We start from the raw sequence: 57,671 nt of genomic DNA, 5'->3' as shown, positions 1-57,671 counted from the left end.
AAAAGCGGGTGCTCGTTTCTGGATGCGCCGCCGCGGCATGGCGGAACGCCGGCAAATCGGGAACGGCGGTAGCGAGGGCCTGACGTTCGATCTCAACGACGACAAAGTCGACGCCGACAGAGGCCACAATGGGAGGGTGGGTCGAGAGGACAACCGCGCTGACCGGGATGCCGATAGCGGCGGCCACCAACTGAACATCGATTTCGGGTCCGGTGCTCAGCGGCTGAGGCGTATCGAGAATGGCGCTTCTTATCGAGCCGTCTTCGCCCCGCTCGAGGCGCACTTCGACGAGCCCTGCCATCTGCTCGAGATGCAGGATATCGCTGGTGTGCGTGGCGCCGACGACGAAGGCCGTTCCGATTGTCGGATGCCCAGCGAACGGCATCTCGGCCGTGCGGTTGAAGATGCGCACCCGGGCGCTGTTGGAGGGATTGTCAGGCGGCAGGACGAACGTTGTCTCGCTAAGATTGAATTCGGCCGCAAGCATTTGCATTTGCTCGGTCGACAGCCCCGAGGCTTCCGGGAAGACGGCAAGCTGGTTGCCGCCGAAACGCCGGTCGGTGAAAACGTCGAGCGTGACAAATCTGTATTCTGTCAAAGCGGTACTCCGTTTAGTCATTCAATCTGGCCGCTTTGGCCTCACTATCCCATCAGCCTGTCATGGAGGGATCGAGATCTCTCAAAGTGCCACTATCGTTGGCCCGCATCGCCGATGAGTTAGCGGCCACGACCCTGTTGGCAGAACGGACGCGCCCACCGAAGAACGGGAGCACATCCTGATTTGCCGCGCAGGGCAACTGTGATGATAAGCGATAAACGGAGTGATCGCTCATTGGTGCAGGCGCCAATGAGCGTTTGGGCAGCCTCAGATACTTTGAATCATTCCTCCATCCACACGAATGACCGACCCGCTTACATAGGAAGAACGTGTGCTCGCGAGGAATGCCACAACGTCCGCATACTCTTGCGGTTCACCATAGCGTTGAAGAGGGATCGAGCTGGTACTCTCCCTCATGACGTCCGAGATCGGTCTGTTTTCTCGCTTGGCCTTCTGCTCATCGAGGAAGGTAATGCGCGATGTCGCGATCCTGCCCGGCAGGACAATGTTGGCGGTGATGCCATCGGGACCGACTTCACGGGCTAGAGTTTTTGACCAGCCAACCAAAGACAGCCGAAGCGCGTTCGAAATGCCGAGATTGGGGATTGGGGCAACAACGCCCGAAGACGTGGAGGTAATGATACGCCCCCATCCGCGAGATCGCATATTTGGCAGTACCTGGTCTGTGATGGCAATGACGGACAAGACCATCGCTTTGAAGTGTTTCTCCCAGAGTTCCGGCTCCTGCCCTGAAGCGGGGGTGGGAGGGGGGCCACCCGTATTGTTAACAAGAACGTCGATCGGACCTAGGGCCTCCACGACCTCTGCTATACGATCAGGGATGATCGATAGGTCCGCCAGATCCCACTGCAAAGCGAGTGACTTACCACTACTTGCAATGATGGCATCGGCGGTCTGTTTCGCTGCTTCCAGCGCGATGTCGGCAACTGCGACGTAGGCGCCCTCCCGCGCCAGAGTTTGACTAATCGCGCCGCCGAGACCTCCACCTGCACCCATCACGAGGCACGTTTTGCCGCTCAATCCTAAATCCACCGATCCATCTCCATTCGCTGACCTTGCATCTGCTAGAGTTAGCGCCCTCTTGGCGCCGACATTACGCCAGTTCATTTTGCCTGTTCTCAAATTCGTAGTGGCGGGGAAATAGCGCGAGGAACCGCTCTTGCTGGAAGCTGCTCCCCTTATCTGACTTTACGCCCCCGCGGCAAAAACCTCCCACGCGCGCTACTCAGAACTGTCCGGCCGTTCCAGACCTTGCTGCCGCGCAGATAGGTTGCCGAAATTCTTGCCGCGAAAGTTTCACCATCGTAAGGGCTCCAGTTCAGGCCGTCGCGCGTGCGACTGGCGTCAAACAAGAAGCTGCCTTCCTCTAGGATCGCTATGTCTGCATCAAGCCCAAGCGCCAGTCGGCCTTTGCGGTCATCCAGCCCGAAAAATCTTGCCGGACGATCCGACAGATAATCGGTCAAAGCCAATACTGGCTCCTCGACGCGTGCCTTGAGATCGGTAAAGAAAGATGGGGCTAGAGTTTCTAGCCCTGGAATCCCAGCGCCTGCGTCAAAGATGGCTGGGGTCTGCTTGTTGTTGACCGGCCAGCTCGAGTGATCGGAGGAGACGAATTGGAGTTTGCCTGCTTCAAACGTTCTCCACAAGCCGTCGAGAACACTCCCGCGGATGGGAGGGTTCACCTTCATGAGAGCGCCAAGGTGGCCAATATCCCGATCGGCATCGAAATGGAGATAGTGAACGCAAAGCTCGGCTGTGGCGTGAACCCCCTCGGCCTTGTAGCGTTCAACCAACTCATACCCGCGCGGGGTTGAGATATGTACGAGGTGGACATGCGCACCGGTTGCCGCGCCCATCTCAAGAAAAGACACGGTTGACACGAGTTCCGCACTCACTGGGCGGCTTGGCTCGTGCCATTCGGGTGTGACGCGTCCCTCAGACCTGAGACGAGCGATGTTGGTCCGTACGATCTCTTGATCTTCGTTATGAAGCCCGACGGGCAGTCCCGTATCCGTCGAGGCTTCCAGTATCTCAATGATTTCTCCGTGCGGCAGTCGTGGAAAGCGAACTGGATGACTCTCGAAACTGGAGATTTTGAATGCGCAAACGCCTGCCTTTGCGAGGGGATACAGGACCGCAGGACTTTGTCCAGGAGCGATCGTTGCATAGAGTGCAACGTCGCAATGCGACACCGAATTTACGGCTGCAATCTTGGCTTCCAGCCGCTCCAGATTGTTTAGGGGGTCGGGATTGTCATAAGGCATGTCGACGATCGTTGTGATGCCGCCGGCTAGCGCAGACAGGGTCGTTTCTGCCATGCCTGGCAAGCCACGATAGCTAGTGGCATGGGTCTGCCCGTCTACGAAACCTGCCAAAACATAGTTATCGCCGAAGTCGTGGACGCTTTTGGCGCCAGGAGCTTCTCCGTTGCCAATCGCCGAAATAAGCCCGGCGTCCACGGTAAGCCAGCCCGGCTTAATGCCTTCGGGAAGCACAAGCCGCCCCTTAATGACCAGATCGTGGGGCCTCATGGCTTGCCAACTATCTCCACCTTTGAATCGTCATGCCGATGAGGGTCTGTAATACGCCACGAGATATATTACAAGGAGTCCGCTTTGGTTAAGATCGGGCACTCATTCGAAAGGCCCTCAGCTGGTTCAACCGGTCCATTTCGCGGTTGAATCGCAGGCCTGACATTCCCGATGCGACTTGTGATATAGCTCGCCGTACTCTAGCTCAGATCCGAGCAATCTCAGGCCACTGGCGAATCGCGGAGAGGAAATGTCTTCAAAAGCCGGCACAGCTGGTCGAACTGCGGAGACGGCGGTCGCAAAACCTGGCGCTGGAGTTGCGCCTGCTCTTGGAAGACGCAGCAAGGCGAAATTTTCGCTGACGGAAAAAGCGTACAACAAGCTGCGCGCTGACATCTTCGATTGGACGTTGGAGCCGGGCAGCGAGGTATCTGAATCCGAGCTTGCCAGTCGCCTGAAGATGAGCAAGACGCCAGTGCGAGAAGCGCTTGCAAAGCTCCGCTCAGAGGGCTTCGTCCAGACTTTTCCGAGGCGAGGGTACCTTATAGTGCCAATCACCTTTGGCGACATGCAGGAGCTTTTCGATATCAGGCTGATTTTGGAGACTGGGTCGGCGGAGCTTGCATGCAGTCGCATCACCGATGACCAAATTGATCGGCTTTATGTCCTAGCTGCAGCCAGTTACAATTTCAAAGAACAGCCTACGATTCAAAACTTCCTTCGTTCGAATCGGGAATTTCATGGAGCGATAGCGGCTGCAACCGGCAGCGAACGTCTCCAACGCCTCTTGCTACAACATATCGACGCTCTAGAGCGCTTTTTCTACCTGGGCGCTCGATACCGCGACATCGGTGCGGAGACGAGCTCAGAGCACGAGCAAATTGTCGACCTTCTGAAGAAACGAGATCCGGTGAAGGTGCGTGAAGCCATCGTCGATCACATAACGCGCACTCGTGACAACTTGTACACCATCCTTACCAAGACCTCCGCGACCACACGCATTCGGATACAGTTCTGAAGGTCCGCCGGATTTCAGCGTTTTAGATATCGAGGGCGTGAACTGGCGGCGGAGTTAAGGGGCTAGCTAACTCCGGTTCCGACGAGGAGCGAGCGGTCGCCTAACTGGCGCTTGCGCGATCCCAGGCATGGCGACTGGTGACGCATTCTCAGGAGAGATGGTCATGGCCGAGCCGGTTGACGCGTATGCAAACCCCAATCCAGGCGATGCACGCCTTGACGGAAGGAATATCAGGTAGAATATTACTGGCTAGAGTTCTTCTATCCAGGTTCAACTTCGCAGCGAGCTCACGGCCGGCGATTGTGGCGGGCAATCAACGTGCTTCGAGTTTTGAATACCGACTGGACGAAACGTCGCTTTGGACGGGGGCAAGAAAAGATGACGAATATGAAGGGGTGTCTCGACCGCTGCGACGCACTTGGCATTATCATCTCTCGTCTCGACGAACTGCGCCAGATAGCTGCCTCACACGGGCTGGATTTGATTGGGTACCTCTTGGACATTGCCTTCACCGAGTGCTGCGACGCAATCAAAAAGGACAGACCGTCAGGGGAACGGTAAGATGGGAGAGGCGGAAGGGGACAACGCCGGATTGGTATCCGTTCATTCGATGGTCAATCCGAAATCGCCGCTATCCCGACGCCCAAGAGGAGGTTGCCTCGTTAAGCTGAAGGCACGATCTTCCAGGATGACTTAACCTTTGCTAACGGTCGAAGCTTTCAGGGACCCAGCTAGGTGCTTTGCCCATCACATCTTTCCGAGGTAGCGATCGAGAACATTTTTGGTCACGCGCTCGACCATCGGATCCTCTCTCAGGAGGCCGGCGCTCCACTCACAACTACCCGCGTGAAACACCTCGCCCTTGCCGCGCGAAAAATTCACGATCATTCCGCTGCCGCGTTTAACCTTCTCCAAGTTGGCGTCGGTCGCTTCGCCATAAAGTAGCTCGGCCACAAAGCGACCGTCTTCATCACCGGCAACCTGGTCCTCTGTGAAAATACCCGCTTCCCCCTCCACAAGGGTCGCCATGCCAACCGCTAAGATTTGCAAACCATCGGGCGCGCCGCTCGTCGCAGTAGGATAGGGCAGGCCACCGCGGATCTCATAGTCCAGCCCGTCAACTTCATAGCCATAGACGTGACTGTCTGCACCGAGGAGATCGCCATAGTAGATGCCTGTGTCGGCAAAGGCCCAATGCTCTGGTTGGTAGACTGGAAATCCGCGCACGCCACGGGGTGCGAAACCGCCGTAGCCGGCGTATATGCCGTTGGTCGCATTGAGACCAAAGGTGGCCGCGCCAGGTCTGCCAATCTCTGGCGCCTCCCAAGAATTGGTAGCACGCGTGACGTCACCGCCACGGTAGACCGGGTCCTCTGCCCGCGCTCTATATTTGTAGCACACTTGACGGCGGCCTTTGTCTTCCAGTCGCGTCTGCCACATAAAATTGCCAGCGAAGCGAGCTACATGGCCACCGTTGGTGATGTAATCGTCCATGGCGTCTCGCATTTCCCAAGTCCAGTATTCGTCGTGACCTACGAATACGACGCAGTCGTAGCCATCGAGGACCTCAGGGGAAAAATGCAGCTCGTTCTGGCTCGCAAGGTCGATCTCATATCCAGCGCGCTCGGCGAATCGAAAGAAATTGCTGTCATGGCTTGCCCAGCCGGCCGCAGCGTATCTCCTGGAATGGCCCGTGGCGTAGGCCCACTCAACATGGGGATATCGAGGAGCCGTCATTGGCGGAATCGCGACCTCCAGCGGCACACGCGGCGCGTCGTTCGGAAGGACGACGAACCCGCGGCACCATGGCCGCTGAGTCGACAACACAGGGGCATACTCGTCGCGGTTCGGGCCAAGTATACCCTGATAAGCGTTCGACCCGCCCCAGTTATTATAGGCCAGCCAAGTGCCGGTTGCGGCTATCTGGAGCACCCGGCCGGGTTTCTTGCCTGGAGGCGGAGTCACAATGAATAGGTGGTGGCAAAGAATTGCGTTCTTATGACGTCCCTCAGCCTGCAGTGATACTCGGTACGCTCCGGACGGCCAATCAATGCCTATTGTGAACTCGAAGGAGGATTTCCAGCCGCAGCCTTCGACCGAACACTGGGTAGGAGTTTCTTGCCACTCAACCGCTATGCCGGCTTTTTCGAACACCCTTTCCTCGCTGCAGCCGTCGCGAACAATCAAGATGTCGACCTGTGCCGCCGTGGAGCTAACGTGCAGCGCCACTGTGTCACCCGCACGGTACGAAATCTGGTCTGTGTAACACCAAATTTCTCCCACCTCGCTGATAAGCGAAGGCTGCTCATAGTAGTTATCCCGCACTGCTCGTCTTCTCTGATCCGCTGTCAGTCCGAAGTCGGGATATGAGGTCCGCATGGATTGCTGGTCCTTGCTGGTTGGTGGAAGAATGGCGGCCAAGGACGTCAACTCTGCCTGACCCAATGTCGGTTCCAGCCCCTGTCAACGGGTCGCGACGTTTCATGCCCAACGGCATTTCGGTTCTTGGGCACTTACCGATGACGTTTGACAGCCGCCTCTATAGATCTGCAGGCCATGGAAGCCTTGTGCGCTACTCATTTGCGCCGGGTGACGATAGAGCCTTTGTAATATGCTAAGAAATATATCACAAGTGGCGGGCAGGCCTGGTTGGCACGCCCGCATTGAAGACGGCGTAGCGTTAAGGAGGTAGGAGCAATGCAATCTCTCGTCACCCGGAGACCAGACGATTGGCATCTTCATTTGCGTGACGGGGCTATGTTGGAGGGAATCCTGCCGCATAGCTCGGCAAATTTCGCGAGGGCGCTTATTATGCCCAACCTAGTCCGTCCTGTAATCCGCTCGGTCGATGCCGCTGCCTATCGCAACCGGATCGTTGCCGCCCTGCCGATAGGGCATTCCTTCGAGCCTTTTATGACGCTCTACCTGACGGAGGCAACCGACCCGACAGATGTCGAGGCAGGCTTTCGCGACGGATTGGTCTGTGCTGTCAAGCTCTATCCGGCCGGCGCCACGACGAATTCGGACAGCGGTGTGCGGGAAATAGAGAGGGTTATGCCAGTGCTCGAGCGAATGGCGAAAATCGGCCTCCCGCTCTGTGTTCATGGCGAGGTTACCGACCCTGCCGTCGACATATTCGACCGTGAGGCGGTATTCATCGAGCGCTTGCTGTTGCCGTTGCGTGAGCGTTTGCCGGAACTACGCATCGTGATGGAGCATATTACGACGAAAGATGGCGTCGATTTCGTCGCGAGCCAGACGAAAAACACGGCTGCCACTATCACTACCCATCACTTGATTATCAACCGCAACACTGTGTTGGCAGGTGGTATCCGTCCCCACTACTACTGCTTACCAATCGTTAAACGCGAATCGCATCGGCTCTCATTACGTGCCGCGGCGACTTCTGGTGACAGGCGGTTCTTCCTTGGCACGGATTCGGCTCCGCATGCTGATCCGACAAAAGAGTGCGCCTGTGGCTGCGCTGGCATATTCACCGCGATCAACACAATCTCCTGCGTCGCCGAAGTGTTTGAGCAGGAGGGTGCACTCGACCGCCTTGAGGGCTTCATAGCCATCAACGGTGCTGCCTTCTACGGGCGTTCTCCGAACGAGGAGCGGATCACGCTCATCCGAGATGCCGAGCCTTTGAAGTTCCCAACCAAAATTGAAACAGGTGCTGGGATGGTTACTGTTTTCGACCCACAGATGCCATTACGCTGGCGTACAAAGCGAGCAGATATTGCAACTTAGGAGGCCCGCTGACCGTTGCCACCACGCAGTGGCGCTCACACCGGTCAGTCTTCATCTTAAGCACTATCCGACCGAGCGCAGGGAGCGGCACGAAATAGCTGAACAATTCGCTCCTTGACGCTACCGGCAGCCGGTAAACGAGATCCGGGCCGGTCGCTTTCGGTGAACTGAGTACCGAATGCTTCCGGCCTCGTTACAGACGCCGGCTAGGCGTCGCAAACCAGTCGTTTTGCGGGCGGCTTCTTATCAGATCATGGGTTTGCAGCTCACTTAGCGACTTGGGATGTTTGGGCGAGATGGTGCTTTGATCGCTCGTGCTCAGCACTTTTTCAGAAGCCCTCTGGCTTGGCGCTTGACTGCTCTCAATTCCAGGTGCAATTCTTTAAAATATGATTGTCGACAATAATATAATTGCCAATTTACAGGGCTGCTGGATGGGCATTGAAAAGGCAAACTGAAATTACAGCTGATGTGGAACCAAGGCAGTTTAGCCCGACCCTATGCGTTGGAGCTCATGGGTCGCATGACCAGAGACGCAGCGTTCCCACATCGCCCATCACCGAGTGCAGCGCATGCTCCGCGGTGCACTGCGACCGCCGATTTCCAACTTGCCAATAGGGAATTGCAATGAACGAGCTCGATGTGAAGTTTGACTGCTACTACACCTATGACGAGATGACCGCGCGACTTCGGTGGCTGACGGCAGCCTACCCGGAACTGGCAACCATGACTTCGCTAGCCAAGACCTTCCAAGGTCGCGACGTATGGGCGATCGAGATCACCAATGCGAGGACTGGCCCCGGTGCCTTGAAGCCGGGCTACTACATCGACGGACAAATCCACGCGGATGAGCATGCAACCTCGGCGGCCGCGCTGTACGCGGTCTATCACTTGCTCACAAAGTACGGCACTGACGAGGAGGCCACGCGTCTCGTCGATACGCAGGCATTCTACATCGTACCCCGCCTCAACCCCGATGGTGCCGAGCTGTCGCTCGTCCCACCTTACTACAACTGGTGCGGCAATGGTCGTTACATGCCCGGCGCCGACAGGATCGAGGGCCTAATCCCGGACGACATCGACGGCGACGGCTTCATCGTGTGGATGCGCGTTCCGGATAAAAAGGGCGAATGGAAGAAAAGCGCTACCAATCCGGACATATTGGTGCAACGTGCCCCCGGCGAAGAAGGTGGGGAATACTATCGCGTTTACCCCGAGGGCACCGTGCGAAATTACGATGGGGCAAACGTTCCGATCGAGAAGCCTTTCGACGGCAACATGAATCGCAACTTCCCGATCAACTGGTCACCTCAGGAATATGGTGCAGGCACACACCCCCTATCGGAGCCTGAAACCCAAGGTCTGGCGAAGTACATCCTAGATCATCCCAACATTTGCGGCATGTGCTCCTATCACACCCATGGTGGGGTAATAATTCGACCCTCGATGACGAAGCCGGACAGTGCTTTGAGCGCACGGGATGTCAACATTTACAAAGAAATTGGCAAGGTCGGCACCGCGCTGACGGGTTATCCCACAGCCTCGAGCTACGAGGAATTTACACCCGACAAATCGCAGGTGCGCCGCGGCGGCTTTACAGATTGGACATATGATGAGTTGGGTATCATCTGTTTTGGCACTGAACTATGGGACATCGAAACCGCTGCGGGAGTGCCAAGGGAAGGATATTACAACCTCGTTCCGCGTAACGAGGAAGTGATGCAGAAGGTCTACGCCTATGTTAAGGCCAACATGCCTGACAAAGGCTGGCGCGATTGGAAGCCGTTTGACCATCCACAGCTTGGCCAAATTGAGATCGGCGGCATGGTGGACATCTGGAGCTATCGCAACCCGCCACCGCATTTGCTTGAGGACATTGTCCGCCAGAACGTCCTATTCAATTTGAAACATGCGGCAGCCGCTCCGCAGGTTAAGGTTGAGGATGTCAGCGTTACATCGGTCGGTGAGCACCTCTTTATTGTGCGCGCGGTAGTTAGCAATTTCGGCTATCTCCCTACCAATCTTTCCGATGTCGCAGTCGCACACGGAGTAGCCAAGCCGGTAAGGGCTTCGATCCACATCGAAGGAGGTGAACTGTTGATGAATCCAAAGACTGCCAATCTTGGGAACCTCGCCGGTCGCACCGAGCGAATTTATCCCTGGTCGCCTTGGGGCGAGCAGTGGAACGCGAACAGTCGGCCTGTGGAATGGCTGGTGCGAGCAAAGGCAGGCTCGTCGATCTCTGTCAGTAGCCATTCGGAAAAAGGTGGCAGTCACAGTGTGACGGTCCAAGTCAACTAGGCACAGAATTTTATCAGTCGCTTTGTCAGTTGATTCAGACCACGCGCGATGAGGTTGCAATGGAAGATTTGGACTGAGTGGCGGCGCCTCGCGCCATACCTCAGGGAATCTTATTTCATCAGGTAGTACAAGCTTAGCGGACCCAATGAGCGCGTAGAGCATCGGCCGTAATCTACGATGTGACCGAACGGTCTTTCTCGTTTGCGCCGATCGAGCGCGCCTCAGCCCTCCTGTCTGATGGCGCTCATCATCAATAGGCGGCATTCAAACGAAGGAAGCTCATGCCCGAGGTAGGCGCACAGGCGAAGTTGGGCACATGGCTTGCGCTTGCAGCGCTGCCAACGCGCAATCTAGAGTGATCTTAGATTTGTCTTTCACCCCGGGGGCGACCCTCAACAGGTCGTAGAGAATATACGGATGCTAGACAGGAAATTGCATGAGTGGAGGTCGACAATAGATCACGGTAGCATTGGTTCTGTGTTGAATGCAATCGAGCTAGCCGAAGGACTGGACGACAACGTCAAGGCAGTGCTGCGCATCCAAGCGATGGCAGTTGCCAACATGGGAAATCACGCCCTGATGGAGATTCGGGGGCTCGATCCTTCATTTGCCCTGTCGGGTGGTGTTGCCGCTGGGTTGGCCTTAATTGCTGCCGAGGCCGGCGGACAAGGAACGGCTTCGGGCATTCTCAAGCGATACCAAAAAGAGTTTTCGACGCGCCAAGACCTTGAAACGGCGCTTCGCGCAGCTCGCAGAATCGATGATGACCAATTGGCTCGCGACCTTGTAGGGGCGCTGGAACAGAAATTTCCAGAATCCGATCTCCCAGCCCTGGTAAAATACACTGAAGCCTTGCAGAGGGTCGATCATCGAGCGGCATATGACATTATGAAGGACAGACCGGGCAAGGCCGTGGTCGCTGAGATGCATAGACAACTCGCAGATGCATTCTCAGGGAGTGGCGTACCTGACTATCTCGGCATCGTTACACGTATTGCTCCAGAAGTGCGCGAGATTGCTCGGATCGAATGCGCGAGGCACGCTTTGTGGCTCGGCCTTGCGCCCCATGCTTTACAGCTGCTTTTGGCGCCCGAAGCCGTTCTTGTCTCCACCAGCTCTCGCTTCCTTTGCGAAACGCTGCAGACTCTGCTCATCAAGCGAGGGCCGAACGGCGATCTTGCCGTAGACGAGTCAAGATTGGTGGACGGCTTCCAGGCGCTGGTCATGCGTCTGTCGGCAGACACGACCGACAAGGCGCTTCGGGCTCGTTTGCTGGATTTGCTGGAGCCGAGTGTCGCGGGCGCTCTGGGCGAAACCATTGCGCTGGCGGTGCTAAACCGAGCAACCGCAGCTCAGCCAAACGTCACGGTACGTCCAGAAGTCAAGGACAGAATAGCCTTTGGCGACCTCCTGAAAAACGAGCAATTCAGGGAAACGTTTAACGCGTGGACGAAAGCCGAGGCGCCTCTTCGTGTGGGATACACCCGCTTTCCGTTAGCCTCGCTTCCAGCGGACGCGGACAGGATTTGTGAGGGGATCCTTCACGAGATTGATTATCAGGCCCGACATGTAGAGCTCGAGGATATCAATACCCTGCTTATGATCCTCGCGTTCGGAACGGCGGTCGCCCGGCATGCGCACTTGGCCAATCTGGATCTGCCGCTGATACGCACCACCGCCGTCCGGCTTTCCATAGGCGGACACGATCAAACCGGTCGAGATATCGTTGAAACGATGCTGGAAATAGCGGAAACGCCGGAGCGGCGCAGGATTGCTTGGTTTGGGATCGCCGATATTTACGCCCGTGGCAACCGCATAACGGAGGCAGCCATCTATGCGGCAGCGGGTAGTTTCGCCAGCGGAGATGTGGATGATCACCAACTCTGGCACGAGACGCAGGTTGTCTATCGGATACAGAGAGACGCGTTGGACGTCGCCCATGCACTTGAGACGCTGCAGCGCGCTGACACCCTGCTGCGTTCAATGGGGCGCCATGAGACATACGGACATCGTATTGAGACAATGGCGCTTTTGGCTGAGGTCGCAGGTCAAGCTACTATCAACTTCAAAACGTTTGCGGGTTTGTTGCAGCGCGCTGTCCGAAATGGTGAAGACGTTCTCGACAAAGACGATGAACCTGAGCCGATCGCATTGCTCTTGGCAACCATGATCCGGGACGCAGCCTCAGCAGGAATTCCGGTGCCTGGAGGGGCGACCGAGGTTTTGACCAAATTGACTGAGCGGCTAGGCCCCAACGTTAGGCAACTCGTCGATTCCCATGGCCGAGACATACCCACGGCCGACGACTTGATGGGTCTCCTCGGTCTCGCAAGCGGTCAACGTTATTCCGCAGAAGTTGGGACGGATTCCAAAGGGCTCGTCAAGGCCGCGCGGCGCGCGCTCGATTCTGACACGACCTTGCTCGATATAGACACTGTGTGTCTTGCATTGGAGCTCACGACGGACAGGGCCATTGCGGCCCCGGGATGGACCGATTTCAAGAGTCCGCCACCTGCATTTGCTAAAACGCAAGGTCCAGCGGAAATAATGCGTGAGATTTCGTCCGAGGGGATAAACATTGTTCTTGTCGCACTGGCCAAAGATGGGTCGCTGGTACGGGTAACGGCCTCGGGTGGGGTCATCTCAGCGGCCGTGCGCGAAGATCGATCCCTTTTTTCAGGCCCGAAGCTTGAGGAATGGCGAGAAAACTATCCCTTCTTGTATGGCATGCCCGGGATGCCTGCAAATGCCTTCTTGACCACAACCGAGCGACTTCGCTTTTCGCAGTTGCCGGCCGGGCCGACCATTCTGATCACCGATACCAAGTTGGCTTCACTTCCGCCAAACCTCATGCGCGCGGCCCCTGCTGGTGGGCAAGTACCATTTGAGTATGCCGGCCAGTTGTATCCATATTCTGCTGCACCGTCGCTTTCGTGGCTCGACGCAGCACGACGCTTGGAAGGAATTGGCGACGGGCGGCGACTTGCGTGGATGCCTGGGGGTGGAACAATGGCCTCAGTTGCCGACTTTTGCGCGGATACCTTGCACGAACATGGGTTTGAGCTCGATAGACAGGAACGACTGCCTGATCACTTTGGCGGCGCGTCCATGGCTATCGTTGTCGCGCACGGCGGCCTGAATCCCGATGGCGGTGCGTTTCAGGTGGTGGCCGATGAGGGACATCTCGCCGCGACCGCAAATGAACTTGCGACCTCGCTGCACAATGTCGGCGTCGCGATCTTGTTCGTCTGCAGCGGCGGCCGAACCGACAAGCACCCGTCATCTGACGCCACATTGGGCCTTGCACGCGAGCTGCTTGATCAAGGGCTGCAAGCTGTGGTGGCATCGCCGTGGCCGCTGGAATCGCTCGTCCCGCCGCGTTGGCTGCCAAAATTTCTAAGCGAGTGGGACGCTGGCAACTCTCTAGGTCAGTCGGTGCACGCAGCGAATCTTGCGCTTTTTGCGAGAGATGGAAATCCTGCGGTCGGGCTGGCTATGACGATTTTTGGAAATCCCGAGGTGCGAAATCACGTTCAGTCGGCTACGCGAGACTAGGGCGCTCATTGAGGCTCGAGACGCGTCTTGGGGTTCCCTTGCTCGTCATGCGGTCTAAGCCTCGAATTGATGGCGGGACATCGGCCATGCTCCTACAGGAATTGCTCACCTTCGCCGCGGTGTTCAAAGCAAAACCAGTGCGGCGCCAGCTTCGGCTTGGCGAAGCCCCAACTCGCATCGTTGCCGCAGCCAGCGTGCTCGCAAAAGTGATGACGCACGCCGGCCGGCGTCGCGTATTCGGCCCTGGGCTATCAAGAAACCGGAGAAGTGGCCGAGAGGCGCCGCGTGGACCCTGATGCATGCCCATGACATGCGCGACCGACTAAGCGCTGCATGATCGTTGGTCGCGCGGTGAAGGCTTTAGCCCCCTCTCGTTGAACAAGGCACCGCCCCCCGGCGCAGTTGCTAGGGCGGAGCCCGCATCTTGTAGACCACGCATCCCGACGTCGAGCTCGGGGACGCTTCGCCACTGCCGCATCACTTCCAATCGACGCCTGTAGAATCTCAATTTCTTAATTGCAAGCCGGTCCCACGCATGCCGTCGGAACTTTATCAGGCGGCAGTTCCGTTTTATTTACCTTCGAGAAAACCGCTTCCATGACGACGTCTTTCGACCCGCCAAGGAACGAGCGAAATTGCTCCTGGCTCCCAAAAAAAACGTTTTGGTCGACAGGGCTTGGAAAACCGTTGATCCGACCCCGGTTGAAGTGCTGCCAGAACGTCCAAGGCCGGTTGCCAGAAAGATGGAGAATTTCGGCGTTGCGGACATCCAGGTCAGAATACCAGATGTCGTACAAGTCTCCCAATCGTGCCTGCGAGACCAGCCTGCCGAACACGTCGCTGTTGCCATAAATTACAGCGCGCTTACCGGTCTCGGCAGCATATTGATGGACAATCGTCTCCACCTTAGCCTTGACGTCTTCCGCATCAAATTGGCGAGCGCAAGCTAGTTCCCGGGGGTCGCTGATCATCGCACCCAACTTGGTCTTGTCAGCTGCCCAGTCAACGGAAATTGCCAGCGGCAGCTCGGCTCCAGCAGTTTGAAGTTTGCGGATCGTCCAGTTCAGCCGCTCCTGCCGCTCCTTGTCCGATTCACAAAAGCTGACCAGGAAGTAGCCTCCACGGGCAATCCCAGCCGTCTTCGCGCGGGCCATGTTCCTGTCTAGAGTCGGGTCTGGCGCCGAGTAGCCGGTCACCCTCTGATACATGAAGTCCACTCCCGACCGCTTCGCTGCGGGCCAGTCGATCTGCCCGTTGTTTGAAGAAACGTCGACGCCGTGCACCGGATATGCTTGAGGGCTGAAGAACCTTTTGATGTTAGGCTGACCGACGACTACGGGGTTGTCGAAGCTGGTAGGAGAGCTCGTCTCAATTTTTTCATCCTGCTTGCCGAGAAAGAAGAAGGCGCCAGGTACGTATTCGCCTTGGATGGCCGCTACCGCGAAAAGATATGGGCCGCTATACTGCTCCGGCTTGCCGTCGGCCCGCGCCTGCTCGTCAAGCTTTTCGATATTGTTTCCAATGAAGGTTTTGAGAGGGTCGATCCTTATTACGGGCGAACCATGGTATTGAATTTGCCCGCTACCGTTTGTTTCCGTTACGATCGCCCTCGGATCGCTGTCCTCGCCGTGGCGAACGCCGAACAGCAAGAGATTGATGATGTGTGTTCCTTCGGCAGGGTTATCCATCGAGTAGGATTTGCCGTCCGCGCTGGCCGCGCTCAGGACATGAATCCCAGGCTGGCGCTGGTCCGTCGATGAGTCGCCCGGATTGGTCTCTCTAATTGCGCCGCTAAAACATACGCTCAGCACCGTGAGCGAATGGAAAATATTGTGTCTCTCCGCCCAGCGCTTAAGAATCTGTTTGAGATCCTCGAACTGGAAAACATCGCTTGCGTAGTCATCGTTCCTGCTCCAATCCGCCAGCGCAAAGCCTGCCCCATGATTGCCTGTTTCTTGGAGACCATGAGCCTGGATGACCAAGAGCACCCGGGTGTGCTTCGGGTACAGGCTCGCTCGTTGTGGGACATATTCGTTTAAGATGTCATTGATCGCCGCTTTCGTGGCGTGGGCGGCGTCGAGGATGATCTGCTCTTGAAACTGCTGTTCGTCGAAGAAAGCCAGAAGATTGGTCAGGTCAGCTCGAGCCGAGGAGAGGTCGACCTTTTCTCCGATCTCAGGATCAACCTTGTTATAGCTGTCGATCGAAATGACAATGGCGATGTTGCGAAACAGGGCGCTGCCGGTATCAGGGAGCACTGCCTTGATACGGGGATCGACCTGGCCATCATACGGATCCGCATATCTTCGAAACAGACTGCAGTAGTCGCTGATTTTCACATACAGCCCGGGAAAGTTCGTGCACTTAACGCTTGCGAACGAAGCAGTTGTAGATGCAGCCATCCCCAGAAACACCAGCAGGACCAGTCTAATCAGCACAAAGCGACCTTTCATTGCAGCACCAAAGGTCATTTAGGGAATAACGAGAGCAGCCTTTAGATCGTCCGCTGTTCCATAGAAGATGCTGGCGTCCAGATCCTTGTTATAGCCATTTTCGAGTCGTGCCGTCCAAGTGAACTGCCAGAATGCAAGCGTGCCGCTGGTCGGTATCCGAGGGCTTTCGAAATTGAGCTGCTTGTTGCCGAGATCGGCGATCCAGAAACGGTAGCGGGTAAGTTCCGGCGGCACTCCCGGGCCTAAGTGGGAATCCCACCATAGGGGTGCGGTGTAGATGATTGGTGATGTTTTGGTGTGGCTCTCCACATATGCCAGCCACTCCACTAAGATTTTTTTGATCTGCTCCTTGCTGAGCTTGTCCCAATGGTCGGGGTCCTTGCCCGTCACCCCGTTGTTGGCCTCGATATCGACAACCGGGACAAGATTGCCGGAAACGGGCGCGTTCACGGACTTCATGACGTCGAGATAATGTGCGGCCTGACCGGCGCCATCCTCCTCGGTCAGGAAATGATAGCCGCCGAGCGGCACCCGCGCAGCTTCGGGCAGCTGTTCGACCGCTTGCCAAAATGGTTGAAACTTTTTGTCAACGTAGTGAAGGCCTTGAGAGGCCTTGAGGTAGAGACACCCGACGTTGGCAAGCCGGAGCTGCGAGAAGTCTATATCGTCGTCTTGATGGTGGCTAATATCCAGGCAGAACTGGCTTTTGTCCCGGTCGCGGTTTTTCACGCGGTCGAAAATGGCATCTCCAGGAAAGCGAAATTTCGCCCAGAGACTATAGTCTTCAGGTCCAGTTTCGGCTTTCCCGCCCAATTCTTGGCCCGCGGCTTGCTTCATCAGATCGGCACGTGACAGCTCGTCAGTCAACGGTATCCAATCTTCGGCCAGCGAGGGTCGAGACCCGCAGCATAGCAGTGCCGCAAATACGATTGACAAAATCCCATTGCATTTCGCCATTTCGTTCCCTTGCCTTTCTCGTTATCGAGGTCACGCAATTCGAAAATCCAGCCCGACCTTGGCGCCGCCGTTCGGGCTCCTTTTCGCCTTTGATGCCGGCGAAACAGGTGCCGCGAGATACGCTAATTCTGCAGACTGACAGGGCAGGTGGTGAGCTTGTCGATCTGATCGATCGTCAACGGAGGGCTGTCTAGGGCTTGAATGCCCGCGGCCTCCTTTGTGATCGCCAAAACTTCGAGGCGGAAAGGTTTTTCGCTCGGCTTCCTGAATCGGATTATCTTCCGCAATGGCACATTTGCCGCAATAAGCTGTTTCGCCAGTGCTTTTAGGGCAGGCAACGGCACATCGGGGCCACAGGCAATACCGTTGGTGACAAATTCATCGGGCAAATCCGCCGCTGTCACGCTATAGGGTATGTGAGCGTTCTCCAGCGCATCCGTCACCAATTTGTTGTCGGTAAGCTTCCGGTAATAGAGGACTTCGACACCCTTAAACACGTCAGCTTCATGGCTCTCTGGGTCGCCAAGTCCGCGCAAATTGGCGCCTCTCGGTCCAGGAAGTTGCGCGCCGGTCGGCTCGATGGCAGCGACCTTCGTTGACGCATCGGGCGGAGACTGCTGGGTAGAGTCTGAAACGAAAACCATATCCCCATTGAAAAATTCGTTGCGTTCCTTGTCTCCGGGATCGACGCCGTATTGAGGCGATTGCAACTTCTTCGGCTTAATCTGCTTTTTCAAGTAATATCCAAGCTCGCTCGCCGTGGTGATCGTGTCGTGGTTGAGATCGGCCATTCCGTCTATGCCGCTCGCGAACGCTTGCGCGAAGTCCAGCTTATCGGGAACCGCCTCATCTTCGTCTCCCGATGTGATGAACTGGCGACCAGGCCGGTCGATGTCATTCAGATAGATTTCATCTGGCGACGGGCGACTGTTTCTTCTAAGCTTAAAAATGTAACCGGAAAAACAGCTATCGAACACGAGCAGGACATGCTTTGCCCGACCGAACGGAAGCATACCTCGTATTTCCTGCAAGCTGACTAGCTTGTTGTAAAAATCCGTACCGTCGCGATCCGGCGTGTCCACAGGGACGATATAGCCCATATGGTCGGTTTTCGACGTGTATCCGTGACCGGAGTAATAGAACAGCATTCGGGTGTCTCTGGGATGGGGTGTTCTGAAGAACTCCCTAATGCTTTTGAGGAGCGTGTCGCTGTCCGGGTCATTGACGACTTTGACATCAAATCCCTGGCTCTCCAGCTCTTTCTTAACGAGTTCAGTTTCGTCAGGGACGATGGTCAGCTTGTCCCAGTCAGGCGCCGTGTATTTTGATGCGCCCACCACAAGCGCATAGCTCTCATTGTACATGGTGTAAGAAACTGCTTTGCCCCCGTCGTGAGCGTTGATATTGGTTTTCCTGAGCGTCGATTGATCCTGGGCCGTAGCGATCAGGCTGCTGCTGACCAAAACGAGAACGCCCAACGCCGACATCCGCAATACAGCGGGAAAATATCGCCAATCCATCGTCTAAGCCCTCCCTAAATAGGCTACTGAACCCCAGGCAATTTTTCGTACGCCGCGACCAAGCTGCTGTAAGGCGGGACGAACGTATTCAAGCTCTTTCCATTGATGGAGACCGTCCTTTTGCTCTCGAAATGAAGATGGATCGTGGTCGGCGTTCCCCCAAAACTGTTCGAAACTTTCCCGATGTGCTCTCCCTTGGTCACGCGTTGGAGTTCTCCGACGTTAAGATCGTTCATCTGGATATGCAGGTAGCGGTATAGAGTGCCGCTGTCCCCCAGGAGCGACACGCTGTACGTCCCGACATTAGTGATGACGCCGTCTTCGACGGCAACCGTCCAATAGCGTTCAGCCTGGCAAGTCGCAGGTCGAATGTCTTGCCCTTGATGGCCGGTTCCCCCGGGGCACATGGGGGTGGACCGACTGCGCTTCTCACAGAATGTATCCCGCCAGGGATAGCTATAGTTTGCCTTGTCGCACTGACCCCCGCCCGGCCCGTTCACGCCCCCGTGGCCGTAGACTTGGGAATTGGCAAAGGCGGGGGCCTTTTCGATCGGGAAGAGGATACCGGGCAGGTATATCTTACCGTCGGTAACGCCCGATCCGCTACCTGTTTGCAAATGGCCTGGCTGGTCGTGGGTGAAGTGATCTTCTGCATTCGAGACGGTTGCACCGGCAACGGCAAGCACCGTGGCCAAGATTGCTGTTGTTCGACGCATCACTCACCTCCTTTGACGACAACTTGTGCGGCTGCAACGCTTTGAAGGAATTCCGGCTCGGAGCATCTCGTGTCCGACGGACCACGACATGTGAGGCGAAGGTTATAGGAGGCCCCGAACCTGAACCAACTACAATCAGCCGCGTATTCCTTGCCTCCACCGGGCTCGTCAATCTCGTCTGGCTCGGTCAGGGGAGTGAACCGACATGCCTCTGTCTTGTTTTCTTGATCGAAACTGGGATTGTCGGCGCCGCCGCTTTCCTCACTTTTAAGGCGGGTTCCCGTCAGGCTGAGGGTGCTGCCGTCAACGGTAGAGTTCAACACATAGCTGTTGCCGAGCGATTTCACCCCGTATGGCGCCGCCCGCACCGCGGCGTTGCGCGTCCCGATGGAGATGACCGGCAAGTGGGTCCGAGCCAGCTCTTCGGGGTCGAGACGGATGGCCCTCGTTACACCGGTTATATCGGTCCGGGCGTCGGCCGCCTCAGCTGCAAGCGAGGCTGGAACATCGATAGGGCTCACCACTTGGCTGACTGTCTGTTGCGCGCCGACATCCGATGTAGCCAGCGCGAGAAAAAGCAATGAGAGACTGTATGGTACTTTCCGTTTCATCCGCCGTGACCTCCGCACCAACAACATTGAGACCTAGTGGAACTGCCCGTAGTCCGGGCTCGCTCCGATAATGTCGAAATCGACATTGATGCCGCCGCAGTCCTCGGGAAGAGTCTGCAGAAGGGCCCACTTGCCGGACTGTTCGGCGCGCCGAAATTCTGGCCAGGACTTTGCGTTGGCAAGCCAACACAGATCCACCAACGACTTCTCGGTAAGGCGTCGGCAGACGAGACCGCTCCCATAGACGCCAAGGCGGAAGTTGGCGGCGTCCAGCACTTTGCGCGCAGCGGTGAAGTAGCGCGTTATGGCAGCCAACTCGGACGGATCGGATCCCCAGGGTCCATCGACACCGAAATAGACAGCGGAACCGCTCGGCTGGTTGTTGGCCTTTGCTAGAGCCATGGACCGAACCGCATCATCATGGCCACGCTGAGCCGTAAAGCTCGAGAAGCGATTGTTGTGATGCTGAAAAACCACCAGCAAATCAAAGCCACCCTCCGCAATCCTTCGCCGCTCCGGTGGGGTCAGGGTCTTGCCTTTGATTGTTTCATCTGGGTAGTCGAAATACCTTATGATCGTTTGGACATCGATCGCCTTCATCTTTTTCAGCAACTTGTCGCTCACCGGACCGGAAAGATCGGCAGCTGTATGCTGTCCGGACAACCTGCAGTAACTGGCGGCTGGCGCAGAAGCGGGCATGAGGACCAACGTTGCCACGAAAGCGACCCATAAAAACCTGGTTGGCCAAGCAAAACGCTCTTTGATCTTCCTGGATGAGCTTTGCGTCATTGGGCTCTTGTCACCCCATCACGACTATACATGCAACAGCCTCGGTGAGCTGCGTTGCTTAGACTGGTGTCAACACAAGCCCGTAAAAGAGCCCTTTCCCGGTCGCTGTGAGTCCGCTATCGCTCTGGACCGAGCCTCCGAAGGCCGCCGTCAACGCCTGCACGACCAGGCCTTTGATCTCTGCGGATGCGCCCTTATTGAGCTGAACCGAGTACGTCACATCGGCCCTGATGGCTTGCTTTGTCTGAAAAGCCAAAGATCTTTTGGAAAAATCTGAGACGATTGCTTTACAATCGGGGCCCAACTGCGACCGCACGGATGCGAGATCGTCGAATGCGAGTTGCTCAACTGTGACATTGCTCAGTTTGATCGTGACCGAGCGTATGTAGCTGAGCTTCGCCCCCAATCCCAGTTTTGCCAACGTTGTCGCGTCCAGCTGGAACGAACCGGTCAACTTACCGGAAGTTTCCGAAGTCGCCGCTTGGTCGACGATAGCCGGCGGCACGTGCGTGTACTCAGGGTTGCAGAGATAAGTGAGCTTCAGCGGGGGGATAAAGCCACTTCCCTTTACTGAGGTAACAAGGGAGCCCGGGCCATAGGCCGTGGAGGGCAGCGCGAGCGAGTCATACCCCAGAGACTTGATTTCGTCATTGAGATTGGCGGCTGTTTCTTTTGGAGCCGTACTTGTACAAGACACCAGTAACAATGCGCACTGGAGCAGCGCAGCAACTTTTCGCATTACAATACCCCCCAGTCGCCCGTTTATCGGGTCATACTGCAAGTCAGCGTTCGCTGTGCCTCTGGAACTGGGATATAGTGTGCGCGTCGAGGTATGAGCGAGTCAACAGTAAGTAAGCGGCGACCTTGAAATTTTTTCACGACACAACCTGCCGCAACTTCGGGCGCCAATACTTTGGGTAAGCGCTGGACGTTTTTCCGCCAGGGAAAATCTCAGCGTCCTCCTCCCTTGAGCGCACCTCTCGGAGAAATCTCGGTCGCTGGTACTCCCTCGAAGACGCCGGGGTCCGCTATCATCGCCTGTTCAGGCTTATCCGATTTGTACCAAAACCAATTCCACCACTTTTCGAAAAGCGCGCGTCGCAGCGTTTGTCACGAACGGATCTCTCCCTGGGTCGACCACATCACCATGGTCGGGCAGGCAATAACCGGGCAGACATTGCGCCCTCCGGCATCGTCTCCAAGTGATCAACTCGATGACACGTACCGCGAACAGAGCCTTGGCATTGCCCAGGTGCTGGTAAGCATGGTGGGCCGGCCGTGTCAGATGCCGCTTTTTGCAGGCGTCCACAGAAGGTGGCGCTAATGGAGTTGCCCTTTGGTGCCGCTCTGCCTAGAAGACATGCAACCGGGGCAATGTAAAAAGAATTGGTTGCGGGGCGGGCGTGGCGTCAAGATTCGAAAAGCTTAACAAACTGCGGGACTCTCTACGAGAATCCAACCACGATTTCCGAGCCAGCACCCAAATCTTCAATAGTTTGGACGTCACCAAGATCGAGCGCGAAATGGACCTCGCTGGTCGCGGCAAGCAACGAGGCGAGGCGAACCAGCCGCCTAAGACCGCTAAAAATCTCGACGATGTCGAGCATGAGGTGATCGAACGGGTTGAGGACGAAAAGAAGGCCTCACATCACAGCCTCGAGGACAATCTCCAGCTTTTGAGCGGGCGTTTGGCTGGCCTCGATTTCGAAGCGCAGTTTGGCCTGATCCGCCAGGCAAACGCCTCGAGCGTGGCCGACTTCAAAGCCGCGGTCGCAGTCGGCTTGGACGAGCTTCACGGGTTGAGGAGGGCGCTCAACGACGCGGAAACAGAGCATGCCTGGTTTAAGAAAAAACATGGCTTGATCCGAGCTGCACGGGTTCAGCATGGCGCGGCGCATATTTTCCGATTGTCATTGCTCTTGTTCCTGTTCCTCATCGAGACAGCGATGAACGGCAATTTCCTCGCTAAGGGAAACGAGCAGGGCTTCTTTGGCGGTATCCTCGAGGCAGCGGCATTCTCTGTCATCAACATTGGCGCCGCACTGCTCCTTGCAGTTTTCTGCGCTCGCCTGGTCACACACCGGTCGTTTTTCGTAAAGCTGGTGGGGGCGCTCTCGATCCTCATCTATGTGGGACAGGCCGTAACCATAAATCTGGCCTTGGCGCATTATCGCGAGGTGAGCGGCTCGCTCGCGGATGGCGCCGGCGCCGAGGTGATCCGTAATATGCTAGCCAATCCGGCGGGTCTGATGGACATGAAGTCGTGGCTGTTGTTTGCGATCGGCCTCATGTTCTCGATTTTTGCATTTATCGACGGCTGGTTCGTGTTCGACCCTTATCCGGGATACGCGGGCGTGGAAAATCGCCTGGTCGCTAGGCGTGAGGATTACATCGATCGAAAGAAGGAATTGATCGAAGAACTCCAAGACGTCCGTGACGACCATAGCGAAAAGGTTGAGGACATCGTGAAGGAACTAGGGAGCCGCCGCAGGGAACATCGCGCGATCGTTGATCACCGCGCGCGGCTCGTGGCACTTTTTGGGCAGCACCAGGACCAATTGGAGCGAGCTTGCAACCAATTGCTCGCGAAATACCGAGAAGCCAACATCCAAGCCAGGACAGAGCCAGCACCCAAACATTTTGCGGCGCCTTACAAGCTCGATCGCATCAAACCTCAAGTGTCGGGCGACGGCGAGTGGAATGAGACAGATATTGGAGCATCGATCCGCGAAGCGCAGGACGAGCTCAATGCTCAAGTCCGCCTGATTGGCCAAGAATGCGAGCGGGGAATTGAGCAGTACCGAGATCTCGACAAGCTCCACCCGGACAGCGTGAATGGCTAGGCGGTCTCGTAGGCGCAAGAAGGGCCAAGCGGGCACGATCGTCGCGGCCGTGGCCCTCGGGACCCTTTCGGTCGCGATGTTGGGTGGTTTTGCCTGGATGTGGTCAAGGTCCGGCAAGGGTCAGATCGACGCCAGTACGAATTGCCCTTTGGATGGCCCAACCAGCCTTACGGCCGTTCTGGTCGACGCCACGGATCCGATATCGGCGACGACAATGTCAGATCTGAAGAACGAGTTTCGCAAAACGATCGGGCGGGTCGAGCCCGGCGGATATGTCCGAATTTATACCCTGAATTCCGAGCCCGGCGACCTGACCGTGATGTTCGATGGGTGCAATCCGGGTGACGGATCGACGGTGGATAGCTGGACGAACAATCCAGCGCGCCGTCAGAAGAAGTGGGAAGACGCTTTCGGCGATCCCTTGAGCAAGCTTCCTGACGAAATTCCAAATGGTGACTCCGCGAGCCAATCGCCGATCATGGCCGGCATCCAGAAAATCAAGCTATCGCTCTTCGATAGCAACTTGGCGAAACAGGGCAGCCCAAAGCGGTTGGTTGTCGCGTCGGACATGATCGAACACACGTCGCTTTATTCGCAGTACAGATCGGGGCTCGACTATCAGAAGTACCTCAACAGCGCGGCCGATCGAACCTACGGCACGTCGCTCGATGGGGTTAACGTCACGATTCTCTATGTCGATCGGGCAAAGAAGCCATTTCAGTCACTCGACCACGCCGAGTTCTGGACGCAGTGGGTCCAGAACCATCATGGCGAGTTCGAGAAGCTGGTTGGCTTGGAGGGGTTAAACTGATGGCCAGGAAACACGACCATGCCCTGTTGGGCCATCCAGGTTTTCCGCTGGTTGTCTTTGCGGCGTTGACCCTTGGCGGCTGTGTCTTCATAGCTGTCGCCAAGCTGTATGGTGTGAACCCAATTGTGGCGGCGGGCATACCGGTCTGCCTGATGTTCTTCTATCTGGGTGTGTCGGTCTTCACGGGTAAGCTGCGGCTTCACGATGAGCAGACCGGCGACAACCTCTACTACATGGGCTTCCTATACACGCTGACGAGCCTTGGGGTGTCGTTGTTTCAGTTTGGTTCGGAGGGTTCGACCGAGACCATCGTCAGGAACTTCGGTATCGCGGTGACGTCGACGATCACGGGTATCGCGCTCAGAATTTTCTACAATCAGATGCGCCGCGACCCTGCCGATATTGAGCGGACTGCGAGGCACGAGCTCGCTGACATGACGCGGCGAGTAAGAGCTGAGATGGAAAGCGTGACGAGGGAGTTTGCCGACTTTCGCCGCGTCAGCCATCAAATGCTCGAAGAGGGCTTCGCGGAGATCGCCGCGCAGGCGGAGCGCAACGGGGAGCACATTAGATCCGCCTTGGACAAGATCGCAATGGAAGCGATCAAGCCGGTCCAGGAGGCATCAGGCAAACTCAGCGACGCACTCAAGGACAATTTCGGCCAGGTCGAAAGTCAGTTCTCGTCGATTGCGCAGCGCGTCGAGGCGGCCGCCGATTTGCTCGACAAAGCCAATGGCTCGATGTCCACGTCGGTGAGCAAACTCGGCGCGCAAGCTGACACGGTGGCCACGAAGCTGGAGAAGGTGGTCGTTCCTGACGAGGTGTTGAAAAACGATTTGGCGCCGATGGTGAAGATGCTGGGCAGCGCGGTCGCGCAGTATGCCGTGAAGACCGAGACCGCCTCGCAGGAGCAGCAAGCTCGCATAACCAGTCTCGCCGATGCCGTGGCCAAGGTCGCGAGTGGAGTTGAGCGGGCGGCAGCTGCCGCCGAGAAGACTGCCGAGACTGTTCAAGCACAGCAGAACGTGACCCAGGCTCTTGCGGCGGTCGTACAAAAGCAAAGCCAGGACACGAGCGAGCTCGTCGCAACGCTTGCGGAAAAGAGTCTCCACGGCTCCCGCCCGAACCACTCCGCCAACGGCACCACAGCAATCGAGCCGACGCCCTCAATGACGCCTCCGGTCAGTGTCGGCGAAGAGGCGCCGATCAAGATCACCGAGAGCCCGCGAGGCGATTCCTTCCAAACTTTGAGCGGCACACCGCAAGCAGAAAAGGTTGAACCGCCGAGAAGATCCAGTTGGTGGGGCAGGTGAGCGACGTCGGCGGAACATCAGTCGCTTTCGAGCGCAAAGGCTATGGCCGCGGCCTGATCCTTGGCCTGACCATGGCCGAGACAATGCTGCTTCTCGTTTTCTGCCTTTTGTTGGCGGCCGGCGCCATCATAGCCAAGAAGGAGAAGGAGGCGGCGGAGGCGCTGAAGATCGCGCAATCCATCCAGGAGAACGCTCGCAAGCTCGATGAGGAGAACAAGCGGCTGCTTGCTCAGCTAAATGCGTTCAAGCCCGCGACGGGACGCAATGTCTCCGATCAAGAATGGCGCGAGCTTGTCCTTGCGAAAGAGGTCGTCGAAACAATCAAGAAGGCAGGGCTTACGGTTGAAGAGGTGGTGAGACGGGCGCAGGTCACCAAAGTGCTTGCCGAGAACGACGTCGACGTTGATCAGGCCAAGGCGATGGTCGAGCACATGAAAGTGCTGAAGGAGTATGGTTACGTTGGAGCGGCCAAGACGTCCAAGGACCTTTCCGAGGCGCTGAAGAAGGCCGATGAGGCCGTGGTTGCTACCAAGCCGCATGACTGGCCACCTATCATCAGCCTCAGCGAACTTGGCGGGTATAATTTCGCATCTGGCAGTGCTGAGCTTTCCGACGACTTCAAGACGAAGCTGCGTGATCTCTCGAAGACCATTGCGAGCGTTGCGAAGTCGTACGGCGTCGACGTCATCGAGGTGATTGGCCACACGGACGAGCAGGCGATGGCCGGCGAGTCATCGAACATGGACAAGGGGCTCCAGCCGGTCCTGGCCCATAAGGTGGAGATCGGTACGCTCCACCCAGCTGACAACGCGGGCCTTGGATTGGCTCGCGCGATCTCGGTCACGAGCATCCTGCGCGACATGCCCGAGCTGAAAGGGTTCACAATCCTGCCGATGTCGGGCGGCCAGCTGATACTTCCTGGCGACCGTCTGACCGACGGGGCACAGGCTGGCGACGTGAAGGCAAGGCGCCGAATTGAGATCAGGGTGAGACAGCGCTCCCGCGAGTCGGATTTGGCGCCGGCCGGGGGATCAAAGTCATGAGTGGAAGAGAATGCTGGTGACCTAAAGCTCACAGCATTCAGTTGGGGGGCTCAAAGGGGATGGGGTTCTACGTTCGCAAATCGGTCAGCGCAGGACCGTTCCGGTTCAACTTTTCATCGGGCGGCGTCGGCGTCTCAGTAGGCGTTAAGGGCCTTCGGATCGGCACGGGCCCACGAGGCCACTACATCCATGCAGGCGTTGGTGGCCTCTACTATCGTGGGACGCTCGGAAAGGCCGGCGCGAAAAACATTGCTCGACAGCCGGCGCATCATACACCGGACATAAAGCCGCAACCGTCTGCGCCGGAATACGTGGCAGATGGTGTCGTGATGAGGGAGATCGAGTCCGGCGACGTGATGGACATGCGTGATGAGACTTCAGCCGAAGTGCTGGACGAAATCAACGCCAGACAGTCGCAGACGCGGCTCTCGGTGATCCTGGCGGTCTTGTTCGGCATCGTGGGTTTCCTTGTCGGAAAGGCAATCGGGGGTGCCGGGCCGGTGGTGGGAGTAGCCGCCTCCTTACCCGGCATGTTGATCGGCAAATGGTTTGACGGCTTTCGCCGGGTGAGCGTGCTTTACTACGATCTGGAACAGGACGCCGAGACTGCCTATGGCAGGCTGGTGGCCGCCTTCGAAACGTTGACTGACTGCGCGGGAAAGTGGCACGTTGCGGCGGGAGGTAAGATCGAGGACTTGACGACTTGGAAGCGCAACGCCGGAGCCAGCATGCTGGTGGACAAAAAGCCGACGACACTTGCAAGCACACTCCCGCAGGTTGTCCGCAGCAACGTCACACCGCCTTCGATCCGCGTCGGGCGGCAGGTGCTGTATTTCATGCCGGACACTGTTCTGGTGAAGGATGGCAACCGCTACGGGGCCATCGGCTACGGTGAACTGCGTACCCAATTTGCGCCAAGCAATTTCATCGAGACTGGCCAGGTTCCGTCCGATGCCCAGGTAGTAGGACATACCTGGGCACATCCCAACAAAAGCGGCGGCCCTGACAGACGGTTCAAAAACAATACGCAGATCCCGATCTGCCGATATGAGGCGTTGCGCCTGTCGAGCGGCAGCGGTCTCAATGAACTCGTCGAATTTTCAAAAACGAATGTCAGTCAGCCTTTCTGCCATGCGATATCGGCGTTGGCGCAACTGCATGGTGCCGCCGGAACATCCTCGCGTCAGCGAAGGCTCACGGGTAGGCTCTGAACACACGAAGGTGATCAGCCGATCGACGCCACAGCCCTCAGCAGAGACCTTCGCAAGGAATGCCATCGCTGTCTCTGTCGAGTTTACCACCCCACGAGCAGTTGCTCAGATACCAACGCGCTTCCTCACAGGAGGAAATCTGAGAGCAATATCGTCGAGGCTGACACGAGTAGCTCTGGGCTATTTTACCTTGGCTGACGAGGTTGAACTTACGATTGGTTGAAGGCTTGGGGTCATCCGAGTGACCTGCGCGCCAATCCCATGGCGCCTCGAACTCGCCAGTCCACAATCCCACCTTGGCGGATTTCGCGTGCGCTTGTAGATCGGCGTAGGTGCCGTGGCTATATTGAGGCCAATCAAGAGCCTGACCGTGCTCGACCATCCACGAGGCGACGCTGGCGCCGTCGGCCCGGTGACAATCTCCAACGAAGCGGTGATATCTGTCCCATGCGACAAACGTGCATTGGACGGGGCGAGACTCGGCCAGAAAGGCGTCTAGCGCCTCGGCGGATCGCCGCCCACATGGATAATCGAGCCCATTGGCATCTTTGCAAAGCTGTCGGCTTTCAGGCGCATCGATGCCGTTGAAGCGAATTCGCTGACCGTGGATTTCGATAGTGTCGCCGTCCACAACTGACGGTGTCCCAATTATGGTTGATGGATTTGCAGCTGTCTGGTTGGCTATGACTGCACCGAGTTCACCATGGCTGCCTCCCGTCAGGGAAACAGCGGCGTAAGCTGAAGCTGCTAGGCCGATAACTCCTAGAGATATCAAGGCGAGCGTCCGGGTGCTTCGGGAAGTGCGGTCAACCGAGCTACGTTGGCGGCGCCTAAGGCGCGACCGATGTCGGTTGGATTGCCGATCGTTCCTCAATTTCTAGAACTCCTCGCGAGCACAGACGTGACCTACCTATCGGGTCTTTGCTCTTTTGGCCGGGACCCTTTTCGCCGGAGCTGCCTTACGGCCAAGTCCCATTGATTTGGCGAGCGCGGAACGGCTCTCCGAATAATTCGGAGCGACCATTGGGTAGTCGCGCGGCAGTCCCCATTTTTCACGATACTCGTCGGGCGTCAGGCCAAAATGAGTGGTCAGATGGCGCTTGAGCGATCTGAACTTTTTTCCGTCTTCGAGGCAGATGATATAGTCCGACGTCACTGAGCGCTTTGGATTGACGGCCGGAAGCTGCGTAGGCTTTTCAGGCTCAATAGGCTGTCCAATCCGCGCTAATGAAGAGTTCACACTCGCAATGAGATCCGGCAGCGACGATACGGGGACAGCGTTCTTGCTCACATAGGCTGAGACGATATCAGCGGTGAGTTCAATGATTGATCCTGCGTGACTATGAGCTTCGTCGGCCAATTCAATGCTCCTTGAATCCAATTGATGTACCTGACTATCCTGAAACTTATTGAAAGAAAAGCTAGTCGCTGACCGCCTACCACGACACTGTTGCGCGCATATGTACCATCCGCCTAATTTAATTGTGACGCCGCCTGAAAGAGATAGGCAAATTTCGCTGTATACAACCCCTGGATCTGTGTTGAGCCTCGCTCCTGTCATCCCTACAGTGGCGGAAATCAGACAAGGGTAAATGACATGACAAGTTCGAAGGATTCGCCGGACGATTCGAAGGCCAGCCAAGAGCCTGAGGACGTTCAGATCAAAAGAAATGAGAAATTGGACCGCGGCCCGAGTGCCGGAGCTCTGAGAGCCCGCAACGGTCTTTCGTCGTCTGAGCAAGACCTTTGGGAAGCAGCAGAATACACCGCTAACAAGGAGAGGGAGTCCTCGGCGGACTCCGATTGAGGGACGTCGACCTGACGCCCGAATTCGCGCGATTTCCGAAACGCTCTAAGCTTTTTCGCATCATCGATATTGTATTGCAGCTCTCGCTTTTATGACGGAACAAAACATGTACAAATGGAGTTAAGTCGTGGGCGTAAGGACGGAAGGAGGCTTTAGTCCCATCAACCTTCTTGCATTCAAGGTAGGCCGCTCGATTGCTTGATGTCCCCGAAGCGACGAAATCTAATATCCCGCCCCTGCGGCGTTCGGAAATGTTGAGGCGGTGTCGACATGACAACTTTATTCACAAATTTCGCGGGGACTGGTTTCCTGTTGCAGCGGCCACTGCGTAGGATCTATGTGTATCGTTCTGCGCGGGGGGTGTAGTTGTCTGAAATCGAGAAATCCGTCTTCCAGAGCGACTTGCCTCTGAAGGAGAAACTCGAGCGCGCCAGGATGGAGCTGCTCGATCTTTCCGCCCGCAATCGGCTTTTGAACGTGCCGCGGTTTTCCAAGAGCGCGAAGACGATTGACGTCGTCGATGAGCGGTCATCCGAGATCTATCGGTTGCTGGTGAACGAAGGCAAAGCCTTTACCTTCCTCGCAGGCAAACCCGATAGGCCAAAGGCAGGCCAAGAAGCCGCGGCTGACGACGAGATTGACTATTCGCCCATTTCCCTTGCTCAGCCGGAGGATGATGAGACCGACGATCGAGGGGTCTCCGCGCGGCATTCAGACACAAAGCTGCAGACGCGGATGACTCCCACCGGCTTACAACGCCGGCTTCTCGATCTCTACCACGATGCCAGGACGCTAGAAGAGGAGCAGGGCGTCAACATACTCTTTCTGGCTCTCGGGATGCTGAAATGGATTGACCCGAACAACAAGGAAAACATCCGACACGCTCCGCTCATTTTGGTGCCGGTCCGACTGGAGCGAGGAACGGCTGGAGAGAAGTTCCGGCTACGCGCCAGGCCAGAGGATCAGAGCGCGAACCTTTCCCTCGAGCTCTATCTCGATCGCATGCATAAGCTTGCCATGCCGAGCTTCGATGCCGGAGACGACTTCGACGCCTCGAAGTATCTCGATGCCGTGGCCGAGGCAGTCTCGACCAAAGAGGGTTGGGAGGTGCTCCGGGACGACATGGTGCTGGGCTTCTTCTCGTTCGCGAAGTTCTTGATGTACCGCGACCTCGATCCCGAGATCTGGCCTGAGGGATCGAAGATCGTCGAGCAGCCGAAGATCCGCTCGCTACTCTCAGATGGCTTTGAAGCACGCGAGCCGCTGATGTCTGACGATGTCGCGATCGATCCCCACATCGCGCCTGCGGAGATGTTGCATATCGTCGACAGTGACAGCTCGCAGACACTCGCGATCCACGATGTCAGGAAAGGCCGCGACCTTGTGATCCAAGGTCCTCCTGGCACAGGAAAATCGCAGACGATTGCAAACGTCATCGCGTCTGCCGTGGCCGACGGAAAGACCGTGCTTTTCGTGGCCGAAAAAATGGCCGCGCTGGAGGTCGTGAAGCGCCGCCTGGACAATGCCGGGGTAGGGGATGCCTGCCTTGAACTCCATAGCAACAAGGCGAACAAGCGCATGATGCTGGAGGAGCTGCGTCGCACCTGGCAGCTCGGATCGCCTCGAGGACAATTCCCGTCTGCGCTCACCGATCAGCTCTTGCAGGCACGCGATAAGCTCAATGCGCATGCCGATCGGATGCATGTCCCCTTCGTGGCATCTGGCCTCACGCCATATCAGGTTTTCGGCCAGCTGACTCGGCTCAGGCAGAACGGGCAAAAACCCGTGGATATCGAACTCGAAGGTGCCACCGACTGGACGGGTGAAGGTGTTTCGTCACGCCGGAAGCTGCTAGACGAGGTCTCTCAGCGGATCAACGAAATCGGGCTCCCCATCCACCATCCCTGGAGAGGAGTTGGCCTGGATGTCGTACTGCCAACCACCGTCGAGCGGCTCGTCCCGCGCATCGGATCATTGCTGGATCAAGCGAGGGCCGTGCAGGCCAAACTGATCGACATTGCCGCGAGGATCGAGGCCGAGCCTCCGAGAATTTTGAGCGACAGCGGCGAGATCGAAGATCGCGCAGAACTCCTCGCGTCGGCACCAGAGCTGCCCGCTGAAGCGTTGGTCTCGCCGGTATGGGACGACCAGCCTAGGGAGATCTCGTCACTTCTTTGGACAGGATCGGATTTCGCCCGCAAATTCGAAGGCGTTTCGCAGCATTTGGCAGCGACCGCGATCGACACCCCAATTGAAGATCTCGAGACAGAGCTTGCAAAGCTGCCCTCGGAATTTTCGAAGGACGGCTTTGTTCGCGCGCACCAGCTGACCGTTCTGCTCCCGCGCTTGCGGGATGAAGCGGAGCGGCTGAATCAAGAGCTGGGGTCAACGGTTGTACCGGACGCGCTGGCAGGGCTCGTTAGGTTAGCCGCAACTGGGGAGAGGGTTGCGGCTGCCCCTGATGCAAGCCCCGAAGCGTTTGCCGCGACGGTTTGGGACTCAGGACTTGAACAAGCCGCAGACCTTGCCGAGAGCGTCGCGACGCTTGAGGCGGTCCAAGCAGAACTAAAGGGCAAGGTTGTCGATGCTGCCTGGAACACGGATGTAGCAGCGACAAGGCAGGCTCTCGCCACTCATACCGGACTGTTGAAGGCATTGAGTGGCGACTACCGTCGCGCCAAAGCACTTGTGAGATCCGTTCTGGTCGATCCTAACGTGCCTTCGACCGAGGTGGTGCGTCTCTTAGACGTACTGATGAAGGGGCAAGCGGCGGCCGCAAGGGTTCGTGATGGCGACGCCTTTGGTCGCTCCGCCTTCGGCGCGGATTGGCGCCGCGAGAAATCCTCGTCGGCGCCGCTGTTGGCGCTAGTGGAATGGATGCGCACGCTGAGGGGCCTAGGCTCGGAACCGCGACTTATCGCTGGGCGGATGGCTGAGCGGTCCGAAGCAGGCGCGCGGGCACTACGGGTTCGCAAAGTGATCGATATCGGCCGGCCGATGATTGAGGGTTTCTGGAATGATCTCGGCCACCTTGCGCCGTCTATGCTGGGTGACGTGGCTTCCGCCGAAAGGGCTTCACTACAGCTGATGGAGGAGAAGGCGCGCTCCGTGGCTCAAGCGGACGAAGCGTCTCAAGGGGTTCTGGCCAGCGTGCCTGATCAGTTGCCGCATCGGCTGGAGCTTGTACGACGCCTGGGCGCTCTACAAAAGCTCGCCCAAGAGATCGATGCTGCTGAGGGCCTTGGTATGTCCGCATTCGGCTCGTCTTGGCTTGGGCGAGGATCCAACTGGGCCGCGCTTACGCAGGCCGAGCTCTGGTTGAAGAATAATAGCGCACTCCGACATCTGGTCGCGCGTTTGCCTGACAGGGTCGAGATCGCAAGGTTGGCTCGTTCAACGCGAGAAGCGGCCCAAGCGGTGGCGCTGCAATTGAAGGCGCTTGCCGAGGATCTGAAAGCTGATGCTTCGTCGTTGTTCGCGGTAGGCGATTTCTCGGAGGTTGTGATTGCCGAATTGATTGCTCGATTGGAGGGGTGGCGCGAGCACCAGGAACAGCTCTCGAAATGGGTTGCCTACGAAGAGCGGTCTGAGAGCGCCCGAAAGGCTGGCCTAGGACAGTTGATCGACGGCCTAGCCAACGGCCAGGTTCCGACCGTATCGGCGCGATCGGTCTTCGACATGGCCTATTACGAGAAAATCCTGACGGCGATGGCGACCAAGGAGCCGGAGCTCGGGCGGTTTGACGGCGAGCTCCATTCCAGAGCTGTCCGCGACTTTGCGGATTTGGACCGGCAAAGGATCAAGGCTAGCGCCATCGAGGTCGTAACCGCGCATCATCGCAAAATCCCTTCAAGAGACGGCGGAGCTGGACCCGTCGGGTTGCTTCGATCTGAAATGGCCCGAAAAAGAGGCCACATGCCCATTCGGCAGTTGATGCTGAGAGCGGGGCCTGCCGTCCAAGCGCTGAAGCCCGTGTTCATGATGAGCCCGCTTTCGGTGGCGCAGTTCTTATCGCCCGGCCGCGTGTCGTTCGACCTGTTGGTTATGGACGAAGCGTCTCAGATCCAGCCGGTTGATGCGCTCGGCGCGATTGCCAGGGCGAACCAGGTAGTCGTCGTTGGCGATGAACGCCAACTGCCGCCGACGACATTCTTCGCGAAAATGACTGGCTCGCAGTCTGAAGATGACGACGGCGAGGGGGCGCAGGTCGCCGATATCGAAAGTATCCTCGGGCTTTTCACGGCTCGGGGTTTGCCGCAGCGCATGCTTCGTTGGCATTACCGCAGCCGACATCAATCGCTGATCGCCGTGTCGAACAGCCAGTTCTACGAGAATCGGCTGTTCATTGTGCCGAGCCCCTATACACAAGAGGCCGGCATGGGGCTGCGCTTTCATCACGTGCCGGATGGAGTGTTCGATTCAGGGGGCACGGGGACGAACCCGATCGAGGCACGGGCCGTAGCAGAAGCGATAATCCGCCACGCGAAGTCGAATCCGCAAGAGTCTCTGGGCGTTGCGACTTTCTCCGTCAGCCAGCGTCGTGCGATCCAGGATGAGCTTGAAGCACTGAGGCGGCTGAATCCGGACACCGAAGACTTCTTCCACGCCCATCCGAGTGAGCCATTCTTCGTCAAGAACCTGGAGAACGTGCAAGGCGACGAGCGGGACGTGATCATGATCTCGGTGGGCTATGCGAAAAACGCGCAAGGCTACATGGCGATGCGCTTCGGCCCACTCGGTTCGGAAGGCGGTGAGCGTCGCCTCAACGTCCTCATAAGCCGCGCGAAGCGTGCCTGTGAGGTGTACGCGTCGATAACGGACGAGGACATCGACCTCGAGCGCGGAAAGGGCAAGGGCGTCTTCGCCTTCAAGCTCTTCTTGCACTACGCGAGGACTGGACGCATCTCGCTCGCCCAGACGACCACCAGGGAGATGGATTCAGTCTTTGAAGAACAGGTAGCCAATGCATTGATTGAGCGGGGTTATCAGGTCCATGCGCAGGTGGGTATCGCTGGCTTCTTCATCGATCTTGCCGTCGCAGATCCGGAGCGGCCTGGTCGCTATCTTCTCGGGATAGAATGTGACGGCGCCGAGTACCATTCCTCACGCTCCGCCAGAGATCGGGATCGCCTGCGCCAAGCCGTGCTCGAAGACCACGGTTGGATCATTCATCGCATCTGGAGTGCTGACTGGTTCCAGCGCCCGCGCGAACAGCTCGAGCGAACCGTGGCAGCGATCGATGCTGCAACACGAGAACTTGCGGAACGGGCAGAGTTAGGCAACCAGCGAAGCCGTGCCGCGGCGGTACAGGTCGTAACGGTTGACCGAGGCAACGTAACCGAAATCGGCTTGGAAACTACGAATGGAGCCGCTGCACCGGATCGAGCCTACGCGGAAGCGCGCGTGCAGAGACCGCCTGGGCAGTTTGAACTTCACGAGACGCCAACCGGCCTCCTGGCTGGGCTGGTCGAGCAGGTCGTGGCTGCGGAGACGCCGATCCATCTCGACGAGGTCATATCACGCATTCGGGATGCGTGGGGTCTTCAGCGGGCCGGCGGAAGGATTCAGGACGCAATTGAGCGCGGACTGAATGTCGCCGAAGCGCGGGGAGCGGTGGCTCGTCGAGGCGACTTCTGCTTCAAGCCTGGCGCCGCTATTCAGCTTCGCGACCGCAGTGGTGTCATCTCTCCTGGATTGCGTAAGCCCGAAATGATCTCGTCGGAGGAAGTTGCCCAAGGAGCGATCGAGGTGGTGAGATCGAATCTCGGCGCGACGGAGGACGAAATCGCAACCAGCGTTTCGAGGATGCTGGGCTTCAAAGCCACCAGCGCGCAACTAAGGCAGTTGATTTCATCGGCGGTCGCCGGGGCCGTTGCAAACGGATCATTGCGATACCAAGACGGGCTGTTGATCGACGGCGCAAACGTTCAGTGAGATATCAGCGACAACGCGAGGGCGGCTCTGCCCCGCTAGATCTGACAAACCCGGGACGAGGTCTGTCCTTGGCTGGAGGCTGAATGGCGTTTCGATTTGTACACACAGCCGACGTTCACCTGGACTCGCCGCTGCGTTCGCTGGCGCTGCGAAATCTCGAACTCGCCGAGCTCGTGGGTGACGCCAGCCGGCAAGCCTTCATTTCGATAGTGGATTTGTGTCTCGAGGAGCGGGTCGACGCGTTGGTCATTGCCGGCGACCTCTACGATGGCGATCAAAATTCGATGAAGACCGCCCGGTTCGTCGCGACACAGATGGGACGACTCCATCAGGCGGGTATCCGGGTCTTCAAGATCCGTGGCAACCATGATGCCCTCTCGCGCATCTCAAAGCAGCTCGTGTTTCCAGACAGCGTCACTATTTTCGCCGGCCGCGCCCAATCGGTATTGCTGACTTCCGGCGGTCTCGACGTAGCTTTCCATGGCCTGAGCTTCGCGCACCCTAAGGCGCCAGAGAGCTTGTTGCCCAAATACCCGATAGCTCGTGATGGCTCGATCAATGTCGGGATCATGCACACCAGCCTGGCAGGTTCGCCCGGTCACGACGTGTACGCACCTTGCAGTGTTGCAGACTTGCACAATCATGGATTCGACTATTGGGCGTTGGGGCACATCCATGTGCGCCAAGTCTATCCAGGGGCACGCGCGACTGTCGTGATGCCAGGTATTCCGCAAGGCAGGGATATCAATGAGGCCGGTGAGAAATCGGCAACGCTCGTGACGATACGTGATGACGGTTCTTTTGAGATCGAGGAGAAGCTGACCAGCGTCGCCCAGTTCGAACGCCTCAACGTTGACATTGCCGGAACCGTTGAGTGGCCTGAAGTTGTCGCGTGCCTCCGGGGCGCGCTTGAACAGCTGCGATCCAATGTTCGATCGCGCCACGCTTTGGCCCGAGTCAATTTGACCGGAGCGACGCCGTTGTCGTGGAAGCTCATTCGCGACAAGGACCTGCTTCTGACCGAGGCGCAACAGGTGGCTGGACAACTGGGTGACACGTGGATCGAGAAGCTCGATCTCCACGTCGTTTCACCTGGGGGCGACGCTGCCGCGGACATTGCCGATCCCACATACGAACTCGCCGCGTCGATGCGTGGCGACGCAGCGTCGGACGCATTTCGCTCCGAAGCGAGGGCGTTCATTCAAAAGACGGTTGCCGAACTTCCGGCGGAAGGGCGCGACTTTGCTGGCAAGAGCGAAGCCGAGCTCGAGCTCTTCCTTGATAGAGCGCTAGCCAGGGGCATTGATCAGGTCATCGCACGTCTCAAGGCCGGAGCATCGTCATGAGATTGCGACGCCTTGATCTCGTCCGCTATGGGAAGTTCACCGATCGGACCATCGATTTCGGGCCGAAGCCGACATCCGGGCCGGATCTCCATATCGTGTTCGGCCTCAATGAAGCCGGCAAGTCGACCGCGCTTGCCGGTTTCCTCGACCTCTTGTTCGGCGTTGAGGAGCGCAGCAAATACAATTTCATTCACGAATACAGCGCTATGCGGCTCGGCGGGGTGCTCGAGTTGGAAGGCGTGGAACACTCATTCACCCGCACCAAACAGCGGAACAATTCGCTGCTGGACGCGACCGGGAAGCCGGTCAGCGAGCTGGCGATCACGGCGCATCTTGCCGGCCTGTCGCGCGATGCATACGCGACGATGTTTTCGTTGGATGATGACACACTGGAAGCCGGCGGTAAGGCAATCCTGGAGTCACGCGGTGATCTCGGCAAGCTGTTGTTCACTGCCAGCGCGGGTCTTGGACATGCTAGCGATACGCTGAATGCCTTGGAGGTAGAGGCCGACGCCCTGCATCGCAAGCAGGCTCAAGGTACGGAGATTGCGCTACTCAAGAAGCGGTTGGCAGACCTAAAGGGTCGCAGAGACGATATCGACACGCTGGCTTCGACCTACGAAGGGTTAGAGGCGGAACGTCGAGACGCGGCACAGCAGTACGACAGCATAGTCAACGAACGGGCGGTTCTGGCGGCGCGGCTCGAGGCGATTGCGAAGTTCGAGCGCGCGCGACCGATGCTGGCAGATATTCGGCGTAAACGCATACAATTGGAGGGGTTACCGGAAACTGCGTCGCCGACGCGCACTTGGACGGGCTCGATAGCCGAGCTGATCGATGACGATGCGAGCCTCAGAACGCGTTTGGCTGGCAATGTCGGCGAAGTTGAGCGTCTGACGGCAAGCATTGCGTCCACGGAAGTGGATGAGCTGATCTTAGGGGTCTCCGAGCGCATCCGAAACTTGGCAGAGAGCAAGGTGCGCTATTCGTCGGCCGGCTTTGATCTGCCCACGCGCAATGTCCAGTTGCAAATCCTCAACAATACCGTCGCGACTTGCCTAAGCGCGTTGGGGCGCACTTCGGAAAAGGACCCGGCGAAGCTGCTTTTGCCAGCGTCGACGGTAGGGACTTTACGCACGTTGATTGAGCAGCGGTCTGGGATCACGACCGCGGTGCGCGCCGCCCATGACGAAATCGCAGCTGCGCTCGATGCACTTCAATCCGCGAGAGAGCGAGTTGGCGAAGAGAGGGCAGTGCCGGAGTCGGTGAGGGCCAAGCTCGGTTCAGCGTTGTCGAAGGCCCGCGCCAGCAGCCATCTCGCCGAAATCAGGGCAGCCCGCGAAGAGGAAGATGCAGCAGCAATTCGATGGGAGGAGTTGCGGGCTGAGCTCAGGCCATGGGCCGGCGATGCTAGTGCACTCGACAGCATGACAGTTCCGAGTGAGGGGCGGATTGCGTCCTGGAAGATGACGGCAACAGATTTGGCCAGAGCCGGTTCCCTCCTCGCTGAGCGTCTGGCTGAATGCGAGAGCAATTCCGCAAGACACGCGGCACGGCTCGACGCATTTCGAGCGTCGAGCGATGTGGCCGACGACGAAGCCGCGGCAGCGAGCCGGCGCGCGCGTGACGTAGCTTGGGAGACGCATAGGGCGGCGCTGACGAGCGAAACAGCTGACGACTTTGCTCTAGCGCTAGCCCGCGACGACGGTGTGGGCCTAGGGCGCTTGGCGAACGCGTCAGATTTAGCGGAAATGCGCTCAACGACCAGGGCGCTTGCCGAGGCTTCGGCGGATCTGTCTCGTTTGCGTCAGCAATACGCACAACTGCGCCTCGACCTAGAAGCCAAAACGGCTGAAGTCCGTGAGGCCGGCGGTGAGTTGCTAGGCCACATAATCGAGCCGTCGCTAGAGCGCTTGATAGAGCGCTTGGAGGATCGAGTTGAGACCCGCGCTGATGCACTCGCTGCATGGGGGCAGATCGAGCTGTCTCGCAAAAAGGCGGAGCGGGCTGCCGAGGCTGGCGAGCAGATCCGAGTTGAGCTGTTCAGGGCGTTGACGAGCGTCGGAATAGCACCAGCGCCGGATGACCCGCTGGAGGCCGCTGTGGCCCTAGCTGAATTGTTTCTGGATCGGCAGCGTAAGTTGGACGCGGAATACACTGAAGCGATCAGAACCGTAGATGGCAGGGAAGAGGACCTTGCCGTTAGACGTCGCGCTCTCGCCATGGCCGAGCGACGCGAGGAGGAGTGGCTCGCCACGATAGGCGAGACGCTTAAGGGAACCTGGCTCGAGAATGGCGTGTCCGCGTCCGGCTTAAGCACCGTGCTCGAGCAGCTGAGTAACCTGGCCAAAAGCGTGCAGGAGCGAGACGCTCTCCAGCTGCGCATCGACAAAATGGAAGATGACAGAACGGGTTTCCTCAGCGAGGTCAGGTCAATCGCAGCAGATGTGGGAGAGGAAACGAAGGATGGAGAGGCGGAGCAGTTAGCAGTTCGACTTGTCGAGCGCCTGGATCGCGCTGCAAGGGCGCGTGACACGAAGGCAGCCCTGTTGGCCGATCTCAAACGCTTGCAGGGCGAGCGCAATGTACTCGACAACGAGACTTCGATACATGAGCGCCGCAAGAATGAAGTGCTGATCGCGTTCGGCGTCGACACCTTGACCGATGTGGCGCAGCGGGACGAGTTGCTGCGCGAGAGAGATCGCTTGCGCACCAGCGTGGCCGAACTCGAGGATCGCGTGGCGGCTGAACTTTCATTGGAGAAGTTTGAGCAGGCCCGCGCGATCCTTGACGATACCGACTTCGAGAGCCTGGCGATCCAGAAGGGACAAGGCGAGCAGCGGCTCCAGCAGCTCGACGGCGCGCTCCAACAGCAGCTGATCCGACAAACGCGCGCAGCGGATAAGATTGATGACATTGGAGGCGACAGCGCTGTCGCGCGTCTTGACGCCGAGCGTCGCACCATTGTGCTAGAGATCGAAGAGACAGCGACACGCTATATCGAACTCAAGCTCGGAATCATGTCGGCCGGAAACGCTCTACGCGCCTACCGTGAGCGCCACCGGTCAGGAATGATGGCGCGTGCTTCGGACGCGTTCAAGCTGATGACGCAAGGCCAATATTCAGGCCTCACGACCCAGCCTCTAAAGGGCGGCGAAGTTCTGATCGCGATGCAGCGCGACGGACAATCCAAGGTCGCCGATGCGCTGTCAAAAGGCGCGCGGTTTCAGCTCTATCTGGCCCTGAGACTCGCTGGATACTACGAATTCGCGCAGTTCCGACACTCCGTCCCGTTTATTGCGGACGACATCATGGAGACGTTCGACCATATCCGGTCGGAAGAAGTGTTCAGGCTTTTCGGCGAAATGGCGGGCATGGGCCAGGTGATTTATCTAACGCATCACAAGCACCTCTGCGATATCGCGAAGGCAGTAGTGCCAGGAGCTACCATCCACCAACTCGAATAGTCTTGCCGTAGGGCGGCAGCGACGGTGACCGCTGTCTTTGAAGCCGCTAACGCGGCCGATTTTTCACAAAGCTTGGCCATACAAATCAGGCGATCATCGCGGCATTGAGTTTCGGGCGATCGCCACTGTGAGGGGATCATGAAGGACGCACAGAAACCGGATCATATTAGCATCAATACGCTCATCCAGAGGCTGCGCGAAGGCCGCTTCGTGATCCCTGATTTTCAACGTGAGTTTGAATGGCGCCCTGGGGACATCCGCGATCTGATGAGGTCGATCTTCCTCGATTACTACATCGGCAGTTTGCTGTTATGGAAAGGGACCAAGGAGAACTACGAGGGACTTTCCTGCGAAACCCTGTATGGTTTTAAGGGTCAGGACAACCGGGAGTATATCGTTCTCGATGGCCAGCAGCGCTTGACTGCGATGTACTATGCCTTTTTTGCACCTGAAGTGCCGTTGCCTAATCGGACAAGCCGTTTCCTGTATTTCATCCATGTGGACAAGTTTATGGCCGAGATACACGACGAGGCCTTCGGCTATGACCGCTTGACCAGCCGTTGGGCGAAGCTTCTAAAGGACAAGGAGCAGCAATTCGCGGCGCATATTTTCCCCCTTGCTGTGGTCGGCGCTGGCAGCTGGGATTTACCCAACTGGGTTCAGGGGTACAACAAATATTGGGAGGATCAGGAGCGCGCCGCGAACACCGCGGGTAAAGTTGAGGAGGCCCGCCTTGCCGCAAATCATGCGCAGAACGCCAAAGAGTTCGGCGAGCATCTGAAGAGCATCACCGAGCAGTATCAGGTTTCATATGTGGAGCTGGATCGTTCGCTGCCTGTCGATAAGGTCTGCGACATCTTCACCCAGATCAACAGCAAAGGGATTCGACTCGATGTGTTCGATTTGATCAACGCGCTGCTGAAGCCCAAAGGGCTGCAACTAAAGCAACTCTGGCGCGAGGCAGCGCCGCGCTTCACCTTCATCGAAAGTGACAAGACGAACGTCTACCTTCTCCAGATTATGTCTATCCTGCGACAGAGCTATTGCTCCCCTAAGTATCTGTATTTTCTGCTCCCCGGGCAGGAAAAGCAGGTCCGCGATCCCGACGGAACGCGGCGAAGCGAGATTCTGATCGGCTCTGTCGATGAGTTTCGGGAACGATGGGCAACCGCGGTTGAGGCTCTCGATTCAGCCGTGCAATTGCTGCGTCACCCCCAGGAATTTGGTGTCGCTTCCGCAAACTACCTGCCATATGTCTCCATCTTACCCGTCTTCTCGGCGCTGCAGGCTCATGCAGGCACAATCGATCCACATCGAAGACTCGATGCGCAGCGCAAAATCCGCCATTGGTACTGGGCATCGGCGTTCACAGCGCGTTATTCCGGCTCCGTGGAATCGACCAGCGCGCGCGATTATCTCGATGTGAAGGCCTGGATCGACGATGACGCTGCTGAACCGAACCTAATCGCTGATTTTGCTACGCGGTTTCGTCGGCTCGACCTGCGCGCCGAAACCAAGCGCGGCACGTCCGTCTACAATGCCATATTCAATCTTCTGGTTTTGCAAGGTGCGCGGGACTGGATGAGCGGAAACATTCCTCAGCATGGCGATCTTGATGATCACCATATCGTCCCGGATTCATGGGGACGCGATCATCTGGACGGCAATCTGATCAACTCAATCCTTAACCGTACGCCGCTTACCAAAGGCACCAACCGCCATGTGATCAGCGACCGCCTGCCAAACGAATATCTACCCGAACTGATCGCGCAGAACGGCGAGCGGCAGGTTCGGGCGATCCTGGAGTCGCACTTCATCTCGCCCGCGGCATTCGACATCCTCCTGCGCCCCTCCTTCGGCCCCGAGGATTTCGAGGCGTTTATAGCTGAACGGCAGCGCACCCTTCAGGATGCCATAGAGAGTCTGCTGATCAAGGAACGCCTAGACCTGCCCCCGCAGCTACGCGAACTTGACGAGAAGGTCGAACAGATCGAGCTCACCCTCCGTTCCGTTGTTGCGGCGACGCTGAGCGACGACGCGGGCCAAATGCCGTCGCATCTTGTCCAGAAAGCCGACGAACGGATCGGTCAGGCATTGCGCAGGAACGCGGCTCTCGATGCCGAGCAGTACAAGACGCTCACCCGAAAGCTCGAATTCTTCGATCTGCGTGACCTGCAGGAGGCGATAACGAACAAAGCTCTCTGGGTCAAATTCGAGCCGCGCTTCGCGGGTAAGGAAGCGGTCATCGGAAAATTCAATCAGCTGGCCGAACTCCGTAACGGGCTTCGCCACAGCCGAACCGTTGATGAGATCACTCGCAAAGAAGGTGAGGCCGCAATCTTGTGGTTTGAACAAGTGCTAGCTCGGGTTTCTGGGCCGGTGGGCCGAGCTGTCGGAGGCTAGTGCGCCGCCCGAAGACCGGCTATTTTTCTCTCGGTCACAAGAAGACTGGCCGCTTTGCGCCTCATTTCAGTCGTTCATATGAGCATGGTGATGGCCAGAAAGCGGACATCCTTAGTCAGCCACTCTCCACATATTTGCGAGCCCGCCTTGCGAGCGACGCCATCTCATTCACCGCGCGACGGCAGCAGAGGCAAACCCAGCTCCTTCAAAAAAGCGTTGTGTTTCGCTGTTGCTTCAAGGGCCTGCTTCTCGATCTCAAGCAGCTCGCTCTGCGTAGCCGCCAGATCGATTTCTTCCTCTCCCACCGCCGTGCTTACGTAGCGGGATATGTTGAGATTATAGCCTTCCTCAGCAATCCGCCCCATACCCACACGCTTGGAATAGCGGTCCTCCTCGCTACGGAACTGGTAGGTCTTGATGATCTTGCCGATATGCTTTTCTGTGAGCTGGTTCTGGCGCTTGCCCTTCGTAAAGTGCTCAGCCGCGTTGATGAAGAGCACGTCGTCAGCCTTCTTGCACTTTTTGAGAACAAGGATGCAGACCGGGATGCCGGTCGAGTAGAATAGGTTCGCAGGTAGTCCGATGACCGTGTCGATGTGACCATCCTTCAGCAGCTTGGTCCGGATACGCTCTTCCGCGCCGCCTCTGAACAGCACCCCGTGAGGAAGGATGATGGCCATCACCCCCTCATCCTTTAAGTAGTGGAAACCGTGCAGCAGGAACGCAAAGTCCGCGGCGGACTTGGGCGCCAGCCCATGGTTCTTGAACCGAACATCGTCGCCCATCGCCTCGGTTGGTTCCCAGCGCAAACTAAAGGGCGGGTTGGCCACGATGGCATCAAAGGACGGCTTCTTGGCAGGATTCAACTCGCGCAGGATGTCCCAGTCGTTGGTCAACGTGTCGCCGTGGTAGATTTCGAACTCTGTGTCCTTCACACCGTGCAGCAGCATGTTCATGCGCGCGAGGTTGTAGGTAGTAATGTTTTTTTCCTGCCCATAGATCTTGCCGATGCCGTGTGGCCCCATGCGCTTGCGCACGTTCAGCAGCAGAGAACCGGAGCCGCATGCGAAATCGAGCACGCTGGCGAGACGTTCCTTCTTTCCGGTTGCGGGCTCCTGGCTGTCGAGCGTCACGATAGCGGAAAGGATGCCGGACACCTGCTGCGGGGTATAGAATTCGCCCGCCTTCTTCCCGGAGCCCGCGGCGAATTGGCCAATCAAGTATTCGTACGCATCGCCCAACGAATCCACATCAGAGGAGAAATCGGCAAGCCCTTTGGCGATCTCGGTAATGATTGCGCAAAGCTTAGCGTTCCGATCAGCGTACGTCCGTCCCAGCTTGTCAGAGCCAAGATTGATCTCCGAGAACAGGCCACTGAATGTGCTCTGAAACGACTCGTTCTCGATGTATTTGAAGCCTGCCTGCAGGGTGTTCAGCAGTTCCTCGATCTGGGTGCGCGCCATGTGGGCGATGCTGGTCCAGAGGTGTTCCGGCTTGATGACGTAATGCGCCTTGAGGCGCATCTGCTTTTCAAAAGCTTCAACATCGTCGGGGTTTTGCGCGTACCAAACAGAGAGGGGCGAGCGCCCGCCATTGCCGATCGCGTTGGGATCGGGGTAGTCGCGCCCAAGCTCCTTCTTCGCTGCCATTTCGTAATTGTCAGAGAGGTAGCGCAGGAACAGGAAGGACAGCATGTAATCACGGAAATCGTCCGCATTCATCGCCCCGCGCAAAGTGTCGGCGATGTTCCAGAGCGTTTTGCCCAGCTGCTTTTGACTGTGATCATTCATTCTGCGGGTGCTTCCTCTGGCGCGGGCGCGGGTGCTGGAGCTGCGGGTTTGATGGCGACAACTCCCGGCAAGGCGAAGTCAAACCGCGCGATGAATTCGCGCAGAATGCGGCGGAAAAGTTCCTTGTTGTCTTCGCCCATTTCCGTGGGCTCGTGGATCGCATAAGCGCCGTGGCTGAGCAGATTCAGGGCGCGATTGAACAGCGCCTTATCATCGTCGTTGTCCATCGCCTTCAGGCAGAAGACTATGCTCGGGTGCCCAAAGAAAGATGCCGTCTTCTCCATCACACTGCGCAGAGCGTTGAAGTGGAAGGTGTACAGTTTCCCCTTCTTTGGATCGGCCGCGCGATGCAATTCCGCGAGCGTCGCCACATGGTGAAAGAAGGGCGTGTCTTCCGTCGCCTGAAGCGTGTAGGTGCCGTCGCCGCTCGGCCGGTGAAGGAAATAGCGCCGATGGTCGACCGAAGGCGCGTCATCAATCTTTCTGCCGACTTCGTTGCACATGACATTGAAGAACAGCGAATGGTGCGAAGAGAAGATCACCTTGATCGGGGCGGACGCACCCGCGCCATCTCTCCGTGTCGCCGCCCGGCGGAGCAGTTTGGCCAGGTCGCAGGCCACCGAAATCGCGTTGTTGTCATCCAGCGATGAAATCGGGTCATCGATATAAAGATACTTCTTCCCCTGATAGGACTCATGCCCATCGAGCATCCGTTCGCAGATCGCCATGAAGATGCACCAGATGAAGATGTTCTGTTCGCCCCGTGACACCTTGATATTGATCTCATCGCCCTTTCGAAAGCTTACGAAATCGGGCTTGGAGACTGTATCCTTGCCCTGCTGAACCTCCTTGTAAGTGAAGTCGAAATCGAAATCGGCGTAGCGGGATAGATAGCGGGCAATCGTCTCGTCCAGCGCGAGTTCCGTCATCGCATTGAAGAAGGACGATTTCTCGTTCAGTTGGAGCCGACGCACGCTGTCGCCTTCAAGGTCATTTTCCCAGACGAAAAGATCCTCGGTGAAGGCGTTGAAATAAAGCGTGTCGGGCGTTCCGGTCGGGTTCCTCTTGTTCTTGCGCTTCCCCGCGTCCTTGAACTCCATCGACAGACGGGTCTTACCGGTTCGGTTGTAAGCGTATATCAATAGCAGAGAGGCTGGTCCTGTGGGATTGTTCAGATCGTCACGAAGCCGGGCCACCAGGCTTTTCAGGTTCTTGTAGGTGCTCATGCGCCAGCTTCGCTAACCTGGGGGAAAAGCTGCTGCATCAGGCCCTTCTTGTGGGTCTTGAGCGTGTCGAGCTTTCGGACCTCGGCGGCGATCAGGTCGTCAAGGGAGCTGAGGCAGTCTGCGATGCGCTGTTGTTCGCGGGGCGATGGCAGTAGCATCTCAACTTTAACAAGGTCCGACTTCTTTACGTGGACGAACGAAGCTTTGAACCCATGCGTCCTTCTTGCAATTTCTTCTTCAACCCTCGCAAGGACCAGTAACGCGAACTGTAATTTGACCTGCTGCTCATCCATCAGCACCTTGAAAATATGCTGATTCAAGACGCCAGACGGGCCATTCCAAATACGAGCACCGAAAGACGAACCCAGCGTTCCAGACCAAGCAAATAGTAAATCTCCTGGTTCGACGCGTTTTCGTTCTGGCACTGGCTCTTGGGAGTAGTTGAACTCAGCGGACGGGTCGTTCAGATTCTGGATGCGGATGATTGGAGTCCCGCTCGTTTTCCAATCCTCAGGCTTGAAGGCGCATCCGTTAATGAGGCTAAACATCTCTCCAATCGTCCGAACCTCCCACTCACCCGCCCCCTCGAACTCGGGGAAGCGGAGACGGGGCTTGGTTTCGCCCTCTTGGGGAAAAAGCTGCTGCATCAGGCCCTTCTTGTGAGCCGTCAGCGTCTCCACCTTCCGTCCCTGCGCGGCAGCCAGCGCGTCCGCAGAATCTAGGCATTCGGCGATCTTTTGCTGCTCAGGGAGGGTTGGAAGACGGGTGCGCCACTCGCAGAGCTTACTGAAATACAGTCTGGTCCGCGTGCCGCCCGCCTTCTGCGAAAAAGCGAAATGCTTGAATTCATCACCCTCGTTCAATAACTCGAGTAGAAATTTTGAATCGAGCCCGACCGTTTCAAAGACAGGATACTCTTTACTTACAGCAATTTCGCCGCCTGTATCATTAATGTTGAACTTGAAGGTGCCATCGTCGCTCATGTGACGATAAACGAAGCAACCGGGTGGCACCACGCCATAGTCGTTATTGTTCTGAAGGATCCTGCCATCGAAGTATGCGTCCTGGCGCCGTAGCCCTTCTCTAGTTGAGCTGAAGACAGGCAGTGTGGTGGTTGATGGAGCGCGCCCACTGCTGTCTCTCAAGAATGAGGCCAAACGCTTGTATTCCCACCCTGGCGCTGCCTGAAACTCCGGAAACCGCAGCTTTGGCACCAATCCCGCCCGGCCGCCCGCCTCGGCTGATGATTTCCCCTTACTGCTCATAAGCGCTCAGCCCCGCAATTTCGCGCCCAGCGGCCCGCTTGAGCAGCAGCGGCATCAGGTCGGCCATCAGGTCCAGTTCCTTGACCCGCCGCGTCTTCCAGTTCAGGCCTAGGGGTTCCATCAGGTCGGTGAGCGCCTCGCCGTCAAAGATCATGCGTTGCAGGATGGTATCGACGAAGCCTTGCAGGGCCTCGGTGGCCAGCCCGTGCTCGCCCGCGATGCCCGCCAATTCCGCCGCGTTCTTCTCTGCCTTGAAGCGGCTATAGCCCTCGCGGATGGCCTTTTCGCTTAAGCCCTCGCCCGCCTTCAGGGTGTTGATATAGGCGGCGATGTCCTCGCGCTCGTCCATGAACTTGGCATCGGACTGGATCAGGCCGATCAGCTCTGCGCGGCTCATCTTCTGCTTGCCGGGCGCGCTTTCAGAATAGCGAGCGATCAGACCCATGATGTAGTCATAGTCGATGACGGCCGATGCGAAGAGAACGAACTCGAAATCAAGCTGGTCGGCTTCCTGTGTCGACTTACCGTCGCCCTGATCTTGGCCCTTGCCCTGCTGCGCCCGCAGGCGTTGGGCGGTTTCCAGATAGGCGCCGCGGAAGCCAAGCAGGCTGTCACGCGGAAGGACCTGCTCGATGGTGTTGCGGTTTTCGTCGGTCAGATCGGTGTACTGGTCAAGCTGGGTCTTGAGCCGCTGGACCTCTTTGAAATGCTCGATGAAAGCCGCGCGGGCCGCGTCGCCCTTGAGGTTAGGCACCGCCTCAGGAGCACAATTGAGGCCCTGCGACTTCATGAAGGCGTCGAGCTTCTGGACGGCAGTTTCCAGCTTCTGGATAACCACTGGAGCCTTGTCGACCAACCAGATTTCACGGGCCTTTTCGGCAGCAGCCTCGCCCGAGAAGAGAGCGATGGCGGTATCGACTGCGCCCTGCTGCTGGCGGAAGTCGAGGATGTTACCATAAGGCTTGGTGGCGTTCAGCACGCGGTTCGTGCGTGAGAAGGCCTGGATCAGACCGTGATGCTTCAGGTTCTTGTCGACGTAGAGGGTGTTCAGGAACTTTGAGTCAAAGCCGGTCAGCAGCATGTCGACGACGATCGTGATGTCGATCTTGTGGTGCGGCTGGTTGGGGTAAGCCTTCTTGAGATCGGCTTCGGGCCACTGCTGATCTTTGATACGCTTTTGCACGTCCTGATAATAGAGATCGAATTCACCGATCTTGTGGTTTGTGCCGTAGTTGGCGTTGTAGTCGGCAAGGATGGCCTTGAGGGCTTCCTTCTTTTTTTCCGGCTCGACCGCGTTGTCTTCCTTCTCCTGCGGCAGGTCTTCCTGAATCTGCTTCACATCAGGATCGCCGTCAGCCGGCGGGGAGAAAACGCAGGCGATGTTCAGCGGCCGGAAGCCGGGATCGGCGGCCAGTTTCTCGGCCTGCATGGTCGTGAAAAGGGAATGATACTCGATGGCATCATTGATCGACGACGTGGCGAGCACGGCGTTGAACCGGCGCTGCCCGGTGGCCGCGTCGTGCTTGGCGAGAATCGCTTCGATTACCGCCCGCTTGGCCAGCGGTTCGCCCGGCTTTGGCACGGTTTTGCCCTGCGGCTTGTAATAGTCGACGTGGAACCGAAGGACGTTGCCGTCCTCGATGGCGTGGGTGATCGTGTAGGTGTGAAGACGCTGCTGGAAGAGGTCTTCCGTCGTCTTCATGCTGGCCTGCGTGTCTTCGATCTTCTGCTGGGCAGCGTTCTGATCGAAGATGGGCGTTCCAGTGAAGCCGAAAAGCTGGGCGCGCGGGAAGAACTCCTTGATGGCCTTGTGATTCTCGCCGAACTGCGACCGGTGGCATTCGTCGAAGATGAAGGCGATGCGCTTATCTCGGAGCGGCTCCAGCTGTTCCTTGAAGCTCTTCTTGCCGTCCTTCTTTTGCTGCTTGTTGCGCTTGCTGGTTTCGTCCAGCGCGAGGCCAAGCTTCTGGATCGTGCAGACGATGACCTTGTCGGCGTAATCGTCCGAAAGAAGACGGCGAACAAGGGATGCGGTGTTGGTGTTTTCCTCGACGCAGCCTTCCTGAAATTTGTTGAACTCCTCGCGCGTCTGCCGATCGAGGTCTTTGCGGTCAACGACGAACAGGCATTTCTCGATGTCGGGATTGTCCTTCAGCAGCGTTGACGCCTTGAACGAGGTGAGCGTCTTGCCGCTGCCCGTTGTGTGCCAGATGTAGCCGTTTCCGCAGCCTTGGGCGATGGAGTCGACAACCGCCTTCACCGCGTAGACCTGATACGGCCGCATCATCAGGAGCTTCTGTTCGCTTGCGACCAGAACCATGTAGCGACTTATCGTCTGGCCGAGCGTGCATTTGGCGAGAAAGGTCTCGGCGAAGCTATCGAGGTGGACAATCTTCTTGTTGTCGACATCGGCGAACTCGTAGACCGGCAGGAAACGCTCCTCGGCATTGAAGGCAAAGTGGCGTGCGTTGTTGTTCGCAAAATAAAATGTCCTATCGCGGTTGCTGACAATGAATAGCTGCAGAAAGCACAGAAGAGTCTTGGTATAGCCATTCCCGGGATCGTTCTTGTACTCGACGATTTGCTCCATGGCGCGACGCGGGCTTATGCCGAGGGTCTTCAGTTCGATCTGGACGACCGGCACGCCGTTGATGAGCAGAATGACATCATAGCGATGGTGGCTGTTGTCCGTGTTGATGCGGAGCTGGTTGACGACCTCGAAGGAATTTTTACACCAGTCTTTGATGTTTACGAGGGTGTAGTTGAGCGGCGTCCCGTCATCACGGGTGAAACTGCTTCGCTCGCGCAATGTTCGAGCCGCCGTGAACACGTCCGGCGTGACGATCTCGTCCAAAAGGCGCGTGAATTCAGAGTCGGTAAGGCGGACACGATTGAGCGCCTCGAACTTCTCACGAAAGTTTCGCTCTAGCTTGGACCGATCTTGGATATCGGGACGATACTCGTACTTTAAGTCCTGGAGCTTTGAAACTAGTGATCCCTCAAGGCCGCGTTCTAGTGTGGTCATGTTGAAGACGTCACTCCGAAGGCTAAAAATCGTGCTGCCCACCTTTGCAGGGATTCGATACGTTTACCCGCGAATCGGTAAATTGAGGAGCCTGCGGTAGGCCGATCAGGTTGGCAGGTATGGAGTTCGTCCTTTAGGCCGGTTGCTGGCTCTGGCGCCACTAAAAACCGACAGTCCGTTACCGGCCCCGAATGAGAAGAAAATCGACTTTCGCACCGGGATCATGTCGACACCGTCGTCTGGGTAGCTCGTGGTCGTTCGATAGTTGCCGCGAACGGCAGTAAGCGCCCAAGCGGACGTTTCGCGAGGCGGACCGGAACGGCGCCACGGCGATCAAGGTAAATGGATGCTCGTCAGTATCGCGCAGTTCGGCTGTGGACCTGAGGATACTAGCGGCCGTAGGCGAACTTCGGGGTGTAACTAGCGATCAGATTCGCCTCTTCATCTGCTTCATCGCCGTCGGGGTCTTCAGCCAGTGCGTCGCTCGAGAACACTGTCAGTGTGTACCCGAACGAGCCAAGACCGACGATTTCTTCATCAAGGCGAATTTGCCCGGAGCCGTCGAACCAGTCGGCCAGCGTGGTTTCGGTGGTCCGGCGCTTGCCGTAGCGGACATTGTTGGGATCGCTGTTGAAGTCCCGAGTCGCACTGAGAGGCAGGGGTGAGCCCTTGCGCAGGAACGTAAGCGGCTTACCCAGCCCCTTGAACCCTTCGGACATGAAGCAATAGCAGATGTCCGATCCCTGGCTCACCACAATGGCCATCGGATAAGGGCTGCACTCGGCGGCGCGGATCGCGGCAGCGGTGAGCGAGCATTGCGATCGGGCGGCGAGCTGTTCGACACCGGCAAGCCCAATAACACCGCGCGTCAGTTCCTTCTTCACGAGAAGGGTCGGCATCAGGAGACCTGATGCGAAGTGGTCCGCTTCAAGTTCGATGGAGCTGTCGCCCTGACGAAAGCCCGCTTTTGAGACATGCGTCTTGCTTGACTTCAGAATCTCTTCCGGGTGCCCGTCGAGAAAATAATGCCCGAGCTCATGGGCGACCGTGAAGCGTTGAAAGCCTTCGCTCTCAATGTCCGTTGCATAGAAGACGGAAGGAACCTCTTCATCGAAGATGATGCCGCCGCTGACGCCTTTGATCTCTGGGGGCTTGGCCACCACAATAATGCCTTCAGATTCGGCAACAGCGAAGGGGTCGACGGGAAAGGTCACGAAACCCTTCTCAGCCGCAACGCGCTCGCCGTGCTGACGCGCCTTGCTCAGTTGAAACTTAGCCATCGCCACCCTTCTTCTTGTTGATGAGGTCGATCATCATCTGGATGTGTTCCCGATCGCCCGCCGATAGATTTTCTTCACCGCGAAACGCGGTCGTCGCTCCCTTCATGGTAGGCGAACGTCCTAGAAGGTAGTCAGCCGAAACCTCCAGAGCCTTTGCAAGGGCGCGCACGTTCGCGAAGGATGGCTTGCGTCTGTTCTTTTCGAAGTGGCCTATGGCAGCGGGCTGAAGTCCCGATGCTTTGGCGAGTTCTGTCTGGTTCAGCCCCCGTGCCTCGCGGGCGGCCAGCAACCGATCCCCGAATTCCAACTCATTCTCCGAACGATTTGACACGACGTTCCTAGCTATGTTAATCCTACGAATACGTAGGAAGCTGGCAACCACCGCGCGGTGGTTTTTTTGGGCCGGAGTATCCTACGAGTTCGTAGTGCAATGTACTACAGATGTGATTCTATCGTCAAGAATCCCAGGAAGGGGGTGAGAAGGTTGGCGAAATCGGAAGTGACCAGCAAGAAGGCGGCTTCTGCGGCGTCGAAGGTCCTGCGGGATCCGAAGGCGAGCAAAGCGGCCAAGACGGCGGCGGGGTCGGCGCTTACCCAGCGTCCGGGCCGGAAGTGATCAACGGCGGCGGGCTTTCGAGCCTGCCGCTCTTCGCGAAGCGATAGGAGCAGAAAATGGCGAACGACGACAAAGAGAAGAAGAAGGTCACCATCATCATTGATGGGACCCCCCATGAGGTCGACAAAGACGAGATCAGCTACGTGGACCTCGTCACGCTGTCGGACCCCACCTATCCGCAGCACCCCGAGACGACCTATTCAGTGACGTACAAGCGTGGGCAAGGCAACAAGCCAGAGGGAACGCTGTCGCCGGGTGGCACGGTCAAGGTTAAAGAAGGCATGGTCTTCAATGTTTCAAGAACTGGTCAGTCATAACGACGACATCCGGCAGCTCCTTCTCAAGGGCTACGCGATCGCGCTCGACAGCAACCATCTGGTCGTGAGGGATATTCCCTACCTCGACGACAAGGGACGGCTCTGCTGGGGCGCGATCGTCAGCAAACTCGTACCGACGGCGAAGCAGCGGTTCGTCCAACACAATCACCAGGTCTATTTTGCGGGCTCGCAGCCGCATGGCCTTGATGGCAAGCCGATCGGCAATCTTGGTGACCGGCCGCACTCGATGACGCTGGCCAGCCCCGACGTGGTGGTTGAGCGCTCGTTCTCGAACAAGCCCGGTCCCAACGGTTTTCCGAACCATTTCGCGAAGATCGAAAGCTACGTGACGATCATTTGTGGCCCGGCCATGGAGCGCCACAACGCTAACCCGTTGACCTTCCGAAGCGACGAGACAGTCACCGGAGAGTCCGTGTTTCAATTCTCCGACTCGCTGACCAGCCGAGCGGAAATCGGCGATCTTGCGAAGCTGTTCAAGGACGAGGTTGTCGCGATCATCGGCCTCGGCGGAACCGGATCCTATGTCCTGGACTTCCTGGTCAAGACGCCCGTGGCTCGAATTCTCGGCTTCGATCGTGATCCCTACTACGTCCACAACGCTTTCCGTTCGCCCGGCAGGCTGTTGGACGAGGGCGAACTCGAACGGCCGAAGGCGGAAGTCTATCAGAGGCGATACGAGAATTTCCGGAAAGGCCTTAGCCTCATCCCGAAATTCATCGACGCGTCGTGTGAGGATGACCTGGTAGGCGTGACCTTTGCATTCGTTTGCGTCGACAAGGGCAGTTCGCGGCGCGGGATCTTCGATCTGCTGATGAAGTTGCAAATCCCCTTCATCGATGTCGGCATGGGCCTCCATCGGAAGCAGGGACCGATCGACGGCAAGCTTCGCGCCACCTACTACGCGCCGGGCAATGCGCAGGCGATGCGCGGCCGCGATTTCGCGGAGCTTTCGGAGCAGCCCGACGATGAGTATCGCGTCAATGTCCAGATCGCGGAGCTCAATGCCCTCAACGCCTGCCTCGCAGTAACGCACTACAAGCAGCTCATGGGCTTCTACCTCGATGAGAACGACTTCGACCACATGTTCTTCAACGTGAACGACATGAAGGTCTATGGCGAGGACCGACAGCAGTGATCGACTCATTTCGCCTCGAGCGCGTGAAGTATGTCCCGAAGGAGCTCCAGCCTCGCGTGCTGTACGTGGCCGATGAGTTCGACATCGCTGTGCATCTTTGCGCCTGCGGTTGCGGAACGAAGGTCACGACGCCGCTCGGCCCTACCGAATGGCGAGTGTCCGATGCGAACGGCGGGCCTACGGTCGTCCCCTCAATCGGGAACTGGCAGTTGCCTTGCCGCTCGCACTACGTCATCACAGGCGGAAAAGTCCTATGGGCAGGCCAGTGGAGTGAAGAGCGCATCAAGGCGGGCCGCAACGCGGAACAGCACCGACGCGAGGCCTACTATGCCGCTCGCGCGCATGATCGCAAATGGTGGGTCCGACTTGGCAAGTGGCTGCGCGGCCTGTTCAGGGGTGGCAGGAACTAAGGTCGGTTACCGAACGGCAGCTATCTGCTTGGTCCGCTCCAGGACCGGACAGTCAGCAGTCGGCCCCTTTCCGTCCATTTAACGGTCGTCGGCAAGGTCTTCGATTTGTCGACGTTCAATCTGTCACCTTGTTACAGTCGCGATGTGCGTTGGCGATCAGTTCACGAAGAACCCTGCAGGTGCCGTCGGCGTGTAGATCTTGGCCAGACAGTGCGGCAAGCTTTTTGACGATCTCACAGGCGTCCCACGAGAAGGGTTCGCCTTCGTCGCGAAGGTCGACCTTGACATCGTCTCCAGTGAAATCCTCTGGAAAGTGGGCGAGGTATTCTGCAGAGTTGATCGTCGCGGCGTGTTCCCTGGCTTTCTCCAGGCTTTCGGCCTCGAACTCGATTTCGTAGAAGGCGCGCGTCGTGACGCCGATTCGAAACGAGAAACCGATCATCTCCGGACCATCGTCATCCTCGGCCAATGCCTCGCGTTCACGCGCCGCCCACCAATCCACGAAGCTGTCAGTGGTTTCGCCAGCAGCGACTGCGTCAACCCATGCTCGCCTTGAAGAGTCAACCATTAGATTTTGCCCTCTGCCTTGAGGCCGTGCCAATCGCGTTCCCTCGCGCTTCGCGCTGTAGCCACGGCGGCGTCGTGCTTGGCCGCCAGTCGGATGAAATGGTCGACCTGGCCGTAGGACTTGTTTTCGGCGTGGCGGACCGCACCCTTGGCCGAGGAGAGTGCGAGCCGTGTTTTGTTTGCGGCGCGCACGGCGCCGGCTGCTTTCAAGCAGTCACGCGCAAAGGCGAGCGCCTCGACAGCGGTACGCGCGGCTTCGACTGCTTCCTTGGGGACGGTTGGTGCTAGGTCGATTTCATCGGTGTCGATGCCCCATGAAGTGTAGGGGCGGCAACTCGCCATCGCCTCCGATACGTCGTTGTTGAAGAGAGCCTTGAGTTCCTCCACGGTGTCTGCGTCGAGGTGGTCACTATGGTCGAATGCGTCGTTCCAAAAGTAATGGTCGATTTCAGCTTGGGTTGCTCGGACGATGGATGCGGTGCCGTGTCGGTTCTCGTCGTAGGCGTGGTAGACCCTGAATTTCATCAAAGGCTCCTCTTAGAAGGCCGATCGGTGGTCCGATAGCTTGAGCAGGCAGCGGCACGATCGCCGTGCCTGCAGGCTGCGACGGCAAGATCCCGGTAGGGATGCCGAATGCGTTAGTTGGGCTTCGTGATTCTAATGATCTTGGTGTTCACCTTGGCCGTCGCGAAAGTGTCGGCCGAGAGGATCTCGAGAGTCTCCGCGTCGGAATGTACGAAGGTGATCGGCACCAACGCGACAAGGACCGCGGACGCCTCGTGACCGCCGCGTCCAAGCAATGTGAGTGCTGCCGCGACGTGTTTGCGGACCTGGCTGAAGGGCGGGTTCATGATGATGCGGGGGTACTCGACGCGTCCCTTGACCTCTGCGGCCCACTTGAGGAAACACCGGTTGATGACTGGGCCGAAGCGGTGCAGTCCACTCGCGAGCTTGGTGTGTCGTTCAACCTGCGTGAGCTCATGCCGACTGTGGCCGGAGGCCAGTAGCGCCTTTGAGAGTTGGCCGGTGCCCGCGCTAGGCTCTAGCGTGAGGAAATCACCCGTCGGTCCGAGATATGCGACCATGCGAGATGCCACATCGTCCGGCGTCACGTGGCATTCGGTGAACTTGTCGACGATCACCGGCTCCACGACCTGAATGGGTTCCAGCTTGTCGAAGCCGTCGCGGTGTTTGATGGGAATTCGCATCGGTTTGTTGGCGCGAACGTAGACGGCGCGCTTCATTGCGCGTCATCCGAGTGTTCGAGAACCGCCACACTGTCGGGCAGCGGATGGGCCTTCGTGTCGGTGAAGAACACGGCCACGAAGGGCGCCAGGTGGCGTGGTCCCTCGTGTTTTGGGTTGATGCAAATGCGAAAACGGAAGCCGCCACAGAGCGAGAGCCGGCAGCCGCGTTGTTCAAGATGAAACTGGGCATATTTCGACTTGGTCATCTCGACGACGGGAAAGGTCTGTATCTGATCCCGGTGATAGCGATGCCGCGACCGGAGTGCCTTTGCGTGGAGGTTCAAGATGGGCGGTAGTGCGTCTTTCTCCTGGCAAACCTCGTAGCCGGCGGACTGCATCAGGTCTCGCCATTCCTCGCTGGACAATGAAAGTTCAGTATTGTTGGCGAGGTGGAGTGGGAGCGTGGCTTCGCTTTCGAGTACGAAGGTTTCGGCGTCTATCGCCCGCGCCTGCGGCTTATGCGCGCCGTGCTCGCGGGCAAAGGCCTGCAGGATCACCGGCGTGAGCTCGCCGTCGTATCGACGGACCGGACCGAGCAGTTCGCGTTCGTAGCTGAGCCGGTTGAGGGTATGTTCGATGTAGCGGCGGCGTTTGTCGCTGGAAATCGATCGATTCGCGGCGTCAATGCACTGTTGCCGCGCCTCCTGGGGCGAGACGTCGCCTTTCTCGATTTTGCCCCACAGATCCCAGGGCGCGAGCTGGCCCGTGGGTAGGCTGCGGCCGATCGCGGCCTTGATGGCTTCGTCCTGAGTGATCTTCGCCCACGCGGCGAGTGTCAGATGAGCGTGGTTGATTTCGCGCTGCATGTCGCGCAGGTCGGCAAGCAGAGTTTTGATGCGATTTGCGCGCACGCGGGGGTCGTTTTTGTAGTTGGCGTGCAGTTGGACGCCTTCGGCGCGATAGAGCCAGTAGTTTGCGAACTTCGCGGCCTTGTTGGCGTTGGTCATGGCGGCTTGCATGCGCTCCTGGGTTTTTCGCGCTTTGCGTTCCGAATGATGACCGACCAGGATTGGCTGTCCGAAAGCGAACGCCTCGGATAGATCCTGCGCTGCGCGCTGGAATGCGTTCGCCTGGCGATGACGCTTGTTTGCGAGCTCGTCGAGGCGTTCGGCTTTGGCCTGCGCGCGTTCGGCGAGCATCTCTTCCGGTTCGATCTCGCCAGCCAATTCGATCGCCAGATCTTCCCGCGCCGGCGACCACTTTGGGGCGACGAAGAGTTCCTGCTTTGGCGCCCACACGAAGCCGGCGTCCCTAACGCGCTGGTAGGTCTCGTTGTCCAGGCGGGAAGAGGCGTAGAGGCGAATTTTGTTGTCTTCCGCCGAGTAGGTTGCTCTGATCTTCATCTGCGGATCGTCTCCTCGAGTTGTTGAATGAGCCGGGTTAAGCGGGGGCGCCGACACGCGTCAAAGCATGCCGTGAACCACATCGCTCAGTGATGCTGGCTGCTCGGCCGCAATCTGTTTTCGTTCGCTGAGGGTGGTTCTTTACCGCCGCACGTGCATTCGGAGCGGTGTTGTTGTGCCCGCCGGAATAGGCATGCACAGTGCTATGAACGCAGGGAATGACGAGAGGTACAGCCCGAAAAAGCCGGTGTTTGAGCGTCTTGAGAAAATTCGGGCGCCCCTCGCTGGCGCCCGACGTGAATGCTTTGAGGGTTTATGCCTTACACTTGCCGAACTAAAACGGGTTCTCGGCGGGATCGGTCGGAGCAAAAACCTGAGGCCAGGTCAGGGCATACGAACGCTTCTCTGCCGCGCAATCCTCATCG

Annotated in this window: 40 protein-coding genes (2 of these 40 cut by a window edge); 16 read left to right on the top strand and 24 right to left on the bottom strand. The window is 57.6% G+C overall.

Annotated features, from left to right (window positions below):
- From P9230_RS20670 to P9230_RS20660, 3 genes are all read right to left on the bottom strand, one after another.
- Positions 1 to 619: the 5' portion of a PhzF family phenazine biosynthesis protein gene (locus tag P9230_RS20670; protein ID WP_278120686.1), read on the bottom strand. It extends 284 nt beyond the left edge of the window; only the first 619 of its 903 coding nucleotides appear in the window; its start codon is at positions 617 to 619; the stop codon falls past the left edge of the window.
- A 246-nt stretch (positions 620 to 865) separates the two neighbouring features.
- The gene (locus P9230_RS20665) at positions 866 to 1,651 is read right to left on the bottom strand and encodes an SDR family oxidoreductase (protein WP_278120805.1); all 786 of its coding nucleotides are present in this window, start codon (positions 1,649 to 1,651) and stop codon (positions 866 to 868) included.
- A 146-nt stretch (positions 1,652 to 1,797) separates the two neighbouring features.
- The gene (locus P9230_RS20660) at positions 1,798 to 3,153 is read right to left on the bottom strand and encodes an amidohydrolase family protein (protein ID WP_278120685.1); all 1,356 of its coding nucleotides are present in this window, start codon (positions 3,151 to 3,153) and stop codon (positions 1,798 to 1,800) included.
- A gap of 250 nt (positions 3,154 to 3,403) precedes the next feature.
- Between P9230_RS20660 and P9230_RS20655 the strand changes: the two genes are divergently transcribed.
- Positions 3,404 to 4,171, top strand: coding sequence for a GntR family transcriptional regulator (locus tag P9230_RS20655; RefSeq protein WP_278120684.1), 768 nt, complete (start codon positions 3,404 to 3,406; stop codon positions 4,169 to 4,171).
- Positions 4,172 to 4,918: 747 nt separating this feature from the next.
- On the opposite strand, the gene P9230_RS20650 is transcribed toward P9230_RS20655, so the two are convergent.
- Positions 4,919 to 6,550: a N,N-dimethylformamidase beta subunit family domain-containing protein gene (locus P9230_RS20650; protein ID WP_278120804.1), complete on the bottom strand. Its 1,632-nt coding sequence runs from the start codon at positions 6,548 to 6,550 to the stop codon at positions 4,919 to 4,921.
- 318 nt (positions 6,551 to 6,868) lie between these two features.
- On the opposite strand from P9230_RS20650, the gene pyrC reads away from it, so the two are divergent.
- The 3 genes from pyrC to P9230_RS20635 all read left to right on the top strand — a co-directional run bounded on the left by pyrC (position 6,869) and on the right by P9230_RS20635 (position 13,780).
- Entirely contained in the window at positions 6,869 to 7,924 is a 1,056-nt protein-coding gene (gene pyrC, locus P9230_RS20645) for a dihydroorotase (protein WP_278120683.1), read from the top strand.
- Positions 7,925 to 8,551: 627 nt separating this feature from the next.
- Complete coding sequence (locus P9230_RS20640) at positions 8,552 to 10,225, top strand: M14 family metallopeptidase (RefSeq protein ID WP_278120682.1); 1,674 nt, start codon at positions 8,552 to 8,554, stop codon at positions 10,223 to 10,225.
- A gap of 480 nt (positions 10,226 to 10,705) precedes the next feature.
- Entirely contained in the window at positions 10,706 to 13,780 is a 3,075-nt protein-coding gene (locus P9230_RS20635; protein ID WP_278120681.1) for a CHAT domain-containing protein, read from the top strand.
- A gap of 512 nt (positions 13,781 to 14,292) precedes the next feature.
- Here P9230_RS20635 and P9230_RS20630 read toward each other — a convergent pair.
- The 7 genes from P9230_RS20630 to P9230_RS20600 all read right to left on the bottom strand — a co-directional run bounded on the left by P9230_RS20630 (position 14,293) and on the right by P9230_RS20600 (position 21,565).
- A complete protein-coding gene (locus tag P9230_RS20630) occupies positions 14,293 to 16,251 on the bottom strand; it encodes a GH25 family lysozyme (RefSeq protein ID WP_278120680.1) in 1,959 nt (652 codons plus the stop codon).
- Complete coding sequence (locus tag P9230_RS20625; RefSeq protein ID WP_278120679.1) at positions 16,252 to 17,100, bottom strand: GH25 family lysozyme; 849 nt, start codon at positions 17,098 to 17,100, stop codon at positions 16,252 to 16,254.
- Between the two features lie 212 nt (positions 17,101 to 17,312).
- Positions 17,313 to 18,710, bottom strand: coding sequence for a caspase family protein (locus P9230_RS20620; protein WP_278120678.1), 1,398 nt, complete (start codon positions 18,708 to 18,710; stop codon positions 17,313 to 17,315).
- A 23-nt stretch (positions 18,711 to 18,733) separates the two neighbouring features.
- A complete protein-coding gene (locus P9230_RS20615) occupies positions 18,734 to 19,426 on the bottom strand; it encodes a M23 family metallopeptidase (protein WP_278120677.1) in 693 nt (230 codons plus the stop codon).
- Positions 19,426 to 20,037 (bottom strand): hypothetical protein, encoded by a 612-nt coding sequence (locus tag P9230_RS20610; RefSeq protein ID WP_278120676.1) that lies wholly within the window; start codon positions 20,035 to 20,037, stop codon positions 19,426 to 19,428. Before P9230_RS20610 ends, P9230_RS20615 begins: the two co-directional genes overlap by 1 nt.
- 33 nt (positions 20,038 to 20,070) lie before the next feature.
- A complete protein-coding gene (locus tag P9230_RS20605; RefSeq protein WP_278120675.1) occupies positions 20,071 to 20,826 on the bottom strand; it encodes a glycoside hydrolase domain-containing protein in 756 nt (251 codons plus the stop codon).
- Between the two features lie 58 nt (positions 20,827 to 20,884).
- Complete coding sequence (locus P9230_RS20600; protein ID WP_278120674.1) at positions 20,885 to 21,565, bottom strand: hypothetical protein; 681 nt, start codon at positions 21,563 to 21,565, stop codon at positions 20,885 to 20,887.
- Positions 21,566 to 22,322: 757 nt separating this feature from the next.
- Here P9230_RS20600 and P9230_RS20595 point away from each other — a divergent pair.
- From P9230_RS20595 to P9230_RS20575, 5 genes are all read left to right on the top strand, one after another.
- Positions 22,323 to 23,669: a hypothetical protein gene (locus P9230_RS20595; RefSeq protein ID WP_278120673.1), complete on the top strand. Its 1,347-nt coding sequence runs from the start codon at positions 22,323 to 22,325 to the stop codon at positions 23,667 to 23,669.
- The gene (locus tag P9230_RS20590) at positions 23,662 to 24,480 is read left to right on the top strand and encodes a hypothetical protein (RefSeq protein WP_278120672.1); all 819 of its coding nucleotides are present in this window, start codon (positions 23,662 to 23,664) and stop codon (positions 24,478 to 24,480) included. The genes P9230_RS20595 and P9230_RS20590 overlap by 8 nt, the downstream gene beginning before the upstream one ends.
- Positions 24,480 to 25,793, top strand: coding sequence for a hypothetical protein (locus P9230_RS20585; protein WP_278120671.1), 1,314 nt, complete (start codon positions 24,480 to 24,482; stop codon positions 25,791 to 25,793). Before P9230_RS20590 ends, P9230_RS20585 begins: the two co-directional genes overlap by 1 nt.
- 110 nt (positions 25,794 to 25,903) lie before the next feature.
- Positions 25,904 to 26,836, top strand: a complete 933-nt coding sequence (locus tag P9230_RS20580; RefSeq protein WP_278120670.1) for a hypothetical protein — start codon at positions 25,904 to 25,906, stop codon at positions 26,834 to 26,836.
- Between the two features lie 59 nt (positions 26,837 to 26,895).
- A complete protein-coding gene (locus tag P9230_RS20575) occupies positions 26,896 to 28,047 on the top strand; it encodes a DUF4236 domain-containing protein (RefSeq protein ID WP_278120669.1) in 1,152 nt (383 codons plus the stop codon).
- Between the two features lie 37 nt (positions 28,048 to 28,084).
- Here P9230_RS20575 and P9230_RS20570 read toward each other — a convergent pair whose 3' ends face one another.
- Both P9230_RS20570 and P9230_RS20565 read right to left on the bottom strand, forming a co-directional pair.
- Positions 28,085 to 28,678 (bottom strand): thermonuclease family protein, encoded by a 594-nt coding sequence (locus P9230_RS20570; RefSeq protein ID WP_278120668.1) that lies wholly within the window; start codon positions 28,676 to 28,678, stop codon positions 28,085 to 28,087.
- 279 nt (positions 28,679 to 28,957) lie between these two features.
- A complete protein-coding gene (locus tag P9230_RS20565; protein ID WP_278120667.1) occupies positions 28,958 to 29,407 on the bottom strand; it encodes a MucR family transcriptional regulator in 450 nt (149 codons plus the stop codon).
- Positions 29,408 to 30,220: 813 nt separating this feature from the next.
- Between P9230_RS20565 and P9230_RS20560 the strand changes: the two genes are divergently transcribed.
- The 4 genes from P9230_RS20560 to P9230_RS20545 all read left to right on the top strand — a co-directional run bounded on the left by P9230_RS20560 (position 30,221) and on the right by P9230_RS20545 (position 43,004).
- Positions 30,221 to 35,788 (top strand): DUF3320 domain-containing protein, encoded by a 5,568-nt coding sequence (locus P9230_RS20560; RefSeq protein ID WP_278120666.1) that lies wholly within the window; start codon positions 30,221 to 30,223, stop codon positions 35,786 to 35,788.
- Between the two features lie 83 nt (positions 35,789 to 35,871).
- Positions 35,872 to 37,134 (top strand): DNA repair exonuclease, encoded by a 1,263-nt coding sequence (locus P9230_RS20555; protein WP_278120665.1) that lies wholly within the window; start codon positions 35,872 to 35,874, stop codon positions 37,132 to 37,134.
- Positions 37,131 to 40,601, top strand: a complete 3,471-nt coding sequence (locus tag P9230_RS20550) for a YhaN family protein (RefSeq protein WP_278120664.1) — start codon at positions 37,131 to 37,133, stop codon at positions 40,599 to 40,601. Before P9230_RS20555 ends, P9230_RS20550 begins: the two co-directional genes overlap by 4 nt.
- A 138-nt stretch (positions 40,602 to 40,739) precedes the next feature.
- Positions 40,740 to 43,004 carry a DUF262 domain-containing protein gene (locus P9230_RS20545; protein WP_278120663.1) on the top strand — a complete coding sequence of 755 codons (2,265 nt, stop codon included), beginning with the start codon at positions 40,740 to 40,742 and terminating at the stop codon, positions 43,002 to 43,004.
- Between the two features lie 164 nt (positions 43,005 to 43,168).
- On the opposite strand, the gene P9230_RS20540 is transcribed toward P9230_RS20545, so the two are convergent.
- The 6 genes from P9230_RS20540 to P9230_RS20515 form a co-directional block, all read right to left on the bottom strand.
- Positions 43,169 to 44,794: a type I restriction-modification system subunit M gene (locus tag P9230_RS20540; protein WP_278120662.1), complete on the bottom strand. Its 1,626-nt coding sequence runs from the start codon at positions 44,792 to 44,794 to the stop codon at positions 43,169 to 43,171.
- On the bottom strand, positions 44,791 to 46,020 hold the full coding sequence (locus P9230_RS20535) for an AAA family ATPase (RefSeq protein ID WP_278120661.1): 1,230 nt from the start codon (positions 46,018 to 46,020) through the stop codon (positions 44,791 to 44,793). Before P9230_RS20535 ends, P9230_RS20540 begins: the two co-directional genes overlap by 4 nt.
- Positions 46,017 to 47,285 (bottom strand): restriction endonuclease subunit S, encoded by a 1,269-nt coding sequence (locus tag P9230_RS20530; RefSeq protein ID WP_278120659.1) that lies wholly within the window; start codon positions 47,283 to 47,285, stop codon positions 46,017 to 46,019. The genes P9230_RS20535 and P9230_RS20530 overlap by 4 nt, the downstream gene beginning before the upstream one ends.
- The gene (locus tag P9230_RS20525) at positions 47,275 to 50,352 is read right to left on the bottom strand and encodes a type I restriction endonuclease subunit R (protein ID WP_278120657.1); all 3,078 of its coding nucleotides are present in this window, start codon (positions 50,350 to 50,352) and stop codon (positions 47,275 to 47,277) included. The genes P9230_RS20530 and P9230_RS20525 overlap by 11 nt, the downstream gene beginning before the upstream one ends.
- 347 nt (positions 50,353 to 50,699) lie before the next feature.
- Complete coding sequence (locus P9230_RS20520; protein WP_278120655.1) at positions 50,700 to 51,590, bottom strand: ImmA/IrrE family metallo-endopeptidase; 891 nt, start codon at positions 51,588 to 51,590, stop codon at positions 50,700 to 50,702.
- Positions 51,583 to 51,897 (bottom strand): helix-turn-helix transcriptional regulator, encoded by a 315-nt coding sequence (locus P9230_RS20515; protein WP_222335700.1) that lies wholly within the window; start codon positions 51,895 to 51,897, stop codon positions 51,583 to 51,585. The genes P9230_RS20520 and P9230_RS20515 overlap by 8 nt, the downstream gene beginning before the upstream one ends.
- A 365-nt stretch (positions 51,898 to 52,262) precedes the next feature.
- Between P9230_RS20515 and P9230_RS20510 the strand changes: the two genes are divergently transcribed.
- Genes P9230_RS20510 through P9230_RS20500 form a run of 3 tightly spaced genes read left to right on the top strand, consistent with a single transcriptional unit; the run spans position 52,263 to position 54,089 of the window.
- The gene (locus P9230_RS20510; RefSeq protein WP_278120654.1) at positions 52,263 to 52,523 is read left to right on the top strand and encodes a multiubiquitin domain-containing protein; all 261 of its coding nucleotides are present in this window, start codon (positions 52,263 to 52,265) and stop codon (positions 52,521 to 52,523) included.
- Positions 52,498 to 53,679: a ThiF family adenylyltransferase gene (locus P9230_RS20505; RefSeq protein WP_278120653.1), complete on the top strand. Its 1,182-nt coding sequence runs from the start codon at positions 52,498 to 52,500 to the stop codon at positions 53,677 to 53,679. Before P9230_RS20510 ends, P9230_RS20505 begins: the two co-directional genes overlap by 26 nt.
- Positions 53,676 to 54,089 carry a DUF6527 family protein gene (locus P9230_RS20500; protein WP_278120652.1) on the top strand — a complete coding sequence of 138 codons (414 nt, stop codon included), beginning with the start codon at positions 53,676 to 53,678 and terminating at the stop codon, positions 54,087 to 54,089. Before P9230_RS20505 ends, P9230_RS20500 begins: the two co-directional genes overlap by 4 nt.
- 115 nt (positions 54,090 to 54,204) lie before the next feature.
- Here P9230_RS20500 and P9230_RS20495 read toward each other — a convergent pair whose 3' ends face one another.
- The 5 genes from P9230_RS20495 to P9230_RS20475 all read right to left on the bottom strand — a co-directional run.
- Positions 54,205 to 54,657, bottom strand: coding sequence for a hypothetical protein (locus P9230_RS20495; RefSeq protein ID WP_278120651.1), 453 nt, complete (start codon positions 54,655 to 54,657; stop codon positions 54,205 to 54,207).
- Positions 54,657 to 55,181, bottom strand: coding sequence for a hypothetical protein (locus tag P9230_RS20490; protein ID WP_278120650.1), 525 nt, complete (start codon positions 55,179 to 55,181; stop codon positions 54,657 to 54,659). Before P9230_RS20490 ends, P9230_RS20495 begins: the two co-directional genes overlap by 1 nt.
- A 113-nt stretch (positions 55,182 to 55,294) precedes the next feature.
- Positions 55,295 to 55,900 (bottom strand): methyltransferase type 11, encoded by a 606-nt coding sequence (locus P9230_RS20485; protein ID WP_278120649.1) that lies wholly within the window; start codon positions 55,898 to 55,900, stop codon positions 55,295 to 55,297.
- Positions 55,897 to 57,246, bottom strand: a complete 1,350-nt coding sequence (locus tag P9230_RS20480) for a DUF3560 domain-containing protein (protein WP_278120648.1) — start codon at positions 57,244 to 57,246, stop codon at positions 55,897 to 55,899. Before P9230_RS20480 ends, P9230_RS20485 begins: the two co-directional genes overlap by 4 nt.
- Positions 57,247 to 57,580: 334 nt before the next feature.
- Positions 57,581 to 57,671: the 3' portion of a hypothetical protein gene (locus tag P9230_RS20475; protein ID WP_278120647.1), read on the bottom strand. The gene runs 1,055 nt beyond the window's last position; 91 of the gene's 1,146 nt are visible here — the last part of the coding sequence; its start codon lies off the right edge, out of view; its stop codon occupies positions 57,581 to 57,583.

The organism is Mesorhizobium sp. WSM4887, from assembly GCF_029625865.1.
Taxonomy (GTDB): domain Bacteria; phylum Pseudomonadota; class Alphaproteobacteria; order Rhizobiales; family Rhizobiaceae; genus Mesorhizobium.
The sequence above is the reverse complement of the archived record's forward strand: the minus strand, read 5'-3'. Positions and strand labels throughout refer to the sequence as shown.

What these genes read in the sequence shown, in the direction of transcription:
- P9230_RS20620 (WP_278120678.1), bottom strand. Translation starts at nt 18,710, where the DNA reads ATGGATTGGCGATATTTTCCCGCTGTATTGCGGATGTCGGCGTTGGGC.
- P9230_RS20530 (WP_278120659.1), bottom strand. Translation starts at nt 47,285, where the DNA reads ATGAGCAGTAAGGGGAAATCATCAGCCGAGGCGGGCGGCCGGGCGGGA.
- P9230_RS20585 (WP_278120671.1), top strand. Translation starts at nt 24,480, where the DNA reads ATGGCCAGGAAACACGACCATGCCCTGTTGGGCCATCCAGGTTTTCCG.
- P9230_RS20555 (WP_278120665.1), top strand. Translation starts at nt 35,872, where the DNA reads ATGGCGTTTCGATTTGTACACACAGCCGACGTTCACCTGGACTCGCCG.
- P9230_RS20480 (WP_278120648.1), bottom strand. Translation starts at nt 57,246, where the DNA reads ATGAAGATCAGAGCAACCTACTCGGCGGAAGACAACAAAATTCGCCTC.
- P9230_RS20490 (WP_278120650.1), bottom strand. Translation starts at nt 55,181, where the DNA reads ATGAAATTCAGGGTCTACCACGCCTACGACGAGAACCGACACGGCACC.
- P9230_RS20505 (WP_278120653.1), top strand. Translation starts at nt 52,498, where the DNA reads ATGTTTCAAGAACTGGTCAGTCATAACGACGACATCCGGCAGCTCCTT.
- P9230_RS20655 (WP_278120684.1), top strand. Translation starts at nt 3,404, where the DNA reads ATGTCTTCAAAAGCCGGCACAGCTGGTCGAACTGCGGAGACGGCGGTC.
- P9230_RS20630 (WP_278120680.1), bottom strand. Translation starts at nt 16,251, where the DNA reads ATGACCTTTGGTGCTGCAATGAAAGGTCGCTTTGTGCTGATTAGACTG.
- P9230_RS20605 (WP_278120675.1), bottom strand. Translation starts at nt 20,826, where the DNA reads ATGACGCAAAGCTCATCCAGGAAGATCAAAGAGCGTTTTGCTTGGCCA.
- P9230_RS20640 (WP_278120682.1), top strand. Translation starts at nt 8,552, where the DNA reads ATGAACGAGCTCGATGTGAAGTTTGACTGCTACTACACCTATGACGAG.
- P9230_RS20590 (WP_278120672.1), top strand. Translation starts at nt 23,662, where the DNA reads ATGGCTAGGCGGTCTCGTAGGCGCAAGAAGGGCCAAGCGGGCACGATC.
- P9230_RS20545 (WP_278120663.1), top strand. Translation starts at nt 40,740, where the DNA reads ATGAAGGACGCACAGAAACCGGATCATATTAGCATCAATACGCTCATC.
- P9230_RS20600 (WP_278120674.1), bottom strand. Translation starts at nt 21,565, where the DNA reads ATGCGAAAAGTTGCTGCGCTGCTCCAGTGCGCATTGTTACTGGTGTCT.
- P9230_RS20660 (WP_278120685.1), bottom strand. Translation starts at nt 3,153, where the DNA reads ATGAGGCCCCACGATCTGGTCATTAAGGGGCGGCTTGTGCTTCCCGAA.
- P9230_RS20535 (WP_278120661.1), bottom strand. Translation starts at nt 46,020, where the DNA reads ATGAGCACCTACAAGAACCTGAAAAGCCTGGTGGCCCGGCTTCGTGAC.
- P9230_RS20610 (WP_278120676.1), bottom strand. Translation starts at nt 20,037, where the DNA reads ATGAAACGGAAAGTACCATACAGTCTCTCATTGCTTTTTCTCGCGCTG.
- pyrC (WP_278120683.1), top strand. Translation starts at nt 6,869, where the DNA reads ATGCAATCTCTCGTCACCCGGAGACCAGACGATTGGCATCTTCATTTG.
- P9230_RS20495 (WP_278120651.1), bottom strand. Translation starts at nt 54,657, where the DNA reads ATGGTTGACTCTTCAAGGCGAGCATGGGTTGACGCAGTCGCTGCTGGC.
- P9230_RS20485 (WP_278120649.1), bottom strand. Translation starts at nt 55,900, where the DNA reads ATGAAGCGCGCCGTCTACGTTCGCGCCAACAAACCGATGCGAATTCCC.
- P9230_RS20615 (WP_278120677.1), bottom strand. Translation starts at nt 19,426, where the DNA reads ATGCGTCGAACAACAGCAATCTTGGCCACGGTGCTTGCCGTTGCCGGT.
- P9230_RS20550 (WP_278120664.1), top strand. Translation starts at nt 37,131, where the DNA reads ATGAGATTGCGACGCCTTGATCTCGTCCGCTATGGGAAGTTCACCGAT.
- P9230_RS20540 (WP_278120662.1), bottom strand. Translation starts at nt 44,794, where the DNA reads ATGAATGATCACAGTCAAAAGCAGCTGGGCAAAACGCTCTGGAACATC.
- P9230_RS20510 (WP_278120654.1), top strand. Translation starts at nt 52,263, where the DNA reads ATGGCGAACGACGACAAAGAGAAGAAGAAGGTCACCATCATCATTGAT.
- P9230_RS20650 (WP_278120804.1), bottom strand. Translation starts at nt 6,550, where the DNA reads ATGCGGACCTCATATCCCGACTTCGGACTGACAGCGGATCAGAGAAGA.
- P9230_RS20520 (WP_278120655.1), bottom strand. Translation starts at nt 51,590, where the DNA reads ATGGCTAAGTTTCAACTGAGCAAGGCGCGTCAGCACGGCGAGCGCGTT.
- P9230_RS20575 (WP_278120669.1), top strand. Translation starts at nt 26,896, where the DNA reads ATGGGGTTCTACGTTCGCAAATCGGTCAGCGCAGGACCGTTCCGGTTC.